Origin of the sequence: Campylobacter sp. JMF_15 NE4 (assembly GCF_027737645.1) — a bacterium.
GTDB lineage: Bacteria > Campylobacterota > Campylobacteria > Campylobacterales > Campylobacteraceae > Campylobacter_B.
Genome location: NZ_JAOVTY010000002.1, coordinates 228,124 through 283,388, shown reverse-complemented (window position 1 = coordinate 283,388; position 55,265 = coordinate 228,124). Strand labels below are relative to the sequence as shown.

The 55,265-nt window shown below is 40.9% G+C and carries 69 protein-coding genes (2 of these 69 only partly in view); 49 read left to right on the top strand and 20 right to left on the bottom strand.

The genetic code is table 11. From position 1 onward, the window contains the following. From rpsC to OFN98_RS05720, 17 genes are all read left to right on the top strand, one after another. Positions 1-55, top strand: the final stretch of a protein-coding gene (gene rpsC, locus OFN98_RS05800) for a 30S ribosomal protein S3 (RefSeq protein WP_270858572.1). The gene continues 641 nt to the left of window position 1, outside the view; 55 of the gene's 696 nt are visible here — the last part of the coding sequence; its start codon lies off the left edge, out of view; it ends in the stop codon at positions 53-55. A 2-nt stretch (positions 56-57) separates the two neighbouring features. Continuing rightward, on the top strand, positions 58-483 hold the full coding sequence (gene rplP, locus OFN98_RS05795) for a 50S ribosomal protein L16 (protein ID WP_270858571.1): 426 nt from the start codon (positions 58-60) through the stop codon (positions 481-483). Beyond that, on the top strand, positions 470-652 hold the full coding sequence (rpmC, locus tag OFN98_RS05790) for a 50S ribosomal protein L29 (RefSeq protein WP_270858570.1): 183 nt from the start codon (positions 470-472) through the stop codon (positions 650-652). The genes rplP and rpmC overlap by 14 nt, the downstream gene beginning before the upstream one ends. 10 nt (positions 653-662) lie before the next feature. Next, positions 663-914, top strand: a complete 252-nt coding sequence (rpsQ, locus tag OFN98_RS05785) for a 30S ribosomal protein S17 (RefSeq protein WP_270858569.1) — start codon at positions 663-665, stop codon at positions 912-914. Next, positions 914-1,282: a 50S ribosomal protein L14 gene (gene rplN, locus OFN98_RS05780; RefSeq protein WP_270858568.1), complete on the top strand. Its 369-nt coding sequence runs from the start codon at positions 914-916 to the stop codon at positions 1,280-1,282. The genes rpsQ and rplN overlap by 1 nt, the downstream gene beginning before the upstream one ends. Further along, entirely contained in the window at positions 1,282-1,515 is a 234-nt protein-coding gene (gene rplX, locus OFN98_RS05775) for a 50S ribosomal protein L24 (RefSeq protein WP_270874360.1), read from the top strand. Before rplN ends, rplX begins: the two co-directional genes overlap by 1 nt. A gap of 2 nt (positions 1,516-1,517) precedes the next feature. Beyond that, positions 1,518-2,063 carry a 50S ribosomal protein L5 gene (rplE, locus tag OFN98_RS05770; RefSeq protein WP_270858566.1) on the top strand — a complete coding sequence of 182 codons (546 nt, stop codon included), beginning with the start codon at positions 1,518-1,520 and terminating at the stop codon, positions 2,061-2,063. A 1-nt stretch (position 2,064) separates the two neighbouring features. After that, positions 2,065-2,250 (top strand): type Z 30S ribosomal protein S14, encoded by a 186-nt coding sequence (locus OFN98_RS05765; protein WP_270858565.1) that lies wholly within the window; start codon positions 2,065-2,067, stop codon positions 2,248-2,250. 12 nt (positions 2,251-2,262) lie between these two features. Beyond that, a complete protein-coding gene (gene rpsH / locus OFN98_RS05760) occupies positions 2,263-2,658 on the top strand; it encodes a 30S ribosomal protein S8 (protein WP_270858564.1) in 396 nt (131 codons plus the stop codon). A 76-nt stretch (positions 2,659-2,734) separates the two neighbouring features. Beyond that, complete coding sequence (rplF, locus tag OFN98_RS05755; protein WP_270858563.1) at positions 2,735-3,271, top strand: 50S ribosomal protein L6; 537 nt, start codon at positions 2,735-2,737, stop codon at positions 3,269-3,271. A gap of 10 nt (positions 3,272-3,281) precedes the next feature. Beyond that, a complete protein-coding gene (gene rplR / locus OFN98_RS05750; protein WP_270858562.1) occupies positions 3,282-3,638 on the top strand; it encodes a 50S ribosomal protein L18 in 357 nt (118 codons plus the stop codon). Positions 3,639-3,653: 15 nt separating this feature from the next. After that, positions 3,654-4,097, top strand: coding sequence for a 30S ribosomal protein S5 (gene rpsE, locus OFN98_RS05745; protein ID WP_270858561.1), 444 nt, complete (start codon positions 3,654-3,656; stop codon positions 4,095-4,097). Positions 4,098-4,109: 12 nt separating this feature from the next. Further along, positions 4,110-4,511, top strand: a complete 402-nt coding sequence (gene rplO, locus OFN98_RS05740; protein WP_270858560.1) for a 50S ribosomal protein L15 — start codon at positions 4,110-4,112, stop codon at positions 4,509-4,511. Further along, positions 4,511-5,776 carry a preprotein translocase subunit SecY gene (gene secY, locus OFN98_RS05735; RefSeq protein ID WP_270858559.1) on the top strand — a complete coding sequence of 422 codons (1,266 nt, stop codon included), beginning with the start codon at positions 4,511-4,513 and terminating at the stop codon, positions 5,774-5,776. The genes rplO and secY overlap by 1 nt, the downstream gene beginning before the upstream one ends. 1 nt (position 5,777) lies before the next feature. Then, positions 5,778-6,545, top strand: a complete 768-nt coding sequence (map, locus tag OFN98_RS05730) for a type I methionyl aminopeptidase (protein ID WP_270858558.1) — start codon at positions 5,778-5,780, stop codon at positions 6,543-6,545. Between the two features lie 15 nt (positions 6,546-6,560). Further along, positions 6,561-6,779: a translation initiation factor IF-1 gene (gene infA, locus OFN98_RS05725; RefSeq protein WP_005869854.1), complete on the top strand. Its 219-nt coding sequence runs from the start codon at positions 6,561-6,563 to the stop codon at positions 6,777-6,779. 130 nt (positions 6,780-6,909) lie between these two features. Continuing rightward, a complete protein-coding gene (locus OFN98_RS05720) occupies positions 6,910-7,791 on the top strand; it encodes an ABC transporter six-transmembrane domain-containing protein (RefSeq protein ID WP_270874359.1) in 882 nt (293 codons plus the stop codon). 41 nt (positions 7,792-7,832) lie between these two features. Here OFN98_RS05720 and OFN98_RS05715 read toward each other — a convergent pair whose 3' ends face one another. Continuing rightward, positions 7,833-8,510 (bottom strand): DNA alkylation repair protein, encoded by a 678-nt coding sequence (locus OFN98_RS05715; RefSeq protein WP_270874358.1) that lies wholly within the window; start codon positions 8,508-8,510, stop codon positions 7,833-7,835. 145 nt (positions 8,511-8,655) lie between these two features. On the opposite strand from OFN98_RS05715, the gene OFN98_RS05710 reads away from it, so the two are divergent. Beyond that, positions 8,656-9,432 carry a 3'(2'),5'-bisphosphate nucleotidase CysQ family protein gene (locus OFN98_RS05710; protein WP_270874357.1) on the top strand — a complete coding sequence of 259 codons (777 nt, stop codon included), beginning with the start codon at positions 8,656-8,658 and terminating at the stop codon, positions 9,430-9,432. A gap of 45 nt (positions 9,433-9,477) precedes the next feature. After that, the gene (locus tag OFN98_RS05705; RefSeq protein ID WP_270874356.1) at positions 9,478-9,864 is read left to right on the top strand and encodes a type II secretion system protein; all 387 of its coding nucleotides are present in this window, start codon (positions 9,478-9,480) and stop codon (positions 9,862-9,864) included. 12 nt (positions 9,865-9,876) lie between these two features. Here the strand turns inward: OFN98_RS05705 and OFN98_RS05700 are convergent, their stop codons facing one another. Continuing rightward, positions 9,877-10,479, bottom strand: coding sequence for a hypothetical protein (locus OFN98_RS05700; RefSeq protein ID WP_270874355.1), 603 nt, complete (start codon positions 10,477-10,479; stop codon positions 9,877-9,879). Between the two features lie 96 nt (positions 10,480-10,575). Between OFN98_RS05700 and OFN98_RS05695 the strand changes: the two genes are divergently transcribed. The 15 genes from OFN98_RS05695 (at position 10,576) to OFN98_RS05625 (ending at position 28,964) form a co-directional block, all read left to right on the top strand. Beyond that, entirely contained in the window at positions 10,576-11,133 is a 558-nt protein-coding gene (locus tag OFN98_RS05695) for a TRAP transporter small permease subunit (protein ID WP_270867888.1), read from the top strand. Beyond that, positions 11,133-12,494 carry a TRAP transporter large permease gene (locus OFN98_RS05690; RefSeq protein WP_270874354.1) on the top strand — a complete coding sequence of 454 codons (1,362 nt, stop codon included), beginning with the start codon at positions 11,133-11,135 and terminating at the stop codon, positions 12,492-12,494. The genes OFN98_RS05695 and OFN98_RS05690 overlap by 1 nt, the downstream gene beginning before the upstream one ends. A 37-nt stretch (positions 12,495-12,531) precedes the next feature. Continuing rightward, positions 12,532-14,337 carry a biotin/lipoyl-containing protein gene (locus OFN98_RS05685; protein ID WP_270874353.1) on the top strand — a complete coding sequence of 602 codons (1,806 nt, stop codon included), beginning with the start codon at positions 12,532-12,534 and terminating at the stop codon, positions 14,335-14,337. Between the two features lie 159 nt (positions 14,338-14,496). Next, entirely contained in the window at positions 14,497-16,080 is a 1,584-nt protein-coding gene (pckA, locus tag OFN98_RS05680; RefSeq protein ID WP_270865768.1) for a phosphoenolpyruvate carboxykinase (ATP), read from the top strand. Then, on the top strand, positions 16,055-17,356 hold the full coding sequence (locus tag OFN98_RS05675) for a CAP domain-containing protein (protein ID WP_270874352.1): 1,302 nt from the start codon (positions 16,055-16,057) through the stop codon (positions 17,354-17,356). The genes pckA and OFN98_RS05675 overlap by 26 nt, the downstream gene beginning before the upstream one ends. A gap of 9 nt (positions 17,357-17,365) precedes the next feature. Beyond that, a complete protein-coding gene (gene argH, locus OFN98_RS05670; protein ID WP_270874351.1) occupies positions 17,366-18,763 on the top strand; it encodes an argininosuccinate lyase in 1,398 nt (465 codons plus the stop codon). After that, complete coding sequence (locus OFN98_RS05665) at positions 18,733-19,404, top strand: uroporphyrinogen-III synthase (protein WP_270874350.1); 672 nt, start codon at positions 18,733-18,735, stop codon at positions 19,402-19,404. Before argH ends, OFN98_RS05665 begins: the two co-directional genes overlap by 31 nt. 218 nt (positions 19,405-19,622) lie before the next feature. Further along, complete coding sequence (purD, locus tag OFN98_RS05660; RefSeq protein ID WP_270874349.1) at positions 19,623-20,870, top strand: phosphoribosylamine--glycine ligase; 1,248 nt, start codon at positions 19,623-19,625, stop codon at positions 20,868-20,870. Between the two features lie 4 nt (positions 20,871-20,874). Further along, positions 20,875-21,321: an RDD family protein gene (locus OFN98_RS05655; protein ID WP_270873347.1), complete on the top strand. Its 447-nt coding sequence runs from the start codon at positions 20,875-20,877 to the stop codon at positions 21,319-21,321. A 28-nt stretch (positions 21,322-21,349) separates the two neighbouring features. Continuing rightward, positions 21,350-23,557: an LPS-assembly protein LptD gene (locus OFN98_RS05650; protein WP_270874348.1), complete on the top strand. Its 2,208-nt coding sequence runs from the start codon at positions 21,350-21,352 to the stop codon at positions 23,555-23,557. After that, positions 23,554-24,288, top strand: a complete 735-nt coding sequence (locus OFN98_RS05645; protein WP_270858543.1) for a phosphoribosyltransferase family protein — start codon at positions 23,554-23,556, stop codon at positions 24,286-24,288. Before OFN98_RS05650 ends, OFN98_RS05645 begins: the two co-directional genes overlap by 4 nt. Further along, a complete protein-coding gene (locus OFN98_RS05640) occupies positions 24,272-26,404 on the top strand; it encodes a polyribonucleotide nucleotidyltransferase (protein WP_270876635.1) in 2,133 nt (710 codons plus the stop codon). The genes OFN98_RS05645 and OFN98_RS05640 overlap by 17 nt, the downstream gene beginning before the upstream one ends. A gap of 12 nt (positions 26,405-26,416) precedes the next feature. After that, on the top strand, positions 26,417-27,271 hold the full coding sequence (locus OFN98_RS05635) for a universal stress protein (protein WP_270864717.1): 855 nt from the start codon (positions 26,417-26,419) through the stop codon (positions 27,269-27,271). 41 nt (positions 27,272-27,312) lie between these two features. After that, the gene (locus tag OFN98_RS05630) at positions 27,313-28,476 is read left to right on the top strand and encodes an MFS transporter (RefSeq protein WP_270876634.1); all 1,164 of its coding nucleotides are present in this window, start codon (positions 27,313-27,315) and stop codon (positions 28,474-28,476) included. After that, positions 28,473-28,964, top strand: a complete 492-nt coding sequence (locus tag OFN98_RS05625; RefSeq protein WP_270874345.1) for a methylated-DNA--[protein]-cysteine S-methyltransferase — start codon at positions 28,473-28,475, stop codon at positions 28,962-28,964. Before OFN98_RS05630 ends, OFN98_RS05625 begins: the two co-directional genes overlap by 4 nt. Before the next feature lies 1 nt (position 28,965). Here OFN98_RS05625 and OFN98_RS05620 read toward each other — a convergent pair whose 3' ends face one another. The 7 genes from OFN98_RS05620 to OFN98_RS05590 all read right to left on the bottom strand — a co-directional run bounded on the left by OFN98_RS05620 (position 28,966) and on the right by OFN98_RS05590 (position 34,422). Further along, positions 28,966-29,361, bottom strand: coding sequence for a cyclophilin-like fold protein (locus tag OFN98_RS05620; protein WP_270874344.1), 396 nt, complete (start codon positions 29,359-29,361; stop codon positions 28,966-28,968). Positions 29,362-29,397: 36 nt separating this feature from the next. Next, positions 29,398-30,927 carry a flavodoxin gene (locus OFN98_RS05615; RefSeq protein WP_270874343.1) on the bottom strand — a complete coding sequence of 510 codons (1,530 nt, stop codon included), beginning with the start codon at positions 30,925-30,927 and terminating at the stop codon, positions 29,398-29,400. Next, a complete protein-coding gene (locus OFN98_RS05610; RefSeq protein ID WP_270874342.1) occupies positions 30,924-31,379 on the bottom strand; it encodes a DUF4405 domain-containing protein in 456 nt (151 codons plus the stop codon). Before OFN98_RS05610 ends, OFN98_RS05615 begins: the two co-directional genes overlap by 4 nt. 36 nt (positions 31,380-31,415) lie before the next feature. Further along, a complete protein-coding gene (locus OFN98_RS05605; RefSeq protein ID WP_270874341.1) occupies positions 31,416-31,571 on the bottom strand; it encodes a hypothetical protein in 156 nt (51 codons plus the stop codon). Positions 31,572-31,673: 102 nt separating this feature from the next. Beyond that, positions 31,674-32,204, bottom strand: a complete 531-nt coding sequence (locus tag OFN98_RS05600; RefSeq protein WP_270874340.1) for a flavodoxin — start codon at positions 32,202-32,204, stop codon at positions 31,674-31,676. A gap of 127 nt (positions 32,205-32,331) precedes the next feature. Beyond that, entirely contained in the window at positions 32,332-33,339 is a 1,008-nt protein-coding gene (locus tag OFN98_RS05595) for an aldo/keto reductase (protein WP_270874339.1), read from the bottom strand. Positions 33,340-33,450: 111 nt separating this feature from the next. Next, positions 33,451-34,422: an aldo/keto reductase gene (locus OFN98_RS05590; RefSeq protein ID WP_333720404.1), complete on the bottom strand. Its 972-nt coding sequence runs from the start codon at positions 34,420-34,422 to the stop codon at positions 33,451-33,453. 365 nt (positions 34,423-34,787) lie between these two features. Between OFN98_RS05590 and OFN98_RS05585 the strand changes: the two genes are divergently transcribed. Then, positions 34,788-35,141 (top strand): hypothetical protein, encoded by a 354-nt coding sequence (locus OFN98_RS05585; protein WP_270874338.1) that lies wholly within the window; start codon positions 34,788-34,790, stop codon positions 35,139-35,141. Positions 35,142-35,193: 52 nt separating this feature from the next. On the opposite strand, the gene OFN98_RS05580 is transcribed toward OFN98_RS05585, so the two are convergent. The 8 genes from OFN98_RS05580 to OFN98_RS05545 form a co-directional block, all read right to left on the bottom strand. Beyond that, positions 35,194-36,195, bottom strand: a complete 1,002-nt coding sequence (locus OFN98_RS05580; RefSeq protein ID WP_270874337.1) for an aldo/keto reductase — start codon at positions 36,193-36,195, stop codon at positions 35,194-35,196. A 33-nt stretch (positions 36,196-36,228) separates the two neighbouring features. Continuing rightward, complete coding sequence (locus tag OFN98_RS05575) at positions 36,229-37,527, bottom strand: NTP/NDP exchange transporter (protein WP_270874336.1); 1,299 nt, start codon at positions 37,525-37,527, stop codon at positions 36,229-36,231. 33 nt (positions 37,528-37,560) lie between these two features. Beyond that, positions 37,561-38,184: a flavodoxin family protein gene (locus OFN98_RS05570; RefSeq protein WP_270874335.1), complete on the bottom strand. Its 624-nt coding sequence runs from the start codon at positions 38,182-38,184 to the stop codon at positions 37,561-37,563. Between the two features lie 24 nt (positions 38,185-38,208). Next, the gene (locus tag OFN98_RS05565) at positions 38,209-38,760 is read right to left on the bottom strand and encodes a flavin reductase family protein (protein ID WP_270874334.1); all 552 of its coding nucleotides are present in this window, start codon (positions 38,758-38,760) and stop codon (positions 38,209-38,211) included. Between the two features lie 10 nt (positions 38,761-38,770). After that, positions 38,771-39,880: a carboxymuconolactone decarboxylase family protein gene (locus OFN98_RS05560; RefSeq protein ID WP_270874333.1), complete on the bottom strand. Its 1,110-nt coding sequence runs from the start codon at positions 39,878-39,880 to the stop codon at positions 38,771-38,773. Positions 39,881-39,890: 10 nt separating this feature from the next. Further along, on the bottom strand, positions 39,891-40,778 hold the full coding sequence (locus tag OFN98_RS05555) for an aldo/keto reductase (RefSeq protein ID WP_270874332.1): 888 nt from the start codon (positions 40,776-40,778) through the stop codon (positions 39,891-39,893). Between the two features lie 86 nt (positions 40,779-40,864). Then, complete coding sequence (locus OFN98_RS05550; protein WP_270874331.1) at positions 40,865-41,323, bottom strand: hydrogenase maturation protease; 459 nt, start codon at positions 41,321-41,323, stop codon at positions 40,865-40,867. After that, positions 41,320-41,661 (bottom strand): formate hydrogenlyase maturation HycH family protein, encoded by a 342-nt coding sequence (locus OFN98_RS05545; RefSeq protein ID WP_270874330.1) that lies wholly within the window; start codon positions 41,659-41,661, stop codon positions 41,320-41,322. The genes OFN98_RS05550 and OFN98_RS05545 overlap by 4 nt, the downstream gene beginning before the upstream one ends. A 161-nt stretch (positions 41,662-41,822) precedes the next feature. Between OFN98_RS05545 and OFN98_RS05540 the strand changes: the two genes are divergently transcribed. From OFN98_RS05540 to OFN98_RS05510, 7 genes are all read left to right on the top strand, one after another. Further along, entirely contained in the window at positions 41,823-42,599 is a 777-nt protein-coding gene (locus OFN98_RS05540) for a hypothetical protein (RefSeq protein WP_270874329.1), read from the top strand. Positions 42,600-42,601: 2 nt separating this feature from the next. Next, positions 42,602-43,153 (top strand): molybdenum cofactor guanylyltransferase, encoded by a 552-nt coding sequence (mobA, locus tag OFN98_RS05535; RefSeq protein WP_270874328.1) that lies wholly within the window; start codon positions 42,602-42,604, stop codon positions 43,151-43,153. Further along, positions 43,143-44,129 carry a phospholipase A gene (locus OFN98_RS05530; RefSeq protein ID WP_270874327.1) on the top strand — a complete coding sequence of 329 codons (987 nt, stop codon included), beginning with the start codon at positions 43,143-43,145 and terminating at the stop codon, positions 44,127-44,129. The genes mobA and OFN98_RS05530 overlap by 11 nt, the downstream gene beginning before the upstream one ends. A gap of 468 nt (positions 44,130-44,597) precedes the next feature. Then, positions 44,598-45,524 (top strand): branched-chain amino acid transaminase, encoded by a 927-nt coding sequence (locus OFN98_RS05525; RefSeq protein WP_270874326.1) that lies wholly within the window; start codon positions 44,598-44,600, stop codon positions 45,522-45,524. Positions 45,525-45,532: 8 nt separating this feature from the next. Then, a complete protein-coding gene (locus OFN98_RS05520) occupies positions 45,533-46,615 on the top strand; it encodes an SPFH domain-containing protein (protein WP_270874325.1) in 1,083 nt (360 codons plus the stop codon). A gap of 63 nt (positions 46,616-46,678) precedes the next feature. Continuing rightward, positions 46,679-47,479 carry a bifunctional phosphoribosyl-AMP cyclohydrolase/phosphoribosyl-ATP diphosphatase HisIE gene (gene hisIE / locus OFN98_RS05515; RefSeq protein ID WP_270874324.1) on the top strand — a complete coding sequence of 267 codons (801 nt, stop codon included), beginning with the start codon at positions 46,679-46,681 and terminating at the stop codon, positions 47,477-47,479. Positions 47,480-47,630: 151 nt separating this feature from the next. Next, positions 47,631-48,215, top strand: a complete 585-nt coding sequence (locus OFN98_RS05510) for a hypothetical protein (protein ID WP_270874323.1) — start codon at positions 47,631-47,633, stop codon at positions 48,213-48,215. Positions 48,216-48,472: 257 nt separating this feature from the next. On the opposite strand, the gene OFN98_RS05505 is transcribed toward OFN98_RS05510, so the two are convergent. After that, positions 48,473-49,078: a lactate utilization protein gene (locus tag OFN98_RS05505; protein WP_270862949.1), complete on the bottom strand. Its 606-nt coding sequence runs from the start codon at positions 49,076-49,078 to the stop codon at positions 48,473-48,475. A gap of 248 nt (positions 49,079-49,326) precedes the next feature. Here OFN98_RS05505 and rpmJ point away from each other — a divergent pair, with 248 nt between their 5' ends. The 7 genes from rpmJ (at position 49,327) to OFN98_RS05470 (ending at position 54,216) form a co-directional block, all read left to right on the top strand. Beyond that, positions 49,327-49,440, top strand: a complete 114-nt coding sequence (gene rpmJ / locus OFN98_RS05500; RefSeq protein ID WP_270858514.1) for a 50S ribosomal protein L36 — start codon at positions 49,327-49,329, stop codon at positions 49,438-49,440. A 3-nt stretch (positions 49,441-49,443) separates the two neighbouring features. Then, positions 49,444-49,812 carry a 30S ribosomal protein S13 gene (rpsM, locus tag OFN98_RS05495; protein WP_270858513.1) on the top strand — a complete coding sequence of 123 codons (369 nt, stop codon included), beginning with the start codon at positions 49,444-49,446 and terminating at the stop codon, positions 49,810-49,812. A gap of 10 nt (positions 49,813-49,822) precedes the next feature. Beyond that, positions 49,823-50,215, top strand: coding sequence for a 30S ribosomal protein S11 (gene rpsK / locus OFN98_RS05490; protein ID WP_270864765.1), 393 nt, complete (start codon positions 49,823-49,825; stop codon positions 50,213-50,215). Between the two features lie 18 nt (positions 50,216-50,233). Further along, entirely contained in the window at positions 50,234-50,860 is a 627-nt protein-coding gene (gene rpsD / locus OFN98_RS05485) for a 30S ribosomal protein S4 (RefSeq protein ID WP_270858511.1), read from the top strand. A 10-nt stretch (positions 50,861-50,870) separates the two neighbouring features. After that, the gene (locus OFN98_RS05480) at positions 50,871-51,890 is read left to right on the top strand and encodes a DNA-directed RNA polymerase subunit alpha (RefSeq protein ID WP_270874322.1); all 1,020 of its coding nucleotides are present in this window, start codon (positions 50,871-50,873) and stop codon (positions 51,888-51,890) included. A gap of 9 nt (positions 51,891-51,899) precedes the next feature. Beyond that, positions 51,900-52,256: a 50S ribosomal protein L17 gene (gene rplQ / locus OFN98_RS05475; RefSeq protein WP_270874321.1), complete on the top strand. Its 357-nt coding sequence runs from the start codon at positions 51,900-51,902 to the stop codon at positions 52,254-52,256. Positions 52,257-52,410: 154 nt separating this feature from the next. Further along, positions 52,411-54,216 (top strand): Na/Pi cotransporter family protein, encoded by a 1,806-nt coding sequence (locus tag OFN98_RS05470; RefSeq protein ID WP_270874320.1) that lies wholly within the window; start codon positions 52,411-52,413, stop codon positions 54,214-54,216. A 75-nt stretch (positions 54,217-54,291) separates the two neighbouring features. Here the strand turns inward: OFN98_RS05470 and OFN98_RS05465 are convergent, their stop codons facing one another. Both OFN98_RS05465 and OFN98_RS05460 read right to left on the bottom strand, forming a co-directional pair. Continuing rightward, positions 54,292-54,909 carry a hypothetical protein gene (locus tag OFN98_RS05465; RefSeq protein WP_270874319.1) on the bottom strand — a complete coding sequence of 206 codons (618 nt, stop codon included), beginning with the start codon at positions 54,907-54,909 and terminating at the stop codon, positions 54,292-54,294. Between the two features lie 10 nt (positions 54,910-54,919). Further along, positions 54,920-55,265 carry the 3' portion of an NAD(P)H-dependent oxidoreductase gene (locus OFN98_RS05460; RefSeq protein WP_270874318.1) on the bottom strand. Its footprint extends 287 nt past the window's final position, so only the last 346 of its 633 coding nucleotides appear in the window; its start codon lies beyond the right edge, outside the window — the gene reads right to left on this strand; it ends in the stop codon at positions 54,920-54,922.

Sequence of the window (55,265 nt, the reverse complement as noted above, 5' to 3'; positions counted from 1 at the left end):
TGAAAAAACAGAAGAAGCTTCTAAAAAACCACGCAGAACAAGAAGAGGTAAATAGCCATGTTGATGCCTAAAAGAACAAAATATCGTAAGATGATGAAAGGTCGCAATCGCGGCTACGCAACTCGCGGTAATGCTTTGACATTTGGTGATTTTGGTATCAAAGCTGTTGAAGCAGGTAGAATTAATTCACGCCAAATCGAAGCAGCTCGTATCGCGATGACTCGCTATGTAAATCGCCAAGCTAAAATTTGGATTAAGGTATTTCCTGATAAACCACTTACTAAAAAACCTCTACAAACTCGTATGGGTAAAGGTAAAGCTGGTGTAGAAGAGTGGGTAATGAATATCAAACCAGGCAGAATGATTTTCGAGATGACTGGTGTAAGTGAGGAGCAAGCAAGAGCAGCTCTTACGCTATCAATCCACAAATTACCTTTCAAAACAAAAATTGTAACTAGGGATAGCGAAAATGAAATATACTGATTTGAAAGATAAAGATTTAGCTGAGCTAAATAAGATGTTAAAAGATAATAAGTTGCTTTTATTTACGGCTAAGCAAAAGCTTAAAACAATGCAGTTAAGCAATCCTAATGAAATTCGTGCGATCAAAAAAGATATCGCTAGAATCAATACTGCTATAAAAGCAAAATAAGGATAGAGTTATGGCATTTAAAAGAGAAATTCAAGGCGTAGTCGTAAAAAAAGCTGGCAATAAAACTGCTACTATTTTGGTAGAGAGAAGAGTTATCCACCCAAGATATAGAAAAATCGTCAAAAGATTTAAAAAATATCTTATCCATGACGAGAACAATATCGTCAAAATCGGCGATACTATATCAGCAGTTGAGTGCAGACCACTTAGTGCGAAAAAAACATTTCGCTTAAAAGCGGTTTTGAAAACAGGAGTTGAATAATGATACAAAGTTTTACAAGACTTGCAGTAGCTGATAACAGCGGTGCAAAAGAACTTATGTGTATTAAAGTTTTGGGTGGTAGCAAACGCCGCTATGCAACAGTAGGCGATATTATAGTTTGTTCTGTAAAAAAAGCTCTACCAAATGGCAAGATTAAACGCGGTCAAGTTGTAAAAGCCGTCGTCGTTAGAACAAAAAAAGAGCTTCACAGAGGAAATGGCTCTTTGATTAGATTTGATGAAAATGCAGCTGTAATTTTGGATGCAAAAAAAGAGCCGATTGGCACTCGTATTTTTGGCCCAATCGGTAGAGAAGTCAGATACGGCGGTTTTATGAAAATCGTTTCATTGGCTCCGGAGGTTCTATAATGGCAGTGAAATTTAAGATTAAAAAAGGCGATCAAGTAAAAATTATCGCAGGTGATGATAAAGGCAAAACTGGCGTTGTAAAAGTTGTTTTCCCTAAAAAATCACAAGTTATAGTTGAGGGTTGTAAAATAGCTAAAAAAGCTGTTAAACCAACTGAGCAAAATCCAAGTGGCGGTTTCACAAACAAAGAAATGCCTATGGATATTTCAAATGTCGCATTGGTTGAGGGTTGATTATGAACAGATTACAAACTAAATATGTTGAGTCAATTAGACCAGCTTTACAAAAAGAATTTGATATAAAAAATCCTATGCTAATTCCGGCACTTGAAAAAATCGTAATTAGCGTTGGTGTAGGCGAATCTGGCAAAGATCAAAAAGTGCTTCAAAACATGGCTGATACAATCTCTTTGATTGCAGGTCAAAAAGCGCTTATTGTAAATGCAAAAAAATCAGTTGCTGGTTTTAAAGTCAGAGAGGGATTTCCTGTCGGTATTATGGTTACATTGCGCAAAGAGCAAATGTATGCGTTTTTTGATAAACTTATCTCAATCGCATTACCAAGAGTAAAAGACTTCCGTGGTGTTGCACGCAATGGCTTTGATGGTCGCGGTAACTATAACTTCGGTTTGCAAGAGCAATTAATGTTCCCTGAGGTAGAGTATGATAATATCCTAAGAACTCACGGTATGAACATTACAATCGTAACTACAACAAATAGCGATAAAGAGGCGTTTAAATTGCTAGAATTATTTGGCATGCCTTTCGCAAAAGGAAAGTAATATGGCAAAAAAATCAATGATAGCTAAGGCAAAACGCCCTGCTAAATTCAGCTCTCGTGCATATACAAGATGCCAAATTTGCGGTCGTCCGCACTCTGTTTATAGAGATTTTGGAATTTGCCGTGTATGTTTAAGAAAAATGGCTAATGAGGGTCTAATCCCTGGCCTTAAAAAAGCTAGCTGGTAAGAAGGAGTAGATATGGTAAATGATCTTATTTCAGACGGATTAACCCGCATTAGAAATGCAGCTATGAGACGCTTAGACACTGCTAAATTGTTTCACTCAAATGTTGTAGAGGCTACTCTTAAAATTTTAGCTCAAAAGGGCTATATCGAGAGCTACAATGTAGTAGAAGAGGGAAACAAAAAATTCATCAATGTTGTTTTAAAATATGATGAAAAAGGTAGAAGTGTAATCAACGAAGTAAAAAGAGTTTCAAAACCAGGACGCCGTGTTTATCAAGGTAAAGACGAGATTAAAAGATTTAAAAATGGTTATGGAACAGTAGTTGTTAGCACTAGCAAAGGCGTTATGAGCGGTATCGAAGCTAGTAAAGCTGGCGTTGGCGGCGAAGTGCTTTGCACTATTTGGTAAAAAGTTCTACTTTTTATGGCATTGTGGTATCCATTCGTAAAAGTAGTCATACCCTAGACAAATAAAAAGGAAAATTATGTCAAGAATTGGTAAAAAACCTATCTCTATTCCAAACGGAGTAGAGGTAAAAATCGATGGTTCATCTTTAAAATTTAAAAAAGCAAACAACGAAAGAGTCCTTGATTTAAAGGGCAATGTCGATGTTAAAATCGAAGATGGCCAAATTTCATTTTCACCAAAAGGTGAAGATAGACAAAGCAGAGCGTATTGGGGAACATACCGTGCGCTAGCTAACAACATCGTTATTGGCCTAACTGACGGCTTCACAAAACAGCTTGAAATCAACGGCGTTGGTTACAGAGCTGCGATGAAAGGCAAAGTTTTAGAGCTAAACCTAGGTTTTTCTCATCCGATAAATTTCGATTCACCAGCAGGTATTGAAATTTCAGTAGATAAAAACATCATCACAATCAAAGGCGACGATAAACAAAAAGTTGGTCAAGTCGCTGCTGAGATTAGAGGATTTAGACCACCTGAGCCATACAAAGGCAAAGGTGTAAAATATGTCGAAGAGCATATTATCCGCAAAGCCGGTAAAACATCTAAAAAATAAGGGTTGAGAAATGACAGCAAATGTATTAAAAAGAAAAATATCTCTAAGAATTAAGAGAAAAAGAAGAATTCGTGCAAAAATTTCCGGCACTAGCTCTTGCCCTAGAATTTCTATTTTCAAATCAAATAGAACAGTTTATGCGCAAGTAATCGATGATGTTGAGGGAAAAACAATATGCGCTGCCAGCGGTAAAACTTTGGGTGTGAAAGCAAACAAAGAAGGCGCTGCTAGCCTTGGCAAAGATTTGGCTGCTAAGCTAAAAGATAAAGGCATTTCTGAGGCGCTTTTTGATAGAAACGGTTATTTATATCACGGAGTGATTGTAAGTTTTGCTGATGCGTTACGCGAAAACGGCATCAAACTATAAACCAAAGGAATTATCGTGGAAAAATATAATAGAGAAGAATTTGAAGAAGTAATCGTTAATATCGGTAGGGTTACAAAGGTCGTAAAAGGTGGTAGAAGATTTAGATTTACTGCCCTAATCGTTGTTGGTAACAGAAATGGTTTAGTTGGCTTTGGTTTTGGAAAATCAAAAGAGGTTCCAGACGCGATTAAAAAAGCCGTAGATGATGCGTTTAAAAACATCATCGAGGTTAAACTAAACGGTTCGACAATCACTCACGATGTAGAGGTTAAATACAACGCTAGTAGAATTTTACTTAAACCAGCTAGCGAAGGTACCGGCGTAATCGCAGGCGGATCTGTTCGCCCTGTTTTAGAACTTGCAGGCGTTAAAGATATTTTGACTAAGTCTCTTGGTTCAAACAACTCATCAAATGTCGTAAGAGCTACAATGAAAGCTCTTAGCATGCTAAAACACTAACAAGGATTTAAGATGGGATTAGAAAATCTTCAAAAAGCACCAGGCTCTACTCATAGCACCAAAAGACTAGGTCGTGGTCAAGGTAGCGGTCTTGGCAAAACAGCAGGTCGCGGTGGCAAAGGTCAAACTGCGCGCACTGGCTCACATGAAAAAAGAGGTTTTGAGGGTGGCCAACAACCACTTCAAAGAAGATTACCAAAAGTTGGTTTTTATTCAAGATTTGAAAAACCTTATGTAATCAATGTAGAAAAAATTTCAGCTGTAAAAGAGCTAAGCGAGATTACAGTTGATACTATCAGAACTGTTCATAAAATGTCTAGCTCTGTAAAAGTAGTAAAACTTATCGGTGCAAGTGCAAAAGATCTTGCTAGCAAGATAAAAGACGAAAATGTAAAATTTAGCGGACAAAACTAATGAACAAAACACTTCGCAACAAGATACTCATTACATTGGGTTTTCTATTTGCTTTCAGGCTACTGGCTTATGTGCCAGTGCCGGGCGTTGATGTTGAGGTGATAAAAGAATTTTTCAATACAAACAAAGACAATGCCTTTGGTATGTTTAATATGTTTAGCGGTGGCGCGGTCGAAAGATTTAGCGTCATTTCGCTGGGCATTATGCCATACATTACAGCTTCGATTATTATGGAGCTATTATCTGCTACATTTCCAAATTTAGGCAAACTAAAAAAAGAGCGCGACGGTATGCAAAAATATATGCAAATTATTCGTTACGCTACAATCGCTATTGCGCTTGTGCAAGCAATCGGTGTTAGTATCGGTTTGCAGGGCATTACGGGCGTAAATGGCGCGAAGGCTATCATGGCAGAAAATACAAACGAATTTATATTTATTTCGTGTATTTCTATGCTTGTAGGCACTATGCTTTTGATGTGGATTGGCGAGCAGATTACTCAAAGAGGTGTTGGAAACGGCACGAGCTTAATCATCTTTGCCGGTATTGTTAGCGCGATACCGACAGCGATCGGCGGCACAGTTCAGCTCGTAAATAACGGCGAACTTAATATCCTAAAATTAATCGCAATCGCCTTAATTATTTTTGCTACAATCGCGGCGATTTTGTATGTCGAGCTAGGCGAGCGCAGGATTCCAATCTCGTTTCCTCGCAAAATTTTAATGGCGAACCAAAACAAACGCATTATGAATTATGTGCCAATCAAGCTAAATTTAAGCGGTGTTATTCCGCCGATTTTCGCTAGTGCGGTATTGATGTTTCCTAGCACGATTTTGACTGCTAGCACAAATTCTTTTGTCCAAAAAGTAGCTGACTTTATCAATCCAAGTAGCTATTTCTTTAATCTTTTGACATTTATTTTAGTTGTATTTTTTGCGTATTTTTACGCTTCAATCGCGTTTAATTCCAAAGATATCAGCGAAAATCTTAAAAAACAAGGTGGATTTATCCCCGGAATTCGTCCAGGTGAGGGCACAGCGACATTTTTAAATGATGTTGCATCTCGCCTTACATTTTGGGGTTCGATTTATCTAGGCTTGGTGACTGTTATTCCATGGTTGCTAGTCAAATTTATGGGTGTTCCATTTTATTTCGGTGGCACGAGCGTGCTAATCGTAGTGTCGGTCGCACTTGATACTATGAGAAGAATCGAAGCGCAAGTGTATATGAACAAATATCAAACCCTAAGTGCTGTTGGACTATAAAATGGCAATTTTACTCAAAAATCAAAAAGATTTAGAGGGTTTGCGGGCGGCGAATAAAATCGTCGCCGCTGCCCTTGATTATGCGGAAGAATTCATAAAACCCGGTATGACGCTTTTAGAAGTGGATAAAAAAATCGATGATTTTATCACGAGCAAGGGGGCATATCCAGCATTTAAAGGGCTTTATGGTTTCCCAAACGCAGCTTGTCTTTCACTAAACGAAGTTATAATCCATGGCATACCTGATAACACTATCCTAAAAGAGGGCGACATACTAGGTATCGATCTAGGCTCTCGCTTAAATGGATATTACGGCGATAGTGCGCGCACTTTGCCGATTGGCAAAATTTCAAAATCAGACGAAGAGCTCATCGCATGTAGCAAAGACGCGTTGTATCATGCTATCGATACGATAAAGGTCGGCATGCACTTCAAAGAGCTATGCCTAGCTATCGAGCAATTTATCAGAGCGCGTGGATATGTGCCACTATATGGATTTTGCGGGCATGGAATCGGCAAAAAACCGCATGAAGAGCCTGAGATCCCAAATTATTTAGAGGGCAACAATCCAAAATCAGGGCCAAAAATCAAAAACGGCATGGTCTTTTGTATCGAGCCGATGATTTGCCAAAAAGACGGCACCCCAGTCGTGGGCGCAGACAAATGGACGACGACGAGCAAAGACGGCCTTAGGACGGCTCATTATGAGCATTGTTTGGCTGTGGTAAATAACAAAGTCGAAATTCTAAGCAAAAGCTTGAAAGATTAAAAGGAGAAAAATTTAATGGCAAAAGATGATGTCATTGAGATTGATGGCAATGTAATCGAGGCGTTGCCAAATGCGACATTTAAGGTCGAGCTTGATAACAAGCATGTGATTTTGTGCCATATCGCAGGCAAAATGCGTATGCACTATATCAAAATCATGCCAGGCGATCGCGTCAAAGTCGAGCTTACGCCATACAGCCTTGATAAGGGCAGAATCACTTATCGCTACAAATAAATTTTGCATTGTCTAAAATTTAACTGCATAGTTAAATTTTAGATACTTTTTTATAATTAAAATCGAATTTAAATCTTATTAAATTTCCCCCTTTATACTTGCGCGATTTAATTCAAATTTAGGAATTTTTATGCAAAAAAGCGCGTTTAAAACGCTTATTTTCATCGCGTTGAAACATTACAAAAAGCTGATTTTTACATTTTCTTTGGTGATTTTGGAAAATTTGGCCTTTATGCTCTATCCGATTTTTGGCGGATTTGCGATAAATAAAATTCTAGCAGGCGAGGCAAAAATCGCGATAATTTATATTTTTGTGATATTTGGAATTTGGTTTTTGGGCGCTATTAGGCGCAAAATCGACACCTACGCATTTAGCAAAATTTATGCAAATTTAGTCGTCAATATCATCTCAAACGAACGAAGCACGAACGCAAGCGTGAGCCAAACAAGCGCACGCGTCGCGCTTTCGCGTGAATTTATAAATTTTTTCGAACACTCCTTTCCTATGCTTTTTACCTCTGTGGTTTCGATTTTGGGAAGTGTTTTTATGCTATATTTTTACGAGCCGATTGTAGCGAGCTTTTGTCTAATCATAATCGCTGTTTTAGCACCCTTTTTGCCACGATATATTCGCAAAAACGATAGATTTTATTTGAAGCTAAACAACCGCAACGAAAACGAGGTAAATCTCATAGAAAAAGGCAGCCCTATCGCCGTTTTGCGCCACTACGATTTGCTTTCGCGTATTCGCATAGCTATCTCGAACCGCGAGGCGATTGGCTATCTCATCGTAGGCTCGATTTGTGCGCTAGCGTTTAGTTTGGCAGCTTATCTTTTGGCGGTCAAACAAACAGACGCTGGGTATATTTTTACGGTGATGAATTATATTTGGACTTTTGCGATTAGCCTAGATGACGCACCGCGCCTAATCGAAGAGTTTTCGCAGCTCAAAGACATCGGCAAAAGGGTAAATGCGCTAGAAAACGACAACGAAACAAATAAGCAAGATTGAAAAGAAATTTGAAATTTTGATAAATTAAATTTCCGCGAAATTTAGGATTTCGCGGATTTTAATGCCTTAAATTTTGTCTTACTTTGCTCGGTGAAACGCAGGCTTTCGCAGATTTTTTTAATCGCAAGATTTTTGATTTTTTCGTTTTCATACCCCTGCAAAAACTCGTAAATTTCACGCTCAAATTTCACGGCGAATTCGCACAGCGCCCACGCTGCCCCCATTTGGACATAGTATTTCTCGCTTCGCTCAGCGCGCGCAGTATCTAGCAAAAGCGCCAAATTCCGCGAATTTACGAAATTTACCAGCAAATTTACATAAAAAAACCGCTTCTCAAACTCGCCCCTAGCCTCCCTAAACCCAAGCGTAAATCCCCGCCAAAGCTCTAAATCGTTTTTGCGTTTGGTGCAAAATGTATCGCAAACGCCCCAGTTTGTGATACGAGGAATAAAATCTCGCGCCAAATTCATGCGATTTTTTTCGCTGATTTTTAGCGAATTTATCAAAATAGCCTTTAATGTCATTTCTTCGCTAAATTCGCCCTTGGCACGGATAAATTCTAAAATTTCACCCTCGCTTTGCTCGCGCAAAACCTGCTTTGCAAGCGCGCGTAAATGTGGCATTTTCACGCCCAAAATTCGCGCCCCAGGCAGAATTTTCGCGCTAAATTTGGCGTATTTTTCATCGCTTAAATTTCGCAAATTCTCTAAAATTTCCATTTTTGCCCCTTGAATTTGCAAAAATTTTATAAATTTTGCCCTTAAAATTTAATCTAGCTTTTTTAAAGCTTCGTTGTGCTAAAATACCAAATCTTTCAATTCTACGATTACAACAATTCTTACCGCTTATTTTTTGGAGGCGAAAATGAATAAAGATGAACTTTTGAATTTAGCCGTGGTTGCGGCAAAGCGCGCAAACAAGGCGATTATGGAGCATTATGAGAAATTTGATGTCTATGTCAAAGAGGACAAATCTCCGCTAACAACCGCGGATTTGGCTGCAAATGATGCGATTGTAAGCACGCTAGCACCCAGTGGGATTGCGATTTGCTCCGAAGAGAGCGTGATGAGCGCAGATGAGCGCATGAGCGCAAAGAGGTTTTGGCTAGTCGATCCGCTTGATGGGACGAAGGAATTCATCGCGCGAAATGGCGAATTTTGCGTTTGTATCGCGCTGATAGAGGACGGAAGGCCGATTTTGTCGGTGATTTCATCGCCTGTAAGCGGCGATGTGTATAGCTCTAATGGCGGCGGCATCGTTTATAAAAACGGCGAAAAAATTGAGCGAAAACCAAATTCGCCAAAGACCTTTATGATAGGCCGAAATGGCAGAGGCTCAAAATATATGCCGTTTTGCGAGGAATTTGGGCTTGAATTTACTAGGCTTGGCTCTGCGCTGAAATTTTGCGTAATGGCGGAAAATGGGGCGAGCGCGTATGGTAGGTTTAGCGATTGTTCGCTGTGGGATATCGCGGCTGGGGATTTTATAATCCACCAAAGCGGTGGCGCGATAATCGACCTTAAAACAGGTGTCGCTCCGATGTATAACGGCAAAAGTCTGATAAATAACCACTACATCGTCGTCGATGCAAATACAATAAATTTATTATCAAAAATGGTAGAATTTGCGAAAAATTTATAGATTGTGGTAGAATACGGTTACAGAATTTTTATCAAAGGATAAAAAATGAAACAGGCTTTTACAATGATCGAATTAATTTTCGTGATTGTTATTTTGGGTATCTTGGCGGCGGTAGCTATCCCTAGACTAGCTGCTACCAGAGACGACGCAGAGATGGTAAAAACGATGAATAATATCACGACATCTCTTAGCGATTTGATGGCGTATTACACATCGCAAGCGCGTTATTCTTCTTCTATCGCAACGATGACAAATGTTACAAACCCGATTAAGATTAGAAACGATGTTTGTGCTACTTATGAAATCGTTGATGAGAAGCAAATTATCCTTACAAAAGGCTATGACGGATTATGCAAAAAGGTCTGGGCGATGAGCGGATTGTCTTCGTTAGAAGATGTGTATAGCTCCGATGCGCTAATTATCGTTCAATAACTCACGCAGGGGCTATCCCCTGCGCCTGATAAATCCCAAAATCACTCCCAAAACACAGACAAAAGCAAAAAATCCAAATACAATAAACCAAAGCGTAGGCAAACTTAGGCTTTTTGAGCTTACAAAAAGATACCAGCCATCATTATAGGCGCTAATTAAATTCGCGCGCATACCGCTGATTTCGAAATTTGCAGGCGGCGTGGGGATATCAAAAGTGCAAGAATTATATGATTTAAAAAGCGAAATTTTATTTAAATCAAAACTCAAAAATTTATTCGCCCCAGCGCAGTTCATCACGCCGTCCATATCGCTACTAGCGCGCACTGCTTTGTGCAGATACGATAGGCTCTTTGCACAAATTAGCCCGCCAAGCGCGCCATAAAACCACAAAAAATACCCACAAATCGTGCTTAGGCTATCCTTGCTAAATGCCACAAAAATCACGCCCAGAGCTAAAACGCACAAATCAAACCTAAGCCTAGCACTGAAAATTTCAGGATACATAAACAAGAAATTTTGCAAAAAGCAGTATGAAAAGCAAACCCACAAACCCGCCCAAATCGCACAAAATAGCAGAAATTTGCGAGAATATTTATTGTTAAATTTTAAATCCATTTTTATCCTTTTTTGCTCGTTATTTTATTATTTTTTGCGCTAAATTTCGATAAAATCGCAAGCTTATTTTGAAATTTAATACAAAAAGGTTCAAATTTGAGGAAAAATCTCCAAATTTTAGAAAAAATTTTCGATAGTTTTGCGAAAATTTTAGGTTTTTTTAGCATTGTTTTTTTAGCCCTTTTAGTCCTTTGCGTTTTTTACAATGTCGTTGCGCGCTATCTTTTTCCAAGCGCGAATTCTGTGGCTATGCAAGAGATTAGCTGGTGGCTGTTTTCGGCGATGTTTTTGTTCTCTTCGACCTATACCTTACAGCAAAATTCCCATGTCAGGGTCGATGTGCTATATGAAAAATTTCGCCCCAAAACAAAGGCGATTATCAATATTTTAGGCACAATCTTTTTTATCTTGCCATTTGTGGCGCTCGTGGCGTATTTTTCGCTAGATTTCGCGCTCGAAGCCTACGAGAGCAAAGAATCCAGCCCAAATCCAGGCGGATTAACGAATTTATGGATAATCAAATCATTTATTAGCCTATCTTATGTCTTTTTGTTTATTTATTCGTTTGGGTTTTTGATAAAAAATATAAATTTGCTAATCCACAACCACCACGGCGAATTTTTAGACGAAAATTCTAGTGCAAAGGCTGTGTGATGATAGGGATAATAATGTTTGGCGCAGCGCTTTTTATGCTGCTTTTGGGATTTCCGGTAGCCTTTACATTTGGGGCTGTGGCGGTGATTTTTGGATTTATTTATGGCGTGAGTGAGGCGTGGGAATACGCCGAGGGAAGCGAGGTTTTTACAGAGGCTATAAGCGAAATGAGCAATCAGTTTTTCTCTCTTATGCCAAACCGAATTTACTCGATTATGGAAAATCAGCTTCTAATCGCGGTTCCGCTTTTTATTTTAATGGGTATGATTTTGCAAAAAACGCGCTTAGCTGAGAGGCTTTTGGAGTCAATGGCGTTTTTATTTGGCGGGGTTCGCGGTGGCGTGGCGATTAGCACTGTTTTGGTGGGCGCACTTTTGGCGGCTACGACTGGGATTGTGGGCGCTAGCGTGATCGCTATGGGTATTATTAGCCTGCCTGTGATGATGAAATACGGCTACGACAAAGCCCTATCCACCGGCACTATCGCAGCTTCTGGCACGCTTGGACAGATTATTCCGCCCTCAATCGTGCTAATCATTTTAGGCGATGTTTTTTCGGTATCAGTAGGCGAGCTATTTTCCGCAGCTATCGTGCCGGGGCTCGTTTTGGTGGGGCTCTATATAGTTTTTATCCTCATAATCTCGTATGCCAAAAAAGACTGCGCCCCCGGGCTTCCTAAAATCGATGATGAAACCAAAGCTCGCCAAATTTTTAATGCTCTAAAAAATGTCGTGCCTGTTTTTGTGCTGATTTTGCTAGTGCTAGGCTCTATCTTTGGCGGTATCGCAACCCCTACGGAAAGCTCATCAGTGGGCTGTGTGGGCGCGATAATTTTGTCATTTTTATACCGCACATTTTCATTTTCTTTGCTTTACGACGCACTTCGCCAAAGCGTGAAAATTTCGGGCATGGTTTTTATGATTTTAATGGGCGCCACAGCCTTTTCTATGATTTTTTCATATACAGGCGGGGACTATGTCGTGGAGGATTTCATGTACGCGCTTCCTGGCAAAGAGTGGGGATTTATCGCACTAACTATGATTGTCATCATAATCTTAGGCTTTTTCCTTGATTATGTTGAAATTTCATATATCATTTTGCCGATTTTATTCCCGATAGTCGAAGCAATGAATATAAATCCAGTTTGGTTTGCGATACTAATCGCTGTAAATTTACAAACATCATTTATGACGCCACCTTTTGGATTTTCGATATTTTTCCTAAAAGGCGTCGCGCCAAAATCAGTGCGCACGACAGACATTTATCGTGGAGTATTGCCGTTTATCGGACTTCAAATTTTAGTTCTTTTCGCCCTTGCGATTTATCCAGAAATTTTTGGATTAAAAGCTTTTTTAGGCTAGAAATTGTAGAATTTAGAATTATTTTAAAGGAGTTAGCATGAGCAAAAAATTTATTGATGTTATGGACACTACATTTCGCGATGGTTTCCAATCTGTCTTTGGTGCGCGTGTAGCGATGAAGGACTTTTTGCCAGCAGTGAGCGCGGCAAAAGAGGCTGGGATTAGACACTTTGAATTTGGCGGTGGAGCTAGATTTCAGAGTTTGTATTTTTATCTAAACGAAGACGCGTTTGCGATGATGGATAAATTCCGCGAAACCGTGGGAGACGAGGCAAACCTGCAAACCCTAGCCAGAGGCGTAAATACCGTTACGCTTGATACTGGTTCGCGCGAAATGATAGATATGCATGCCAAACTCTTTGCCAAACACGGAACTACGACTATTCGAAATTTTGACGCCTTAAACGATGTCGAAAATTTAAAATATAGTGGCGAGCGTATTAGAGCGCATGGCTTAAAACACGAAATTACCGTTACTATGATGGATTTGCCACCTCGTTGCTCTGGCGCGCATGATCCTGAATTTTATGCTGGAATTTTACGCAAAATTTTAGAGGCTGGAATTCCTTTTGATAGCGTTTGTTTCAAAGACGCTAGCGGAACTTCAAGCCCACAAAAGGTTTTTGAGACCGTAAGAAGAGCGCGCAAACTCCTAGGAAACGATATTCATATCAGACTTCACACTCACGAAACAGCCGGCGTTAGCGTGGCTTGCTATCAAGCAGCCCTAGCAGCAGGCGTCGATGGAATCGATCTAGCTGCTTATCCAGTCAGCGGAGGAACTAGCCAACCAGATATTTTGACGATTTTACACGCGACAAAGGGGCAAAATTTTGATTTTGGCTTCGACGCTGAGAAAATTTTAAAATACGAAGAGGTTTTGGAGGATTGTTTGAAGGATTATTTCTTGCCACCAGAAGCGACAATGGTAAGCCCGATAATCCCATTTTCGCCTATGCCAGGCGGTGCCCTAACTGCAAATACGCAAATGATGCGCGATAACAAAATCATGGATAAATTCCCCTCTGTCATCAAAGCTATGCGCGAAGTCGTCGAAAAGGGCGGTTATGGCACGAGTGTAACGCCCGTAAGTCAATTTTATTTCCAACAAGCATTTAATAATGTAATGTTTGGAGATTGGAAAAAAATCGCTGAGGGATACGGCAAAATGGTGCTTGGATACTTTGGCAAAACCCCAGTTGCCCCTGATAGCGAGGTCGTAAGATTAGCTAGCGAGCAGCTTGGCTTAGAGCCTACTACTAAAAATGCCGTTGATTTGGCTGATTTAGACGAGACAAAGAGCATTGCTTATGCCAAAAAACAGCTAGAAGATGAAAATATCGAGCCAAGCGAGGAAAATATTTTTATCGCTCTTGCGTGCCGTGAAAAGGGCATTGCCTTCTTAAAAGGCGAGGGCAAGGTAATGATTCGCAAAAACGAAGCAAAAGAATCTAGCGAGGGCAGTGAGAAAAAGGCAAAATCTGATAAATTTGACATTAATGTCAATGGCAAAGCCTATGCAGTGGAATTTAGCGGAAATAAGGTCTTGGTAAATGGTGATAGCTACAATGTCAGCATTGGCGCGCCAGAGCCTAGCGAGGCCAAAACTGAGGCGAAATCAACTGCAAATAGCGATGATATCGTGGCTAGCCTGCCAAGTAATGTGTTTAAAATTTTAGTCAAACCTGGCGAAAAAGTCGTAGCTGGTCAAACCGTAGTCGTGCTAGAAGCTATGAAAATGGAGATAAACATCGAAAGCCCAAGAGACGGCGAAGTCGCTGAAATTTTGGTATTCCAAGGTCAAAGCGTCGATGCGGGCGAGCCACTAATCCACTTAAAATAACTTTTAAATTTAACTACCACAGGGGCGGATTTTAGCGGGTTTCGCCCCTTTTTAAATTTACAAAAACGATAAATTTACTTCAAATTCCACAATCCTAATAAAGGTTAATCAAATTTCGATATAATTACTTATTTATAATTTTTTAAAAAAGGATTTAAGATGAGAATTCCAAATGATTTTGAAAAACTAGGAATTAGCGGCGAAAAAGAAATTTTTTATAACCTTAGCTATGATGAGCTTTTCGAGCACGAAAAACGCGCAAACGAGGGCAAGGTAAGCGATAATGGCACCTTTATGGTCGATACTGGCATTTTTACAGGTAGAAGCCCAAAAGACAAGTATTTTGTAAAGCAAGATCCAAGCGCGAAATATATCAGCTGGGGCAAAATCAATCAACCGATTAACAAAGAGCTTTTTGATAAACTTCTAGCAAAGGCCAAAAATCAGCTTTCAAACAAATCAATCTATGTCCAAGACGCGTATTGTGGCGCTAGCCTAAAAAGCCGTAAAAGCGTGCGCTTCGTAACCGAAGTAGCGTGGCAAGCGCATTTTGTAAAAAATATGTTTATCCGCCCAAGCGATGATGAGTTAGCAAATTTTCACCCAGATTTCGTGGTTTATAACGCTTGCAAATGCGTAAATGAGGATTACGCCAAAGACGGGTTAAACTCAGATGTTTTTGTAATCTTTAATGTCGAGGAAAATGTCGCAGTCATCGGTGGCACATGGTATGGTGGCGAGATGAAAAAAGGAATTTTTTCTATGATGAATTACTGGCTACCATTAGAGGGCAAAATGTCAATGCACTGCTCAGCAAATGTCGGAGCTGGCGGCGACACTGCGCTATTTTTCGGACTTTCAGGCACCGGCAAGACTACGCTCTCTACCGATCCAAACCGCGCGCTAATCGGCGATGACGAGCATGGCTGGGACGATGAGGGCGTGTTTAACTTCGAGGGTGGTTGCTACGCAAAATGTATAAATCTCGATCCAAGCTCAGAGCCTGAAATTTATGGTGCGATTAAACGCAACGCGCTTTTAGAAAATGTCGTAGCTGACGCAAACGGCAAGGTCGATTACGCTGATGGTAGCAAGACAGAAAATACCCGTGTAAGCTACCCAATCGAGCATATCGCAAACCACGAACCAAGCCTGAGCGCAGGACACCCAAAAAATATCATTTTCCTAAGCGCTGATGCTTTTGGCGTTTTACCACCTGTTGCGAAGCTTACAAAAGAACAAGCGATGTATTATTTCCTAAGCGGTTACACTGCCAAAGTCGCAGGAACTGAGCGCGGTATTACCGAGCCTGTGGCGACTTTTAGTGCTTGTTTTGGTGAGCCGTTTATGCCACTTCACCCGACAGTTTATGCAAAACTTTTAGGCGAGAAAATCGACAAACACGGCGTAAATGTATATCTGGTAAATACAGGTTGGAGCGGTGGAGCTTATGGCGTTGGCAAACGCATGAGTATAAAAGCAACTCGTGCTTGTATAAATGCAATCCTTGATGGAAGTATCACAAAATGCGAATTTGAAAATTTTGAAAAATTTAATCTAGCCGTTCCAAAAGAGTTAGCTGGTGTTGAGACAAAACTTCTAAATCCGGCCAACACTTGGGAAAATGCTGATGAATACGCAAAAACTCGCGAGAAATTAGCGAAAATGTTTGTAGAAAATTTCAAACGCTACGAAGATGTCAAAGAGGGCGTAGAGTATGCAAAAGCCGGCCCAAAAGCTTAAAATTTGGCTTTTGTTAGGCACTGCGGGCTTGTTTTTGGGTTGCAAAGGCGAGCCTGCGAATTTAAAAGAACCGCTTCCTAGTAAAAGCGGTTTTTCTTTTTATGATACGCCGATAAACTACATAAACTATATCCGCCAAAGCTCGAATTTAAACCCATTTGCGCCAAATTCGCTTTTAGATAAGGCTGCGCTAAATCACGCCAAATATGTCGTTACAAACGATGAAATCACGCACGATGAGAGCGAGGGAAGGGCTGAATTTAGCGGCAAAACCCCAAGCGATCGCGCATTTGCGGTAGGGTTTAACTCTGGGATTGTAGAAAATCTCTCTTACAACGCCCACGATATCAAAGCCTCAATTGATGGGCTATTAAGCGCGATTTATCATCGTTTTGGATTTTTGACATTTGACGCAAATCTTCTTGGCGTGGGATACTACGAGCAGGGCGAAAAATCTGCCTATGTCTATGAAATGGGAAATGAGTATTTAGAGGAAATTTGTGGTGGCGGAAAGAGCCAGAGTGGGGACGGCAAATTTATCATAGGGCTTTGCAAAAACAAAAGCCTTGCCATACGAAACGAAAACTACGAGCGCACCAGATCGCTAAATACTACGCCTTACGCGCATTATCCAAACAAAGAGCCAGCACTTGCCTTTTTTAGCCACGAGCTCCCTGATCCTGTGCCAGAGTGCGCGATTACAGCAAATCCTATTAGCATAGAATTTCACCCCCAAGCCAAATCTGTGGAAATGCTCGAATTTAGGCTATTTGATAGCGAGGGAGCAGAGATTAAAGATACTAAAATTTTGGATAAAAAAAGCGATCCAAATAGGCGTTTTAACGACAAACAATTCGCGCTTTTTAGCAAGGAAGTGTTTAAATTCGACGCTACTTACACGGCGGAATTTAGCTATAAACAGGGCGAAAGGCAAGATAAAATTCGCTGGGATTTTACTACCCAAACCCCAAAATATGACTATTTTATAGTCGGTGGTGGAGAGAATTTAGCCATAAAAAACGGTAAATTTTATGATATATTTTTTGCGCCAAAAGATTGCAACGATGAGGTCAAAAACTACAAAACCAGCTACAATGGCGCAATCGACAAGCCCGAAATCCAAAATATCGCCACAAATATGCTAAGGGTGCGCGTAAATGGCGAACGGGGCGCCAAGCTCGAAATCAGCACGGATAATGGCAGGGTGGTGAGATTGTATCTAACAGACGAGCCAAAAAATTCTAGTTTGAAACGCAAAATTATAAATTTATTCTAAGGATTATTGATGAAAAAAATGTGGGAAGGCAGGTTTAGTGAGGCTAGTAGCGAGCTTTTGGAGAGATTTAACGCTTCGATTATGTTCGATAGGGAGCTTTACGAGGACGATATCGCAGGCTCAATCGCTCATGCGAGCATGCTAGGCGATGCAGGAATCATCACCAAAGACGAAGCTAGCGCGATAAAATCTGGTTTGGAGCAAATTTTAGCCGAGATTAATGAGGGGAGGTTTGAGTGGAAAATCGCCGATGAGGATATCCACATGGCGGTAGAAAAACGCCTAAGCGAAATTGTAGGCAAAGAAATCGGCGGTAAGCTCCATACCGCGCGCTCTCGCAACGATCAAGTAGCCCTTGATTTCAGGCGTTTTGTAATGCGAAAAAACCGCGAAATTTCGGTTCAAATTTTAAATTTAATCAAAACCTTGCTTGAAATTTCAAACTCCCACACAGATGCTTTAATGCCAGGCTACACTCACCTCCAACACGCCCAGCCTGTAAGCCTTGCCTTTCATTTGCTAGCTTATATTTATATGTTTAAGCGAGATTATGAAAGGTTTGTTTCAAGCTTCGAGCGCGGAAATTTCAGCCCACTTGGCTCGGCTGCGCTTGCAGGCACCCCGCACCGCATAAATCGCCACGCTACGGCTAGTGCGCTTGGATTTTATGCCCCTATGGAAAATGCTATGGACGGTGTGAGTGATAGAGATTTCGCCCTTGAAATTTTATTTAACATTAGCCTATTTTTCATGCACGCTTCAAGGCTGTGCGAAGAGCTGATTTTGTGGAGTTCGAGCGAATTTGGCTTCATCACTATAAGCGATGCGTATTCGACTGGAAGCTCGATAATGCCACAAAAGAAAAACCCCGATGTAGCCGAGCTAATCAGGGGCAAAACTGGCAGAGCTTATGGAAATTTAATGGGGCTTTTAACCGTTATGAAGGGTCTTGCACTCGCGTATAATAAAGACATGCAAGAGGATAAAGAGGGCGTGTTTGATAGCGTAAAAGCTATTTTGGAGAGCGTTGCAATCCTAAATGAAATGCTAAAAACAGCCAAATTTAACAAAAAAAATATGCTAAGTGCGACTGAGCGTGGCCATTTAAGCGCGACTGATTTGGCGGATTTTTTGGTGCGAGAAAAGGGCGTGGCATTTCGCGAGGCGCATTTCATCACCGGAAAATGCGTAGCCACAGCAGAAAGAGCGGGCAAGGATCTAAGCCAAATGAGCGCGGAAGAGCTTCGCTTGGTCGATGAGCGAATCACGCCTGATGCGCTTGCATTTTTGGGGTTAAAAGCTTCGATGGACGCTAGGAAATCTTTCGGCGGGGCTAGCAGTTCTAGCGTGCTAGCGCAGATCGCGAGTGTGCAAAAGTGGCTGGGCGAGAAGAGCAGCTCTATTTAGTTTCAAACACTAAATTTGACGATGAGAGGGTGATTTGGCTAAATTTATGCGAGATAAAATTTCATAAATTTAGCATAAATTCCAAATTTGACGCACTTATTTTTACCTCGAAAAACGGGGTAAAAGCGCTTAAATTTAATGGTATCAAATTTAGCGAAGATATCCAAATTTACGCCATTGGCAAGGCGTGCGCTGACGAGATAAGAGCCCAGGGATACAAAAATATTTTCGTAGCGCAAAACTCTCATGGCGACGAGTTTGCGCGCGAGATTGCCGCGCATTTAAAGGGCAAAAGCGCGCTTTATATCAGTGCCAAAGACAGAGTGTCGAATTTGCCCCAAATTTTGCACGAAAATGGCGTAAATTTAACCCATATAATCGGCTATGAAAACACGCCCAAAAAAGCCCAAATTTCGCAAAAACCAGCCACAAATTCCGTGATAATTTTTACTTCGCCACTAAATGCGAAAAGTTTTATCTCAAATTTTGGCTGGGATAGCTCATATCAGGCGATTTGCATAGGAAATAGCACGGCTAAAATTTTATCCAATTTTACTACACCCATAATCAGCGAAAATCAAAGCATAAAAGCGTGTGTGGATTTGGCGTTTGCTTGTATTTTAAGGCAAAAAAACATATAATTTCGCTTGCCTGGGTGATGCGCCAGCGTTATTTATGAGGGTCTAACATATTTTAGTAGGCGACGATGTGATTTGCCGGTGTGACGCGGCTCGGTTTGAGGCTCTGAGCTTACGGGTTGCGACCTAAGGGCTTGTCCTAGTTGCAAGATTGGCTTTGTTTTAGGCCGAATCTTTTTCACGCAACGCTCACTTGGGCTATTTTTACACGGAGTTTTACCTTGAAAATTTTAATCATCGGCAGTGGTGGCAGAGAATACGCTATCGCACTTAGACTAAAAGAGGATAAAAATGTTTCAAATCTATATTTTGCCCCAGGAAATGGCGCGACTAGCGCACTTGGCGAAAATTTGGATTTGAAAACTTTTGAGGAACTTGCAAATTTTGCGAAAGACAACAAGATTGATTTGACGATTGTAGGCCCAGAAGATCCGCTTACAAAGGGCATTGTCGATGTATTCAAATCAAAAGGTCTAGTGATTTTTGGACCGAGTAAAGCGGCAGCTCGTTTAGAGGGCTCAAAAGCCTATATGAAGGAGTTTTTGGCTCGCAATGCTATCCGCACCGCTAGATTTTTAAACAGCGATAATTTCGAGGAAATTTCTAAATTTATCCACACCCTAGATGAAAAAGTCGTTGTCAAAGCCGACGGGCTTTGCGCAGGCAAGGGTGTAATAATCGCTCAAAACCACGATGAGGCCAGAGATGCGGCATGGGAAATGCTAAAAGGCAGTTTCGGAGACGCTGGCAAAACCGTGGTTGTCGAGGAGTATTTAGACGGATTTGAGCTTAGCTTTTTTGCGATTTGCGACGGGGATAATTTCGTCTCTTTGCCAGTAGCCCAAGATCACAAACGATTGCTAAACCGCGATCAGGGTCCAAACACAGGCGGTATGGGCGCATATGCCCCAAGCCCGCTAGCAGATGAGGCGCTGATAAAAAGGGTCGAAAATGAAATCGTAGCTCCGACTCTAAGAGGTATGAAAAAAGACGGCAATCCGTTTTGCGGAGTGCTTTTTGTGGGGCTTATGATTGTAAAAGGAGTGCCGTATGTGCTCGAATACAATGTCAGATTCGGCGACCCTGAGTGCGAGGTTTTGATGCCTTTAATCGACGAAAATTTAAGCCAAATTTTATACGATGCAGCCACTGGCAAGCTAACAGACATCAAACTCCGCGATAAATTCGCCGTTGGTGTCGTAAGTGCTAGCGAAAACTACCCTTACAAATCTACGCCAAAAACAAAGATTAATTTAGGCAAAATTCCAGCTAACACTCACATTTGTTACGCTGGCGTTAGCGAAGAAAACGGCGAAATTTACGCAGACGGCGGAAGAGTTTTGGTAAGTGTGGGTGTAGCTAATAATATCAGAGAAGCGCGAAATTTAGCCTATGAATTAGTTAAAAATATAGAATTCGAAGGCTCTCAACACCGAAGCGATATCGCATATCAGGCACTTAGGGACTAAGTAGGTGTTAGCTAGTCTTCCTAAGAGAATTTTTGCCTTTATTTTAGATGAGGTGATTATGGGCGTGCTTTTTACCTTTATGCTCATTAGCGTGGCTTCCGAGCCAATGCTAGCGGCCTTGCAGATGAGCGGAAGCGACCCAATGGCGCTAAATAACGCAATTGCGCCGTATTTGCCCTATCTAGTAATGGTGAAATTTTTATATCACGCGATTTTTGTATATTTTTATGGCGCGACTTTGGGAAAATTAGCCCTAAAAATAAAAGTCATCAGCGCTAGGGACGAAAACGAGAGGCTTAGCTTTGGCGTTTGCGCGTTTAGATCGGGCGTTAGGCTTGTTAGTGAAACAGCATTTTATATCGGATTTTTGTTTGCATTTTGGACGAAATTTCGTCAGAGTTTGCAGGATTTGGCAGCAAAAACCTTGGTGGTAGAAATTGAAAAAAAGTAAAATTTTAATATTAACATTTGGTGCGTTAGTGGCAAATTTGCTTAACGCAAAGGTGCAAAATGTCGAGTTAATCGCCGATAATGTCGAGCGAAACGGCTTTTTAACCATAGCCAGAGGCAATGTAACCGTGTATTCACAGGACTATTTTCTCACAGCCGATCGCGCCACTTATGATGAAAAAAACGAAATAATCGAGCTTTTTGGCAATGTAAATGCTATGCGTGGGGATAACGAAACCACCAGAGCCGAATACATTAAAATTGATTTGAAAAACAATACCCAAGAGGGCAAAGCGACCTTTATGATGGATAAAGACGCTGAGCTTTGGATGCAAAATGATGAGAGTTGCAGCGATAGCGAGTATTACCGTGTCAAGGGCTCTGTGGTATCTAGCTGTAATGTCAATGATCCAGACTGGAAAATCAAATTTAGCAGTGGCAAGCTAAATAAAGAGAGCAAATTTTTACACCTTTTCAATCCTAGATTTTATATCGGCGATGTGCCTGTGTTTTATCTGCCGTATTTTGGCGTGCCTACTGATACTACCCGCAGAACCGGTCTCTTGCCACCAGAGGGCGGATATATCGGCGATGAGGGCGTGTATTACAAACAGCCGATTTATTTCGCGCCGTATGATAGCTGGGATTTGCAGTTAGACCCGCAGGTTCGTTCGCGCCGTGGTTTTGGTGTGTATGGGACATTTAGGTTTGCGGATTCGCCGTATTCAAGGGGCGAAATTCGTGGCGGTGTGTTTGATAATTTCACCCACGCCCAAGAACGCTTAGAGTATAAAAACGAAAAACACCATGGATACGAGATTGAATACGATAGAAGCAAACTTGTAGGATATCTAATCGACGGAAATTTCAAAGAAAATTTATGGATTGATTTTACGAAATTAAACGACCTTGAATACTATGATTTAAAGAGCAAAGGCGGTGTCGATGAGGACGATAACGCGCTAGTAACCTCTAAGCTAAATTATTATTTGACGACAGATGACCATTATTTCGGGCTTTATGGCAGGTATTATATCGACACTAGCAAGCTCAACCAAGATAGCGTCTTCCAAAACCGCGATACGGTTCAAGAGCTACCGACTGCGCAATATCATAAATTTATCGATGATATCTTTGTGTCAAATTTGCTCTACTCTGTGGATTTAAAGGCGCGAAATTTCACCCGCCAAGAAGGCGTAACCGCACGCCAATACGAGCTTGATATTCCGCTTAGTTATAGCGATAAATTTTTGGGCGATTATTTGGGGTTTAGCGTGAGCGAGCGTGTGTATATGACGCATATAGATTGGAGCGATAAATACTACTACGCAAACGGCGAGCTAGAAGCTGATAAAAGCACATTTTATGCCAATCAATATACCGAATTTTCAGCATTTACGGATTTGGCCAAGGCGTATGAGAGCTTTTATCATACTATGAATTGGAGGGCTGATTTAAGGATTCCTGGCTGGCAAAAGGGCGAGATTGATAAGAGAATTTTGAAATCTCACCAATACGAATACGATGAAAAAAATGGAAATTTACGCAAATCTCGCTTGGCAAGGTTACAAGATTCGCTGTATTGGGAGGATAATTTCCTTGGTGAGCTTGGCGAAGAATACACGCACGAAAATATCGCCCTTGGTATGACGCAGTATTTTTACGATGAAAATGGGCGCAAATTTATCCGCCACTCGGCTAAACAAAGCTATGATTTTGACGATGAAGAGCTGGGAAATTTCGACCATAGATTTGATATTTATTTCGCAAATGGGCTAAATTTAGGCAATCGTTTCAGATACTCGCACAAATACGATAGTTTTAGCAAGGTTCAGACCTACGCAAACTACTCGAATTCTGATTTTAGCGCGAGCATAAGTCATGCTTATACCTACGATCAATTCGGCGACGAAAACGAAAAACGCTACAAAAAAGATAACTACACAATCGCAAATTTAAGTGCGAATTTGCCGGGAAATAACAAAATTTTCGGGCGCTGGGAGTATGATTTGGCTAGGTCGTATTCAAAAATGTGGAGGCTAGGTATCACGCATACGAGAAAGTGCTGGAACTACTCTTTCGTCTATCAAGAAGACATCGAGCCAAAAAACACGAGCAATGCTGATTACACCAGGGCTAAAAAAGAGCATGGATTTTACTTTTTCGTAAATTTCTACCCATTTGGCGGGGTTGGATATGATTTTTCGGTTGATACCGAGTATGGTGAAGCGCAATGATACCAAGAGCGGAATTGATGTTTGAAAACGAAGTAGAAGCAGCCGAAAAGCTAGCTGAAATTCTGCCCTCAAATGCGGTAAAAAACGAAAATTTCCTAATCATAGCCCAGTCGTTATCATCGATTTATTTGGTAAAAAGACTATCTGAAAAGCTAAATTTAAGCTATGAATTTTTATTTAGCGAGATGATTTATGCGCCAAATAATCCAGAGTGCGTGATAGCCTGTGTGAGCGAAACGCAAGAGATAGTTTTTATAGATGAACTTGTCAAAAGCTTTGGGATAAGTTTGGATTATATTTATGGGCAGGCTAACCGCAAATATGAGGAAAAAATTTTAAAAAATGTCTATAAATTTCGCAAGGGCGCGCTTTTGCCTGATTTAGCTAGAAAAAATGTAATCTTAGTCGATGAGGGTTGCGAGAGTGGGCTTACGACGATGACATGTATAAAAACCCTAATCAAACTAAATGCAAAGACGATTTTTTATGCTACGCCGGTTATTAGCACTGATAATGCCGAAGAGATAGAAGCCGCGGTAGATGGGCTATACGCCGTGCATAAAATAAAAGATTTTGTAAATGTGGATTTTTATTACAAAGAGAAAAAAGAGGAAAAAGCCGAGGATATTATGCAAATTTTAAATAATTGCGAATTTTACCTACCATTTCACAAAGAAAAAAACATTGATAAAAACGAAAACAAGGAGAGTAACAATGCAGTGCAAGATTGATGTAAATAATCAATTAGAAATTTTTGACATAGACAAGGTCGCAAAACAAGCAGCGGGTGCTGCGCTTATGCGTGTGGGTGATACCGTGGTGCTAGCTACGGTCGCTAGGGAAGATAGACAGGTAGAGGAAGATTTCTTGCCATTAACCGTGCAATATATCGAAAAAATGTATGCCGTGGGAAAAATCCCTGGCGGATATATCAAAAGAGAGACCAAGCCGGGCGATTTTGAGACGCTAACTAGCCGTATTATAGATCGCTCACTTCGCCCCCTTTTTCCAAAAGGATATGCCTATCCTACCCAAATCGTAGTTTATGTCCTTTCAGCAGATCCTGAGGTGGATTTACAGGTCGTGAGCCTAAATGCGGCAAGTGTGGCGCTATATCTAAGCGATATTCCTATGAAAGCCCCTGTTTGCGGTGTCAGAGTAGGCCAAATAGACGGAGAGTTTGTGCTAAATCCGTCAAATTCAGCCCTTAAAAAATCAGCCCTTGATCTGTATGTAGCTGGCGTGGGCGATGAGCTTTTGATGATTGAGATGCGCTCGCTCCCTCAAATCGTAGATGGCGTCCAAAGCATGAACGAACTACCAGAGGATTTGACAGCCCAGGCGATAAATTTCGCTGCTAAGGCTATCGAAGAGGGCTCACGCAAATACGAGGAAGCGTTTTTAGCGCTTAAAAAACCAGATGCAAATTTAGAGTATAAACCAGAAATCGAAGATGAAAATATCGCCAAATATATCGACGAAAACTACAAAGACGCCGTAAAAGAGGCGATCAATCAAATGGCAAAAAGCGAGCGCGCAACCGAGCTAAATAAAATCGTAGATAAAATTTTAACTGATGAAATCGCGGTGCAAAACGAGTGGCAAAAAGATGTCATCACAAATGTCATTGGCAAATACAAACGCCAAATCATACGCACTCAAATCATCGAAGAGCGTCGTAGAGCCGACGGACGCGCGCTAAATGAGGTGCGCCCAATTTCAATCGAAACAAACATTTTGCCGCGCGCACACGGCTCATGCCTCTTTACCCGTGGTCAAACACAGGCTTTGGTGGTGGCAACTCTGGGTGGGGATAGCGACGCTCAGCTTAGCGATAGCCTAACTAGCCCAGAGCCGATAGCTGAGAAATTTATGTTTAATTACAACTTCCCTGGATTTTGCGTAGGCGAAGCAAGCCCGCTAAAAAGCCCAGGTCGCAGGGAGCTAGGGCACGGAAATTTAGCCAAAAGAGCGATTTTCCCAAGCATTGATATAAATTCGCCTCAATCAATGCGCGTAGTAAGCGAAATTTTAGAGAGTAACGGATCTAGCTCAATGGCCTCAGTGTGCGGTGGCGCACTATCGCTTCGCGCAGCTGGTGTAAAAACCATAAAACTAGTCGCAGGTGTCGCAATGGGGCTAATCTTTGAGGGCGAAAAACACGCGATTTTGACTGATATTATGGGCTTAGAAGATCACGACGGGGATATGGATTTCAAAGTCGCTGGTAGCAACGACGGAATCACCGCGCTTCAAATGGATATCAAGCTTGGCGGAATTAGCCTAGAAGTGCTAAAAGAGGCGCTAGCGCAGGCCAAAGAGGGCAGGGCGCATATATTAAATTTAATGGAGGAAGCAAACGCAAATATCGTAATCAACGAAGCCGTGCTTCCAAAACTCGAAATTTTCAGCGTCGATCCTAGCAAAATCGTCGATATCATCGGTCAAGGCGGAAAAACGATTAAGGAAATCACCGAAAAATTCGGCGTTAGCATTGATTTGGATCGCGAAAAAGGCGAGGTTAAGATCCAAGGCGCGAACAAAGACGGCGTCGATGGCGCAAAAGAGAGAATTCTCTCTATCGTTTCAAATTCGAAAGATTTCCGCAAACCGCGCGCTGATAGAGGCGATAGGCACGAGCGCAAAGAGGTAAAATTTGAAATCGGCGAGGAATTTGACGGCGTAGTGCAAAGCTCGCTAGATTTTGGCACATTTATTTCACTTCGTGACGGCGTAGATGGGCTTTTAAGAGCGAAATTTATCACAACTCCATTTAAACCGGGCGATGTGGTTAGAGTGCGCGTAACAGAGCAAAAAGGTAGTAAAATTTCACTAGAATTAGTGTAAAAAGGAGGCAAAATGGAGCTTAAAAAACTTTTTTTCCCAATCGGTGGCGGCGAAGAGTTAGAGGGCAGAATTCGTGGTGCGTTGCTTGTGAATAAATTTTTTGGCACACACATGAATATCATGGCATGCCAGCTAGATCCTAAGATGATTTATAATGTCCGCATGACGCTAAAAGGCGGGGTTTTAATGGACGAGTTTTTGGAGTCGGCAAACGAGGAGATGAAGGCTGAGCGCGATGAAATCGGCGCAGTTTTCGAGGCAGAGTGCAAAAAAATCGGCCTTGATATGCACGAAGATGAGAGAGTGGGAAAAAGTGCTTGCTTGCGCCATTTGGTAGGAATTCGCTCTGAGCTAGTTGAAAAGCACTCTAAATACTGCGATCTTGTCGTGGTCTCAGTGCCACCAACTGGCACGATTACGGGCACTTTCGAGGCAGCTGTTTCAAAAAGTGGCAAGCCTTGTATCGTAATCCCAAGAGAGCTAAAAAGTTTTAAGGCTGATAAAATTTTGGTCTCTCTCACTGGCACGGCTGCAAGTGCCAGAGCGCTCGATCACTCGCTAGATTTGCTCAAAAAAGCGCAAAATGTCACAATCATCACAGCCAATCACTATCTCCAAGATAGCGCAGAAGAGACTAAGCGCAGAATCACTGAGTATCTAGCACTGCACGATGTGAAAGTCGATAAATTCGAGCTTTTAAACATTGATGGCAAAATTCCAGGGCAGGTTTTGATAGACTATGCAAACAACGGCGGATACGATTTAATCGTCGCTGGACTTCACTCAAACACTGGAATTAAGGAAATTCTGCTTTCAGGAACGAGCAAATTTTTCTTGCAAAATACGCAAATTCCTGTTTTAATGTAAATTTTATATGGGATTTTCCCATATAAAATCCTAAATTTAAAATGAAAAACAAATTTGTCTATATTTTGGCATTTTCGCATTTGTGCTGCGATATAAATCAAGGCGCACTCGTGGCGATTTTGCCGTTTTTAATCGCCAGCTATCACTACGATTACGCAACTGCTGCAAGCCTAGTCATGGTCTCAAATATCGTGGGCTCGCTAATCCAGCCTATTTTTGGCTCACTCGCTGATAAGAAAAACACACCTTACATTATCCCGCTAGGTCTTATTTTAGCAGGTGGCGGTATCGCGCTAAGTGGCGTTGCGCTCTCGTTTGCCGTGCTTTGCGCGGTCGTGATGATTACAGGAATTGGCGTGGCGATGTTTCACCCACAAGCCGCCAGAGCCATAAACAAATGCTCTAATCCGCACAACAAAGCCCAAAATATCGGCATTTTCTCATTTGGCGGGATTTTGGGATTTTCTTTGGGGCCGCTTTTTATGACAGCGATTATTAACGCGTTTGGGCTAAAAGGGACACTAATTTTCATAATTCCGCAAATTTGCGTTAGTACCCTGTATAAATTTTTTTACGCCGAATTTAAAAAACTTGGCGAAATTACCCCCAAAACAGCCACAAACACCCAAACTAACGGCGTCGATGACCGGGGCGGATTTTATAAACTCATGGCGTTAATCTGTGGGCGTTCTATCATTTTTCACGGATTTAATACATTTTTGGCACTTTATTTTATCTACGAATTTGACCAAAGCAAAGTTTACGCAAATACGGTTTTGAGTGCGTATATCGGCGTGAGCGCGATTTTTACGCTTCTTGGCGGCAGGTTTGCCGATAAATTTGGCTTTACAAAGATGATAAAAATCTCATTTCTCTGCCTTTTGCCGATTATGATAATGCTGGCAACTACGCAAAATTTGGGCTTTGCTGTGGTTTTATTAGCACCACTTGGCATTTTTCTAGCTCTTTCTTATAGCCCGATTATCGCGCTTGGGCAGGGCTATTTGCCTAACCGCGTTGGGCTTGCTTCTGGCGTTACATTTGGGCTGACTGTTAGTATCGGCGGTATTTTTGCGCCGATTTTGGGGCTGATTGCTGATAAATTTGGGCTAGGATATGTTTTATACACGCTTTGCGTGGTTTGCGTTTTGCCACTAATCATGGCGTTTTTCTTGCCAAATTTAGAAAAAAAGCAAAGCTTATGAAATATTTTTGGCGTTATAACTCCCCGCTTGGCGAAATTTTTATGCAAAGCGACGGAGCAAATTTAACAGCGCTTAAATTTGGCAAATTTAGCGATTTTGGCGCAGAATTTAGGGAGCAAAATTTGCAAATTTTTGGGGATACCTGCGCGTGGTTGGACATTTATTTTAGCGGAAATTTACCAAATTTCACACCTAAAATTTCACTAATTGGCAGCGATTTTCAGCTTGAAATTTGGCAAATTTTAATGCAAATTCCTTACGGAACTACCACGACTTACGGCGAAATTGCGCATAAAATCGCACTAAAAAGACAAATTCCAAAAATGTCCGCCAGAGCCGTAGGCAGGGCGCTGGGAGCAAATCCTATCGCGATAATTATCCCATGCCACCGAGTTATCGGCAGTGGCGACAAACTCACAGGCTACGCATACGGAGTGGATAAAAAAGAGTTTTTGCTAAATTTAGAAAATGCGAAATTTAGGGCTTAATTTAATCTGCTTTTTGGATTAAAACTCTCTCGCATTTTATGATTTCATCAAATCCGCTTTCGAATTTACCGAGATTTATGACGCCTTCGTAGTATGGCTGAGGTTTGTAGTAAAGCACCAAATTTCCCCACGGCGAGAAATAACCTAAATCTCCAACTTTGCCGTCCGAACTAGGATCGCCGGCAAAATTTAGTCGCACAGGCAAATCCGCGATTTTTTCTCGCCCTGCGTAATCTTTCAAATTTAACTCTAATGGCAAATTTTCATAAAAACTCTTTGCCGCGCCAGTATCGCCCAAAACAGCCACCGCACGGACATTTTCACAACTAAATTCTACTCTCATCTCGCCTCCAAATGCAAAAATTATACTCAAACACAAAAAAAGTAGTTTTTTCATATTTCTCCTTAAATTTATTGCCTAATCCTGCAAATTTTATTTTACCAAAATTCCATTAACATTTAGCCATGCTCTTATATCATCGCCGAGAGTCGCACCACCTGAATAATGCACCGATAACGCATTGCCGATAGGCGAATTTGGCGCAAGCTTGGCGATCGCCGTGACACTAGCCCCCATTCTGCCCCCACCATGCGAAGCAAACGGAATTATCATTTTGCCGTCAAAATCATAACTTTGTAGTAGCGTTGCAATGGGCATTGGGATACTCGCCCACCAATTTGGATAGCCTAGTAGTATTGTATCATACTGCTCGAAATTTTTGATTTGGGAGTCTATTTTTGGGCGTTTTTGCTTGTGCTGATCGTCTTGGGCCTGCATTAAACAAGTATTGTAATCATCAGAATACGGCGTTTCTAGGCGAATTTCAAAAATATCTGCGCCCGTGATTTTGCGAATTTCTCTGGCTATGCCACGCGTATTTCCGCCCCACGAATAAAACACAATTAGGATTTTTTCGTGTTTGCTTGGGGTAAATTTTTCGTTTTTAGCTTCGATTTTGCCAGAAATGGCTGAATTTTCGGCATTTCTTGCAAGGCGAATTCCAAGATTGTGATTTTTATAATTTGATTGAGCCGCCGCTCTGTAAGCACTGCGTAAATTTTTGCCAAAGTCGTTCCAGCCGCCACCCCTATAAACATGCCTTGTGCCACTTTTTACGCCTGTTGGATTTAGTGAATTTTGCGTATCATACGAGCCGTAAAAATCCCAGCACCACTCATTTACATTTCCGTGTATGTCAAAAAGACCAAAGCCATTTGGCGCGAAGCTACCTACTTCTATCGTGCGATAGCGTGGGCTTGTGGGTTTTGCTTTTAGTTTGCTGTTGTCAAAATAATTTTCTTCGATTTCATAAGGGTAGTTTGAGTAAAAATTCGCCTCATTTCCGCTTGGCGGGATCTCTGAGCTAAATGGCGTCGAAGTCCCCGCACGCGCGGCAAATTCCCACTCGGCTTCGCTTGGTAATCTGTATCCGTTCGCGCCCCTATCCCAAATGACCGAATCTGGCGTGATTTCATAGGCTGGGTTTAGCCCTTCGCTAAGGCTTTTAAGATTGGCAAATATTAGCGCATCTAGCCACGAAACATTTTCCACAGGCAAATTAACACCTTTGTTTTCGCTTGGATTAACGCCTGTGATGCGCTCGTATTCGCCCTGCGTGATTTCGTGAATGCCGATATAAAAATCACTCACGCCCACTTCATGCGCCATCTCGTCATCGCTTCGCCAGTTTTCGCTTTTCTCGCTTCCCATGATGAAATTTCCGCCTTTAATCAAAACGAAATTTTTATCTAAATTTGTGGAATTTTTCTGCGTATCGCTTAAAATTTGCTTTGATTTTTCATCTAAGGCTTTTAGTTTTTCTAAATTTTCATTTTCGTTTGAAACACTCGCTGTGGCGGTGTTTTCGATGATATTGCCCTTTTTTGAGCCAGTAATATTATAAATCACCCCGCCAAAAATAAAAATCGCCAAAAGCGCGAAAATAGGCATAAATTTTTTCATTTTGCTTCCTTTAAATTTTTGATAAATTTTGCTAGTAAAAATCCGATAAACGCCCACGAAAAGAGCATTGTAGCGCCATTTAGCATACTTTGGTAAAGCGGAATTTTAAAATCCAAAAACGCAAATTGCACTTTGGCTAGCATGTAATCAATCATGCCTGTATCCAAAAACAGCCAAAATCCATAAAGCGAAATTAGCCACGAGCCGATGATTAGGGCATTTGCGAAAGTGCTTGGTTTTAGTTTTTTGGCTAAATTTAGCGCGTGAAAACCGATATGAAGTCCTGCAAATACAAAAAACCAGTGCGTAGCGCATAGATGAAGCACTCTGGCAAATGAAATTTTCATAAATCCGCTAAAAATAGCCGCGGCGTATTTACTCATCGCCAAACCCGATATTATGGAGATTACAAAAGAAATTATAAGGGCTAAATTTATGAAATTTTGAGCCAAATTTGATGAATTTTTTAAAATTTTGAGCCTATACCATCACGAGTTTAAAATTTGATGAACCAAAACCACAAAAAGAGCAAAAACGCCGATATATTCGTGCGCTCTTTGCTCTGTGGATTGCGAACTCATAAGTAAAATCAGTAAAAGCAACAAAAAAATATCAACTAACTGCCTTTTACTTTTTTTATTCATTTTTTGCCTTTTAATAAACTATAAATTTATTGAATTTATGGCAAATTTTATCAAACTAGCTTAAATTTACCTAGAACAATTCTCCAAATTCCTTGCCTAATCCTACAAATTTTCTTTTAGTGACAAATAAATTTTTTCCATTTCGGCGGTGTCTATCAGCGAGTGTTCTAAGTTTTGCGAAATCAACGATAAATTTTTTGTCTTTAAATTTGGCTCATCTTTTTCGCAAATAGTTTTTTGCGAAAAAATATCTTTTAAAAGTGCGTTTTTGGCTAGTTTTGCGATTTTTTTAGGTGAGTTACCTATGCCATAACCGCAATGCGTAAGGAAAGCAAATAGTGTTTTGCCTTTAAAATCGCTATTTGCAAGAAATGTCGCCATAGGTGGAGTAAGCGTCATATTCCAAATCGGACTTGCTATAAAAATCGTGTCGTAAGGCTCTAAATTTGGCATTTCTTTTAAGGGCGGAAATTTATCTTCGTTTGTTTCTTTCACGGCGATTTCTACCATTTTAGCTAAATCGCTTGGATAACTTTGCAAAGTTTGCAGGGCAAATAAATCACCGCCAAATAGCCAAGCAAGGTATTCGGCGATGATTTTTGTATTTAATGTGCGAGTATAATAAACAATCAAAATTTTATGATTTTTAGCAAATTTGCTTAAATTTTCTTTTAAATTTGGCTTAAATTTGCCACGCCAAATACCGTCATAGTGCCAAAAATAGCGGAATTTTTAATAAATTCTCGTCTTTTCATCAAAATTATTTTTTACCCCAGTCTTTCATACCGCCACCTTGAAACTCTTCTATTCCCCTGTGTCCGTGGATTTCGATTTTATCAAGTGTGCTTTGAAGTTCGCTAAATTCGCTCTCGCTTAATTCCACGCTCCAAGCACCTAAATTTTCTAAAATTCTCTCTTTGTTTTTTGAGCCTGGAATTGGCACGACATTTGGATATTTGTGCAACATCCACGCTAAGGCGATTTGTGCAGAGGTTGCGTTTTTTCGTTTGGCAAATTCACTCACAAGCTCCACTAACGGAGCGTTTTTTTGCATATTTTCCTTTGACAACTGCGGGATAAATTTCCTAACATCATCGCTATGCGAAAAATCGCTTTTAGCGTTTAATTTGCCCGAAAGCAGACCGCTAGCTGTTGGCGAAAACGGCACCAAGCCGATATTGTTAGCTAAGCAGTATGGCAAAACTTCGCTTTCGCAATCTCGCTCGACCATGTTATAAAGATTTTGCACGGCTGAAACAGGCGTGATTTCGTGTGCTTTTTGGATAGTGTTTTTAGCAACTTGTGAAAGTCCCCAGCCACGAATTAATTTCTCATCGATCAATTTTCCCATAGCCTCAGCTACGATTTCTACGGGGATTTCAGGATTTATGCGGTGTAAATAATACAAATCAACATAATCAGTTTGCAGATTTTCAAGCGATTTTTCTAAATGCTTTTTGATAACCGCATACGCCGAGCCTTCGGCTGAAATTTCAGATTTCTCAAACATTAGTTTTGTAGCCAAAACCACGCTATTTCTAAATTCTTTTACGGCTTTTCCTAAAATTTGCTCGTTGTGTCCGTAGTGGTAGAGTTGTGCACCATAAACTTCGGAAGTATCGAAAAACGAACAACCAAATTCAAAAGCGGTTCTAATGGCTTCTATACTATAATCAATGCTAGGAATTTGTCCGTATCCGTGCGAAAAGCCCATGCAACCAATGCCGATTGGCGAAACTTCTATGTTGCCTAATTTTCTTGTTTTCATCATTTTGCCTTTTTTTGATTTCATCTGCGTTTAGTAAATTTAAGCCAAATTTGCAACTACGCCTAAAATCAGCGAATTTTTCAAAAAATTTCTTCGTTGCATAAAAACCCCTTAATCAGGTAGTTTCCAGCCGTTTAGCATTTCTACTGTTTTTGGGTCTAAGTGGTTGAAATCATTAAATAGCGATGTTTGCTCGTCCATTGCAGCGATTGTTTGCATATCGTTTGTGCTAAGCTCGAAGTCAAAAACGCTGAAATTCTCTATCATACGCTCTTTGTGAGTGGTTTTTGGTATGACGATAACATCAAGCTGGATAAGATAGCGCAAAATCGTTTGCGCCACGCTCTTGCCGTATTTTTCGCCGATTTTTTTGAGAATTGGGTTGTTAAACATATCGTTTCTACCCTCGCCAAAACTAGCCCAGCTTTGCACCGCAACGCCATACTTTTTGGCGATTTCGCGGTCAAATTTACGCTGATGAAATGGATTTAGCTCGATTTGATTAAGAGCCGGTTTGATTTCGTTATTTAGAGCAAAATCCACTAAGCGATCAGGATAAAAATTGCTAACGCCGATTGATTTTATGCGTCCTTCGTTTTTTAGCCTACTCATCGCGCGCCACGCTCCGTAAATGTCGTTATATGGCTGGTGGAGCAAAAGCAAATCAAGATAATCTAAGCCCAGCTTTTTCATACTAGCTTCAAAACTGCGTAAAACGCCACTTTCTGTCGCGTTGCTAACCCAAATTTTGGTTGTGATAAAAAACTCTTCTCGCTTAATTCCGCCCTTTATCGCCGAATTTACCGCCGCACCCACGCCAAGCTCATTTTGATATGCCTGAGCCGTGTCGATAGAGCGGTATCCCACGCTAATGGCGTCTTCAACGCACCTTTGGGTGTCGTTTTGTGGGATTTGATACACGCCGTATCCTAAAATAGGCATTTTGTTGCCATCATTTAAAGTGATAAATTTCATAGCTTCTCCTTTTAAATTTTGCGAATTCGCGTTTAAATTTAGCGCACCGCCAAGCAGTGCCACGCTGCCTAAGATTGCAGAATTTTTTAAAAATTCTCGCCTTTGCATGAAAATCCTTTCGGCAAATTTGATGAAATTTTAGCAAATTTGAGAGCAAAATTCATAGAACAATTCTCCAAATTCCTTGCCTAATCCTGCAAATTTTAATTGTTTTAAAAATTTATCTTAAATTTTATATAATTTTGAAATTAAATTCATAAAAATGGATATAAAAAAGGTTTATAATGTGGTTAAATTTGCGTAAATTTTTTGGATTTTTGGCGCTTTTGCTATGTTTGATATCATTTTTTTATGCCGTTTTTATGCAACTGAGTGGTAATTTTTTTGCAATCTTATACTATCCCATAAGTGCTATTTTTTTTCTCTTTTCTTTGTATTTTTATTTCAAACAAGATAAAAAAACCAAAAGGCAAATGGTTGGTTTTGCTTTGATTTTTGTTTTCATTGTGTTACCTTTTGCTGGTGTGAAATTTTATAATTATGCTTTTAAAGAGCCAAGCTATTTGGTGGGTGAAATAATTTTGGCTAAAAAAATCTCGAATTCAGACGGAAATATCACAAAATATCTAAAACCACAAGTTATACAAACCATAAAATCACAAAATTTAGATTATCTAAAATCACAAGGTTTTAGCGTAAATTCGCAAAGCGAACGCACAAGTGCATTTTTTAAAGGCGTCGTTAAAAAGCAAAATTTCGCAATATCAATAATAATCGAAAATGATAAAATGGAAGTCTTGGCGTTTAGCGGATACAATGCGTTATGAATTTGCTTAGGCAAAATCGCCCAAACAAATTCCTTGCCTAATCCTGCAAATTTTATTTTCGCTCGATTCTCTCTGGGCCGCCTTTGTTGATAGCGCCTACCACTTTGTGCGGGACATACAGCTCTTCAAGGTATTTGATCTCGCTCTCATCAAGGCTGATTTCAAGGGCTTTTACCCAGTCGTCTAAATGCTCAGGCTTAATTGCGCCAAGAACTGGGCTATCCACGCCCTTAGCAAAGTGCCAAGCTAATGCGATTTGCGCCATACTCACACCACGATTTTTCGCTACTTCATCAATCCTAGCGATGATTTTAAGGTCGCTTTCTTTAAATTCATCGTATTTTACGCGTAAGACTTTATCTTCATTTACTCGTTTTGAATACCCGTCCCACGAAGTGTGAGCCAGGTGTCCCCCAGCTAGCGGGCTATACGGCGCGATACTTGTGCCAAACTGCCTACACACGGGGATCAAATCCCGCTCATCTTCCCTATAAATCAGGCTATAATGGTTTTGCATAACGCTAAATTTGGTTAAATTTTCACGCTCGGCGCATAGTTGCATGTTAAAAAACTGATAGCCATACATCGCACTAGCCCCTAGCGCACGGACTTTTCCGGCTTTTACTAACTCATGCAAAGCGCTCATAGTCTCAAAAATTTCGTGGTCGTAGTCGAAGCGATGTATCATATACACATCGACATAGTCCGTGTTTAGGCGTTTTAGTGAGCCTTCGATTTCACGCATAATGGCGTTTTTGCTTAGTTTGCCTTCGTTGAAAAATACCTTAGTTTCGATGATGACATCTTCTCTTTTGACGCCTAAATTTCGAAGCGCCTTACCTAGATAAATCTCAGAATCGCCGTTGGTATAGACATTTGCAGTATCAAAATAATTTATACCAAGCTCCAATGCCCTTGCGATGACCTTTTCGCAGGTTCTCTCATCTGCCTCAGTCCAAGTAAGAAAGTTTGGATTTGGTCTGCCAAAACCCATACAACCAAGGCAAATTTGCGAAATTTTAATATCAGTTTGCCCTAAATTTGTGTATTTCATAATTTCTCCTTTTATTGCCTAATTCTGCAAATTTTATTTTAATTTCTCATATTTTTTACTTAAATTTAGACCCAAAATTCCCCATACAAATGAAATTATTGCGCCTAAAATCAAAACTCCACTCACGCCAAATTTAGCTAGTGCTACGCCCTCTACTTGCGATGAGAGCGCGTCTCCACCGCGATAAACGACCGTGTCAAGGAAGTTTTTGACCTTGTATTTGCTTTCGCTATCAAGCGGGACAAAAAGCATTTCGCGAGCCGGTTTCACAAGGGCGTATTCGCCGACCCTACGCAGGCTCATCACAAGCGCGATACCCCAGAATGCCGGGTGCGCGAAGCTTAGCATAATAAATCCGAGCGCAATCACAAATCCAAGCAGAGCCAAAAGCCACTTTATGCCAAAAAATTTAGCGATTTTTGCCGTTAGGAAAATTTGTATAAAAAAACTAGCGCTTTGCACGATGAGATCGATATTTGCAAAAGCTGCGGCTCTGGCTTCGCGTGTCTCAAAGACGGCTCGGACGATTCTAGCTTGTTCCATGTATAAAAATGTGCTAACACTTGTAAGCAACAAGACAAAGCCTACAAAAGATAGCAAATAGGGCGATTTAGCGATGATTTTAAAGCCATCAAGCGGGTTTTTGCTAGGTAGAGGCAAGGCGAATTTTTGTGTGAAATTTGCCTTTTCATCAGCATTAGGGAGTAAATTTAGACTCTCTTTTATGATTAAATTTTTCAAAATCAAGGCAAAAAATAGCAAAAACGCCGATAAAAATATGAAATTTTGCGTGGCAACTCCACGCAAAAAGCTAACCAAACCTGCGCCTGCAATCCCCCCTAAACTAGCTCCCGCGCTGATTATGCCAAACATTGATTTGCTAGTTTCTTTGCTAAAAACATCTGCTAGGACGCTCCAAGCCGAGCTTATGACAAAGAGATTAAAAACGCTAACCCAAATGTAAAAAACCCTGCAAAGTGTGGCAAATGTGGGGCTTTGGGCGTCAATAAATCTCATAGCCACGAAAAATCCTAGCAAATTTAGAGCAAAAAATATAAAAATAGCGTCGGTGTAGAGTTTGCGCCTAATAGCCCCGCTTAGCCACATAGCCACAAACGAACAAACAAGCGTAGCGACAAAAGTGCCTAAAAATAGCCATTTTAGTTCGTCGCTTCCACCATGAATCCCAAGCGCATCGCGAATCGGGCGCAAAAGCGCATACGAGCAAAAAAGCGAAAAAATAAAAAACGCACTATAAAGTAAAAGTTTGAATTCTTCGTGCTTTATCTCAAAAATTGAGTGAATTTTATCTGTAAATTTCGCCTTATTCATTTTAAAATTTGCCTACGATAAATTTTTGCGCATTTACCTAATGAAATTTGTCAAAATTTGCTCTTCATATTCCGGCATAGCAACAGCATTTTTGGCAAATTCTTTGTTTTTGACAAACCAAGCGATATTTTTGGCTAGTGTTCGCATGGTCTGCAAGCCCTCTTCGTCCTTTGGAAGGTCATCGGGCGTCATGGCGTGGGCTTCGTTCCAATACTGCGAACCAGCCAAAAACATATTTGCAATCGTAAAAAATTTATTTAGCCTATCAAAACTCGCACTAGCCCCGCCACGCCTAGCTATAAGGACGCTTGCGCCGATTTTACCGCTAAATTTATTTCCGCCTACGAAAAACAGCCTTGTCAAAAACGCTTGAATTCTAGCTGTGGGTCCGGCATAATACACAGGGCTTCCAGCTACAATGCCGTCAAATTCATCAAGCCTTTGGATTATGTCATTTACTGGATCGTCTTTTATGGCGCAATGCCCAGTTTTAGCGCAAGAAAAACAGGCAATGCAATCATTTATCGCTTTTTTGCCAAGATATAAAATTTCGCTTTGAACGCCGTTATTTTCGAGCTCTTTTGCGATTTCGCTAAGAGCTAAATTTGTACTTCCGTTTTTGTTCGGACTGCCGTTTATGAGTAGGATTTTTGACATATTTGCTCCTTAAATTTGCTAAATTTACACGCCCTTGCCGTCAAGATAAAATTTTTTCCCTGCGACATAATGGAGCGTTTTTAGCTCATCGCCAACTTCATCAAAACGCCAATGTGAGCCGTCAAAAACTCTATTATCGCCATAAGCTGCCACAACCTGCCCGATAAAAAGGTCGTAAGTTTGCTCGTTGTGAGGCTCTGGGATAACCTTGCAAATAATCCACGCAGCGCAACCTGCGACTAGCGGGACTTTAAAATCGCCCCTATAAAACAGCTCCACGCCGTCCATTTTATGCGGGTTGTCGAAGCGAGAATTGTTTTCATCGCCCAAATTTAAAAGCAAATCTTTTTGCGTGGCGACGGGGATTTGCACCGCAAAATATCCGCTTTTTTCGATAAGAGTGCGTGTAAATGAGCCGTTGTGCGGCACTATCGTAACTTTGTCGTAATCAAGCGGACACGCCCAAGTAACCGCCATAGCGTTTTTTACGCCCTCAAATTCAGCCGAGACTATCGTCGTGGCACCGTGGTTTAAAATGTGGTAGGATTTTTGAATATCGACATTAATTATTGCCATTTTTTGCTCCTTATTTTAGCTTTCCATACTGCTCGTCGCTTACTGGTTCTAGCCACTCGTTGCTGGTCTCTGTGCCCTCGACTTCGACGGCGATATGCGCAAACCAGCTATCCTTTGCCGCGCCGTGCCAGTGTTTGACGCCAGCTGGTATATTTATGACATCTCCTGCTTTCATTTCCACGGCTTCCTTGCCCCATTCTTGGTAGTATCCGCGACCTGCTGTGGCGATTAGGATTTGACCGCCACCGCTTTTGGCGTGGTGGATATGCCAGTTGTTGCGGCAGCTCGGCTCAAAGACCACATTATACATTTTGACCTGTTGGGTCGAAATAGCGTTTAGGTAGCTGTTTCCGCTGAAATACTTCGCATACGCGCTGTTTAGTTCGCCCACGCCAAATGGGCTAATTTTAGCAAATTCGTCCTTGCTCATGGCGCTAGGATTGCCAAATTTAGCCGAATTTGAAATTTTTAAAATCTCATTTATTTGCGCGTCGCTAACGCCGTTTAGTTTAGCGATTTTTATGTGAGCGTCCCTTTGTGGCTCGGTGCCACTCATCGCCGCTAATGCTGCGACCGTGATGATCTCGCGCTCCTTCCACGAAAAAATTTCGCTCGCAAAAATATCGCCAAATAAATGCGCCTTCAAATAATAATCCACATCTGCGCTAAGTGCGCTTAAATCGACTTTACCGCCCACTAAATCGGTTTGTGTTTTAGAGCCGATTTCAAGGCTATTTAAATTTTTATCTATGATTTTATTTTCCGTGCCTTGCGTGGTTTTCAAGCCCATTTTTTCGCGCTCTTTAAGCGTTTCGCTCAAAACGCCAAGCCCATTTAGGGCTTTTGGGAAACCACAATACGCATAAAGTTGCGCCATTAAATCTTTAATCTCAGCCACGCTTATACCGCTATCAAGCGCAGAATTTACGGCGTTTTTTAACTCGCTTAAATTTGAACTAGCCAAAAACGCTGAAATTTTGGTTAAATTTAGCTCTTTTTGGTTTAAATTTTTGATTTCGTTTTGTGAAATTTGCATATTCTCCCCCGTTTCATTTGCCATGCAAACCCCGCAAAATAGCGAAGTTAGGGCTAGTGTTAAGATTGATTTTTTAAAAAACATACTCTCTCCTTTAAAATTTTTCAAGATTTGCGATTTTTTTCATATCATCATCGCTTAAATTAAAATCAAAAATGCTTATATTTTCGATCATACGGGACTTTGTCGCGGTTTTTGGGATAGTGATGATATTTCTTTGGATTTGCCAACGCAAAATGACCTGCGCCGCGGTTTTGCCGTATTTCTCGCCGATTTTTTGAAGCGTTTCGTTGTTTAAAATTTTCGCACTACCTGAGCCAAAAGGCGAATAGGCTTGTGTGGCGACACCAAGCTTATCAAGCTCGGTTTGCGCACGAATTTGCTGTTTGAAAGGGTGAAGCTCGATTTGATTAAGCACGGGTTTTATAGCAAATTCATCGCAAAGCTCTCTCACTAAATCCACGCTAAAATTGCTAACGCCGATTGATTTTATTAGCCCCTTTTCGACTAGCTCGCAAAATCCAGCCCAAATGCCCTTAATATCGCCATAAGGAGCGTGGATTAGATACAAATCGATATAATCAAATTTAAGCGCGTCTAGGCTTTCATAAACTGCCCTTTTTGCACCCTCAAAGCCCACATTTGCGCCCCATTGAAGCTTTGAAGTTACGAAAATCTCATCTCGTTTTATGCCACTATTTCGCACAGCTTCGCCTACGATCTCTTCGTTGCGATAATACTGCGCCGAGTCAATGTGGCGGTATCCGACTTCTAGCGCATTTTCGATAGCTTTTAGCCCGTCCTTGCCACGAATATCCCAAGTGCCATAGCCCAAAATTGGGATTTTCACGCCATTGTTTAACTCATAATTTGGAACTAAATTTTGCATTTTTGCCCCCTTACTTGCAAAAAGCGAATTTGCGCCCACAATCACGCCTGCGCCAAAAATTACAGAATTTTTCAAAAAACTTCGTCTTTGCATAAAATTTCCTTGCGAGAGGTTAAATTCGTAGAAATTTTACCAAATTTGGGGTGGAATTTGGTAGAACAATCCTCCAAATCCCTTGCCTAATCCTGCAAATTTTTGTCTAATTCTTTGATTTTTTCGATTGCAAGAAGTGCGCCAGTTTTGGCTGTTTGCGAGAGCGTGGAGGAAAATTCGCCCAAATTTAGCAAATCAACCTTTATGCCTAAAAATAGTATTTTTGGGATAAATTCGCGTAGGTATTTGATCCACACGCACGCTGGGATATTGTGCGCGCTGTAAAAATAGCTCACATCATCGCTTAAATCCACGAATTCGCACTCAAATTTGGCGTTTTCGTCCATTATCACGCCGATTGCATCGACAGCGACTAAAATTTCTGGCGCGTAAGCTCTGATTTTGGAAAATTCATTTTCTGGCATGTCCCCGCCAAAAAATATCTCCCAGCCAGGAAGCTCGCACATAGCGATTTTACCGACTTCTATGCCAACGCCGTCATCGCCACGGAGCTCGTTTCCTACGCACAAAATCGCTTTTTTCATCTAAAAACTTTCCTAAGCGTTAAATAACCCTCATCTAAATCCTTTAAAAACTCACCCAAAGCCGAATTTTCAAGGCTTTGCAAAAGTTTTATGGCGTGTTCTGGGAAAATTTCGATTTCGTTTATCGTAGCGATATTTCCTAGCTTAAATTTCGCGTATTCATCGCCCGCGCTTAGTATCTCTTCCCACTCGTTTTCGCTAAATTCGCAAATCTTCTCGCTAAAATCAATCGTGCCAACCCCATGCCCAAGGCTCGTAAAAATGGTGATATCCCTAAATTTCGGCGCAGTATCTGGCTCATCTACATGGCGTTTTGTCAGCTTCCAAACCTCTATCATAATCCTGCCTTAAATTTGAAATTTTGCGAAATTATACAGATAAATTCTTAATTATTAAAATTTAAAAAAATCCAAAATTTTGCCCTTTATTTGCTATAAAAGTAGTATAATCTTTCACTTAAAAGCAAAAGGCTTTTAGGACAAATTTTAAGGAGGGCGGTATGAAGGTTGTAAGTATTGTTGTAGTAGATGGCAGTGTCGTAAATGAATCTGATTTGATTACAAGTATTGCGTCGTATGATGATTTTAGCGCGATTAGCGCAGAGCTTCGAAAAGCCCTGAAAAAAAATTATATTAACAAGTCGCAATATACGAAAATTTACAAAAAAATCACCGCGCAAACCGGATTTTCGCGTGCGAAATTCGACTATGCTCCATACGCGAAAGATATCGAGGAGCTGGTTTCAAGGGGATACACGGTCAAAGCGATTTTAGCCCATATCGGCGAGAAGGACGAGGAGTTTAAAAAATCTGTGAGCGCTTCGGGGCTAACGCACTTCATCGCTACGAATTGTAAGGACGAAAAAAACAAAATTCGCGCAATCGCAAAGAGCAAAAACGAACTTTTGCAAGCGTATAAATTTGAGCTTAAAAAGCTCCATTTCAAGGGCATTTCAGATAAAGATATTTTGCGAGTAATGAGGGAAAAATACCCTGAGGATTTTACCAAAATCACAGAGGCGCAAATCCATGAGTTTATCGAAGCCAACGCCAAACTCGATATGGGGCGCAAAATTTCGCTTCTTAAAAAACCAAGCCTGTATGATGAGCATTTCGACGAGATTATGAGCTTGTATAAAAGTGGCATGAGGGTCTATGATATCTGGAAAACACTAAGGCAAAAATACCCAAAACTAGCCAAACTTCAAGCCCCAAGCCTGTATCATTTCATCGGAAATAACGCGCTTGGCAAGGCAAAATATATGCAAGAAGGATAGGCTTGGGCGAGCCTAGAATTTGCGTGATTTTGTGCGGCGGCAAAAGCTCTCGCTTTGGCAGAGATAAGGCGGTAGAGCCATTTTTGGGCGAGCCTAGTATGACGCATTTTTGTTTCAAAAGGTATTCGCGCATTTTTTCGCAGGTTTTCGTCTGCGCAAAATCGCAAAAATTTAGCCCCGCACTTCCTTTGATAAAAGATGATTTTGAGGATTTTTCGCCTATGGGCGCGCTGTATTCGGCGTTAAAGGGGTTTGCTGGGGAAAGGGTTTTCATCGTGCCTGCTGATACGCCATTTGTGAGCGAAGAGGCAATCCGCGCGCTTTGGGAGAGCAGGGCTGAGATTTCGCTTGCAAGTGATGGCGAAAAAACGCATAATTTATGCGGATTTTTTAGCGGGGATTTGGCGGAGCGTGCGCTGAAATTTTACCGCGAAAACAACCATAAAATCGGCGAATTTATTACTTATTGCGATAGTGAAATTTTAAAATTTGAAGATAAAGCGCAGTTTTTAAATATCAATTACGAAAGCGATTTAGAAAAAGTTGAAAACTAAAATTTTATTTTTGGCGCTATTTAGCGTTTTGTGCGCAGATGATAGCGAAATTTTGGCGAAAGCTAGGGATTTTGAGGCAAAGGGCGATTATAAAAACGCTATGATTTATTACAAAAAACTAGCTCTTGCAAACACTAGCGCGCAAAATTCAAGCGGAATTTCAAAGCCAAATTTAGCGTCAAATTCAAATGAAATTTCGGCGCGGTATCCAAAAAAGCAAAATTTAAAGCAAAATTTAGCGAATTTAGACTTGAATTTCACGCCAAAACCAAGCAAAAAACAGAATTTTAGCGAATTTTTGGGCATTAAATATTACGAGCCAATTTACGCAGTTTTTACTCACGATCACCATAAAAAAGAGGGTCGTAGCCCCAATGAAGCGCACTTTGCGTTTAGTTTTGAACGACCTATAAGCTATGATTATTTTGGCTTTGGCGAGAAAATTTCCTTTGCTTACACACAAAATTCGTGGTGGCAAATCACCGCTGATAGCGCGCCATTTAGGGAAAATAACTACAAGCCAGAGCTTTTTATGAGTCTGACGCCAGACTTTGCCGACGAGCTAAAACTTGGCGTTTTGCACGAATCAAACGGCAAGGACGGGGCGGATTCGCGCTCGATAAATCATCTTTATGCGCAAAGTTCGTGGAGATTTGGGAGCTTTGAAATCACGCCAAGACTTTGGTATGCTTTCGGGCTAGATCAGCGCAACAAGGACATTAGCGAGTATATGGGCTATGGGGATTTGCGCGCTTCGTATAGCTTCGGGCGACACAAAGTCATGGCCAAATGGCGCAATAATCTGCGCTTAAACTCGCAAAATCGCGGTGCAATCGAGCTTGATTTTATATTTCCACTCTTTAACAGCGGGCTTTATGGGTATTTTAGGTATTTTAGCGGATACGCTGAAAGTCTAGCGGATTATAAAAAAAGTGTCGATAAAATCGGCCTTGGCGTCTCGTTTGTGGAATTTTAAATTTTGCTAAATACTGACCTTGAATTTTGTATAATCTGTCATTGCGAGAATTTTTCGTTAGCAAAATTCGTGGTAATCTACGAGTTTAAAATTCCTTGCGCCAAATTCGCTGTCATTGCGAGAAAACGAAGTTTTCGAAGCAATCCAGTAAAATTTAAATTCAAAATTCAACCCAAATTTAGCATTGAACGATTTTGTAAATTTAACCTGCGCCGTGGAATTCTCTGTAAGGGGGAAGGGGGCTTGAATTGCGAGGTCGCGCCCCTTCCCCCTTACAAACCCCCAACCCCCGACGACGCTTTTAAGGTGGCTAAATTTAGAAAAACTTCGTTTTTCTAAATTTAGCTGATTTAATTTTACTGAAATGCTTCGCATTTCTTTGGGTAGTAGATTAAACGAATTTGAAAAGTCAAAATTTATAAAATTTTAGATAAAATCACAGGTTTAAATTTCAAAAAAGGATGTAAAATGGCAAAGGTTCAACCGGCAAATTTAATTTGGAAAAACGGCTCGCTAATCCCATGGGCTGAGGCTACAACGCATGTTTTAAGCCACTCGCTTCATTATGGCAACGCAGTATTTGAGGGCGTAAGGGCCTACAAGACAGACAAGGGTTATGCGATTTTTCGCCTTGATGAGCACACAAAAAGACTTTTAGTTTCAGCCAAACTCTGCCTAATCAAAACCCCTTATAGCTTCGATGAGCTGCGTCAGGCGCAAATCGATGTCGTAGCCAAAAACGACTTCGACCAAACCGTCTATATCCGCCCACTAATCTACCTAGGATACGGCTCTATGGGCGTTTCACTAAAAGATGTCCCAGTCGATACAATCGTAGCTGCGTGGCAATGGGGCGCGTATATGGGCGAGGAAGCCCTAAGAGCGGGCATTAAGGTGAAAATTTCATCTTGGGCGAAACCTGCTCAACACTCAATGATGGCTAAGGCAAAAGCGAGTGCGAATTATTTCAACTCACAAATGGCAAATTTCGAAGCAGTCGATGCTGGATACGATGAGGCGCTACTACTTGATCCACAAGGATTCGTCGCAGAAGGTCCAGGGGAATGCTTGTTTATCGTAAAAGACGGCGCGCTAATCACTCCGCCAAACGATACTAGCTTGGAGTCAATCACTCAAAACTCAGTTATCCAAATCGCCGAGAGTTTGGGCATAAAAGTCCTTCGCCAACGCATTTCGCGCGATCAAGTCTATGCAGCCGATGAGGCGTTTTTCACAGGCACAGCCGCTGAGGTTACGCCGATTAGCAATATCGACGGACGCATTATCGGCAAGGGCGAAATGGGCGAGATCACAAGCAAATTGCAAAAAGCGTATTTCGCGGTCGTTACTGGCAAAGACCCTAAATTTGAGCACTGGCTCGCATACATCAAATAAGGATAATTATGCCGGCAGATTTAAATGATTATTTCAACAAAAATAAAAAAAATGGTGGCAACGAAAATGGTGGATTTAGCTTTAAGGGGCCAAATTTGCAGAATTTAGGCGGCTTTAAATTCGGCGGATTTTTCTACTTTTTAATCGCTATTGTCGCGCTTTTTATCATTGCAAAACCATTTGCCACTATCCAATCAGGCGAGGTTGGCATTAAGTCAAATTTGGGTAAATACGATCCCACACCGCTAGGCGCTGGAATCCACTTTTTCGTGCCGTTTATCCAAGATATTTTTGTGATTGATACGCGCGTGAGAATCATCAACTACACTAGCAACGAGGATATGGCTACAAGCAGGGCAAGTGGCGGAAGTATCGGTGGAATCATCCGCAAAAATTCGCTTTCAGTGCTAGACTCTCGTAACCTGCCAGTAAGCGTGGATATCACCGTGCAGTATAAACTAAACGAGAGCACCGCGCCTGCGACGATTGCGGAGTGGGGGCTTTTATGGGAGGATAAAATCATCGATCCTCGCGTCAAAGATGTCGTGCGTAGCGTCATCGGCAACTACCCAGCTGAGGAGCTTCCGACTAAGCGTGAAGAGATTGCTAAGGCGATTGATCAAGGAATTCGCTCGAATATCGACGCACTTAAAAATTCGCCTGTGGAGCTTCGTGCTGTGCAACTTCGTGAGATTATCCTACCGCCAAAAATCAAAGAGCAAATCGAGCGTGTGCAAATCGCAAAACAAGAGGCTGAGCGCACAAAATACGAAGTCGAAAGGGCTAATCAAGAGGCGCTTAAAAAAGCAGCCCTTGCAAAAGGTAACGCTGATGCTGTAAAAATCGAAGCGCAAGGTAAGGCAGACGCTGTAAAAATCGAAGCTGAGGCACAAGCGTATGCAAATACTGAAATCGCAAAAAGCCTAAATCAAAATTTGTTAAATTTAAAGCAAATCGAAACTCAGGCGAAATTCAACGAGGCTTTGCGTGAGAACAAAGACACGCAGATTTTCCTAACCCCAGGCGGTGCGGTGCCAAATATCTGGGTCGATACCAAAAATAAACCGCAACAATCGGCGATTAGCGAATAATAAATTTTGCAATCCCCATGCGGGATTGCAAAATCGCGTAAATTTATCAAAAACGGAGATTTTATGATTAAGGTTGATTGGCAAAAGGTCGCTGGCCTGCTCCCAGTGGTGGTGCAAGATTACAGCGACGGGGCTGTTTTGATGTTTGGTTATATGAACGAAGAGGCGCTTGCGCTTTCGCTAGAAACGGGGCTGGCGCACTATTTTTCGCGCACAAAAAATCGCATTTGGAAAAAGGGCGAAACAAGCGGAAATGAGCAAATCATAAAATCTGCGTTTTTAGACTGCGACAACGATACTCTGCTACTCAAAGTAGAGCAAAAAGGCGGCGTGGCGTGTCATACGGGAGCGAAAAGCTGTTTTTTTAACGAAGTAAAATTTGGCGAGAATTTAGCGAAAAATTTGCAAAATTTGGCGCAAAATTCGCAAAATTTGGGCGATGAAAACACTGCGCCCAAAACTGCGCGCAAAATTTCGCCTTATGATATTTTAGATGAAATTTACCATGTTTGCTTGGATAGGAAATTTAACGCAGACCCTGCGAAATCGTATGTCGCAAGCCTCTATAAAAAAGGCGAAAATAGCTATCTTAAAAAAATCTCCGAAGAGGCATGCGAGTTCGCGCTTGCATGCAAGGATTTAACCCGTGCAAAATCTGCGTCAGAGGCCGAACGGGCGCAATTTGGCGAGCATAGAGCAGGCGAGCCAGAATACGACGCGATTTACGAGGGCGCGGATATTATTTTTCACATGCTTGTAGCTTTGGGGGATCATGGAATCCACCCTGAGACGATTTTGCGCGAGCTTGCACGCCGTGAGGGTATCAGTGGGATAGAGGAGAAAAATTCAAGGCAGGAAAAATAAAATCCTGCGAATTCGTCGCCATTGCGAGCGAAGTGAAGCAATCCGGGGAAATTCACATAAATTTTTAATTTAAAAATTCAAATTCTCTCTAAATTTTACTGGATTACTTCGAATTTCGGAGTTAAAAAATATGAAAGTTCAAAGGATAAAATTGAATTTGAAAAATCGTTGGCTAAATAGCTATATTTACTTGATTTTTTATTACAGAGTTTTTAAAAAACCAAAATCCGTTTTTAGCTCCGTAATTTCGATAATGTCATTAGGTTTAATCGGTTGTTTTCTTTATCTTGTAGTGTTGGGATATTTAAAGGCACTGTCTTACAATCCAAGAACGCTCGAAAATCTCGATATAAACGAAGGAATTTTACAATCAGCGTGGTATAAAGCAAAGGGCACTGGCGGGACTTTGCGACTGGACTTAAACGAAAAAGAGCATAAATTTTATCAAATTCGAAAAAGTGAGCGAGAAATTTACTCAAAACTTATTGGTGAGAGAGTTAAAATTTACAGCGAACCAGATATTTTGTTTTACTACGACCACATATTGCAACTCGAAGATAAAAATGGAATAATTTACATAAAATACGATTATGAAAACAAGCTCAAAGAACCAGAAAGAAATGAAAAAACGACATTTTTTTGTTTAAAGGCAAGTTTGTTTTTCTTAATTTTAATTTTTGTTTTAAATTTTAAAGGAAATAAACCTGAAAATTTCAGAAAGGAAGTTTATGAATAAAAAACAGATTTTAACTTGGATATTTGTAATTTTTTGTCTAATTGTTAGTTTTACAACTACAATCAAAAGAGATGAGATTAAATGTTTTTTTAATTCTTCGCAAAATTGCCTAAATTTAGGATTAGAATAAAATTTATTATGGCGCGAAATTTGCGAATTTAGCGTTTAAATTCATTACAAATTGAAATTTAAACGCTTTGAATTTATTATTGTAGGGATTTGGTTTAGGTGATTTCAGGCAAAACAGCGAAATTTGCTTAAAATCCTAAATTTTCGTTGATCAAAATCACTTCGTATTCACAGCCATACGGCGGATAGTAAAATATGCTAAACCCCCTACACATACGCTCTTTGCTCTTGCAGTCGTAGCATTTATCCCCGTTTGCGACACATGGGGTTTTTGATTTAAAGCGATTTGTATTTTTCACGGCGGCTATGTTTCTAGCCCTGCTCATCGCACTATCAAAATCTGGCGCGATTTTGTTTTTGCCCACGATGAAATAGACCTTTTTGTGCCCGTAGCAAATCGCTGCTATGCGGTTGCCGGTGCCGTCAATGTTGATGATTTCGCCGTCTTCTGAAATGCCATTGACAGACGAGATATAAACATCGGTCGTAAGGGCTTTTTTGCGCGTTTCATCGACGCTGAGATTTTTGTCAAGTAGCCAGTGCCAGTAGGTTTCGTTGTGCTCTCTGAGGCTCTCATACAACCCCATTTCCTTGACGCTCATCGAACCGCCAAAGCCCACGCTGACATCGTGGATATAGATATTTAGATACTCCACAGCCTTTTCTTTGCTCTCAAAAGCGCTGACCTTGTAACCTAATTTTTCCAAATTTTTGGTTATTTTGTCGAAATTCATACCTGCCCCCTGAAATAAAATTTGGTTATTTTATCAAAATTTGCAAAAATTTAATTTAAATTTTGCGCGTTAAATAAGTAAATTTAAAGCTAAATTTGGATAAATTCTGCCCTTTGCAACTAACTGCGTGAAGAAGTGTTTTCAAAATCACCGCTATTTTGAAAACAGTTGGTTTGATACTTTCGCCTGAAATTCGTTAAACCTAAGTGCAAGTTGCATTAAGCGGAATAAAATTTTAGGAGTGTAGGATGAAAGTTCGTCCTTCTGTTAAGAAGATGTGCGACAAATGTAAAGTCGTCAAACGCAAAGGTGTTGTCCATGTAATTTGTGACAATCCAAAACATAAACAAAGACAAGGATAAGTTATGGCTCGTATCGCAGGTGTTGATTTACCAAAGAAAAAAAGAATTGAGTATGGCCTAACTTATATCTATGGTATAGGTCTTTTCACTTCAAGAAAAATTCTTGATGCCACTGGCATTTCTTACGACAAAAGAGTTGCTGATCTAAGCGAAGATGAGGCTGCTACAATCCGCAAAGAGATCCAAGAAAACTATATGGTTGAGGGTGATCTTAGAAAAGAAGTTGCGATGAATATCAAAGCTTTGATGGATTTGGGTGGTTATAGAGGTTTAAGACACAGAAAAGGTCTTCCTGTTCGCGGTCAAAAAACAAAGACAAATGCTAGAACCCGCAAGGGCAAACGCAAAACTGTCGGCGCGGCAACTAAATAAGGATTGAGAAATGGCAAAAAGAAAAGTTGTTAAGAAAAAAACCGTTAGAAAAAATATAGCAAAAGGTATCGTTTATATCTCTGCTACATTTAATAACACAATGATTACAGTTACAGACGAAATGGGAAATGCTATCGCATGGAGCAGTGCTGGCGGACTAGGATTTAAAGGCAGCAAAAAATCAACTCCATACGCAGCTCAACAAGCAGTAGAAGATGCGCTTGGCAAAGCAAAAGAGCATGGCATTAAAGAAGTTGGTATCAAAGTTCAAGGTCCAGGTAGCGGTAGAGAAACTGCTGTAAAGAGCGTGGGTGCTATTGAGGGTATTAAAGTTACATTTTTAAAAGACATTACTCCTTTGGCTCACAATGGTTGCAGACCACCAAAACGCCGCCGCGTATAATAAATTTAGGAGAATATAATGGCTAGATATACAGGACCAGTTGAAAAATTAGAAAGAAGACTAGGCGTTGATTTATTTATGAAAGGCGAAAGAAGACTAGCTGGAAAAAGCGCTCTTCTAAAAAGACCTTATGCGCCAGGCCAACACGGACAAAGACGCGCTAAACTTAGCGAATACGGCTCACAATTAAGAGAAAAACAAAAAGCTAAATTTATGTATGGCGTTAGCGAGAAACAATTCCGCAAACTATTCGCAGAAGCTGCTCGTCGCGATGGAAACACAGGTGCGATTTTAATCCAACTATTAGAGCAAAGACTTGATAATGTAGTTTATAGAATGGGCTTTGCTACAACTCGCCGTTTTGCAAGACAACTTGTAACTCACGGACATATTTTAGTCGATGGAAAAAGACTAGATATCCCATCATACAATGTAAAAGCTGGACAAAAAATCGAAGTTATCGAAAAAAGCAAAAACAATCCTCAAATTTCAAGAGCGGTTGATTTGACAGCTCAAACAGGTATCGTTGCTTGGGTCGATGTAGAGAAAGAGAAAAGATATGGAATTTTCTCACGCGTTCCAGAAAGAGATGAAATAGTTATTCCTGTCGAGGAAAGATTTATCGTAGAGCTTTACTCTAAATAGTAGGTGAAACATGAGAAAAATTACAACATCAGCTCATATGCCAACTGAATTAAAGGTTGAAAATGTCAGCGAAAATGTTGCTAAAATCGTAGCATATCCTTTTGAGACAGGATACGGCGTCACTCTGGCTCACCCTTTAAGAAGATTGCTATATACTAGCACCGTCGGATTCGCTCCGACTGCTGTCAAAATCGAGGGTGTAACCCACGAATTTGATAGTATGAGAGGTATGCTCGAAGATGTTGCTGCATTTATCATAAATTTGAAAAGCCTAAGATTTAAAATCAAAGGCGATTCAAAAAGAGAGGTTGTAGAATACAGCTTCAAAGGACCAAAAGAGATTTGCGGAAGCGATCTTGCCAACGATTTGGTCGATGTAGTAAATCCTAGCGCATATTTGGCTACTATTAACGAAGATGCCGATTTGAAATTTACTCTAATCGTAGAAAAGGGCATTGGTTATGTTCCAAGCGAAGAGATAAGAGGCACTCTTGATAGCGATTATATCGCGCTTGACGCTTTCTTTACGCCTGTTACAAAAGCAGTGTATGATATCGAAAATGTCCTAGTCGAGGATAACCCAGACTTCGAAAGAGTAGTATTTACGATCACAACTGACGGACAAGTAAGCGCAATCGACGCATTTAAAAATGCGTTAGAGGCTATGTATCAACAACTAAGCGTTTTCAAAGGCATAGTAAATATCAATATTTCTGATACTTTGGGAAAACAAATCCCTACAAATTCAGAATTTGCTAAATTATTTGAAAGCATTAATAGTTTGAATTTAAGTGCAAGAAGCTTTAACTGCTTAGAAAAAGCCGATATTAAATTTGTCGGTGAAATCGCTATTATGAGCGAATCAGAGCTAAAAGACCTTAAAAATTTAGGTAAAAAATCTCTTGAAGAGATTAAAGGCATTATGGAAGAAATCGGTTATCCATTGAGTAATGATAAACCAGAATTTTTAAGCAAAAAAGATAGCCTTAAACAAAAGCTTGAAGAGCTTAAAGCACAATCAAAAAATTAAGGATAATAAATGAGACACAATCACGGATATAGAAAGCTAGGTCGCACTTCGTCTCATCGTGCTGCACTGCTAAAAAATTTAACTATCGCACTAGTAAATAGCGGCAAAATCGAGACAACGCTTCCTAAGGCAAAAGAGCTTAGAAGTTATGCTGAAAAACTAATCACAAGAGCTAGAAAAGGCGATAGCGAAGCTCATAAATTTGTTTTCGCTGCATTACAAGACAAAGGCGCAACAAACAAACTAGTTACCGAAATCGCTCCAAAATACGAGGGCGTAAATGGTGGCTATACTCGTATCATCAAAACTCGCGTTCGCCGTGGCGACGCAGCTGAGATGGCATACATCGAGCTAATTAGCAAATAATCAAAATTCGGGAGAAATCCCGAATTTTAAATTTTAAAATTCATCAAATTTGCCTTTAAATTTCAACCTTTAAATTTAGATTTTAATCCCAAATTTACGCAAAATATTGTAATATTTCGACTTTTAAAAGCCTTAAAATAAAAAAAGGAAAAAGTTGCAAATCCAAAATGATTTTTTAAAAAAACTAATTGATTTAAGGCGCAAAATCGCCTTTGGCCTTATCCTTATCATCGCCTGTGCGCTAATGGCGTATTCAAAAAGCTTTATGACAATCGCCTTTGGAATTTGCATTTTTATCTTTGCGATAAATTTGCTAAATCAAGCCCTAAGCGGTCTAAGTATAATCGAAAATTTCTTACACAGCGTAACTTCTAGCAAATTTAAAAGCTTTCTTTTTGGGTTTATCACGACCTTTATCATGCAATCAAGTGGCCTAGTTAGCGTGCTTGCGATATCGTTTTTAAGCGCGGGGCTAATCGGGCTTAGCGCTGGACTAGCTATCATTTGCGGGGCAAATTTAGGCACGGTTTCTGGCGGTTGGCTCTTTGCACTGGGGCTAAAAACGCAAATCGCATACTACGCAATGCCTCTGATAATCCTAGGCTCGCTGTTTTTATTCACCAAAAACCAAAATTCCAAAAGTTTTGGCTATTTTTTATTTAGCTTAGGGCTTTTGTTTTTAGGGATCCACTATATGAAGGGCGGATTTGAGGAGATCAAAGAGACGGTCGATCTAGCAAAATACGCTATGAGCGGGTTTGGCGGGCTTTTGATTTACACATTTGTGGGTATTGTCATTACGATACTGACCCAGAGCTCGCACGCTACGCTCGCCCTTGTCATCGCAGCTCTTGGCGCATCGCAGATAAGCTACGAAAACGCAATCGCAATCGCCATTGGCTCAAATATCGGAAGCACAATCGTGGCAGTCATCGGCTCACTTTCGGCGAATTTCGACGGAAAAAAGCTAATGCTTGGCCATGTGATTTTCAATGTCGCCACGGCTGTTTTGGTGATCGCACTGATAAAATACTTTGTGCTTGCCACAGACTGGGTGAGTGCGTATGTGGGGATAAAAAGCGATGATTACGCGCTCAAACTCGCTGTTTTTCACACGATTTTTAATACTTTTGGGTGCATGATTTTTTATCCACTGATCTCAAAACTCGAAATTTTACTAAACAAAATCATCACCGGCAAGGTCAAACGCGCCAAAATCATCAAGGCAAAATTTCTCGACGAAAACGCGCAAAAGGTGCCAAATACGGCATTTATCCTGCTTATCAAAGAAATGGGCAGGTTGTATTCTAACACCGTCTCAATCGTGGCAAAATCCATCAGCATTAGCAAAAATGACCTTAGCTCAGAGCTTGGCTCAGCCGAGATTATCGCCAAACGCTCGAAGCCAAAGGAGATAAATTTCGACGAGCTTTACGAAAACCGCTTCAAAGAGCTTTACTCGCAAATCACAGACTACCTCATCGGCGCTAGCGCAAACGCCAAAGACAGCGATTTGACGCGCTTTATGAATATCCGCAGGGCAAGCCTGCTTTTAGCCGAAACGCTAAAAGATGTCAAACTAATCCAGCCAAATATCTTTAAATTTATGAGCTCATCGAACGAACATATCCGCGCCGAATACGACAAATTGCGCGCAAAAATCGTAAAAATGCTCCGCATTATGGAGAGTTTGCGCGATTTCGAAATCGATAGCAAAGAGGGTATGAAGGAGCTTAGGGCGCTTTTTGAAGAATACCGCAAAAGCGCGCTCGCACCCGATAAACTTCTAGCCGAAAAGCTCATTTCAAACAAAATGGCGACCTCGCTGATGAACGATATGGAAATCGTCAATGAAATCACTTCTAGGCTTTTAAAAATCGTGGAAATTACATTTAATTACGGCAAAGAAAACGATGATTTTGAAATCATACGCGATAATCTGCGCCCAAAAGAGGCGTGAAATTTCGCTTTTATGTCAAATTTAAGTAGTAAATTCGCGCCAAATTTAGCCCCTTTTGGTAAAGGGGCATTTGGATTAATCCGCTAAATTTATCGTATCGATAATCTCTCTGGCATGGATTGCGTAGTCGTTGGCAAGGGCTTTTTGGAAAATTTCGGCTAGTTGCTCATACGAGCCATCTCCACCGCCGAAAAACTCGCTGTCGCCGAAATTTCTCTCGTTTGTAGAGATTGTTTTATTATAAATCGGCTTGCCGTTTTTTAGAATTTTAAGCTTCAAATCGTAGCTAATAAATGGTTTTGCCGTCACATCGAAGCCGTCTGCGCTATAAAAGCCAAATTTAAAATCGCTGATTTGCGGAACGATTAAAAGCGCGCTAGGGCTTATGAGTTTTTCATCGCTTATCGTATTTGCTCGCAACAAATACGAGCCGATAAATCGCTTTGTCTCGCCTCTGACAAACTCGCCAAGGCTAAGGGTTAGATCCTTTTTTTTGCCAAGGCTAGTTGAAGAGATGAAAGTTTGCTCGCTCATAATCTCAGCCGGGGTATAAATTTGGGCTTCCTGCATGGCGTTTGCGACTAGGATATTTTCATCATACGGGGCGACATCTGCGCCGTTTTTGAACTCGGCCTTGTGCGCGCAACCAGCAAAAAGCGCGCAAACAAGGGCAAAAGAAAAAAGCTTTTTCACGAAATTTCCTTTATTTTATCACTTTTACGACATCGTCAAATGCACGGCGTAGTTTTTTAGGCTGTGGATTTACGCGGTATCCAAACGGAAGCACGAGTGCCACGCGACGGTCGTTTGGCTCGTATCCTAGCACTCTTGTGAGTTCAAGCCTATCATCAATCCCCTCGATTGCGCAGCTATCGATCCCACGACTTCCAGCCTCGTTCATCATAGTCATCGCTGCGAACATACACTGAGCGTGCGACCAGCCAAATAGCAATTCATCGTCATTTTTGAAATTTGCATTTAAAAATTCATCGTAGAATTTCACCCTTGCTTCGCGCTCTTCTGTGCTTTTGTCCTCACGGCGAGAAATC

Bases quoted from the DNA above. Each gene is read 5' to 3' on its own strand.
- OFN98_RS05585 (WP_270874338.1), top strand. From the start codon at position 34,788: ATGGTTGGTTTTGCTTTGATTTTTGTTTTCATTGTGTTACCTTTTGCT.
- rplX (WP_270874360.1), top strand. From the start codon at position 1,282: ATGGCAGTGAAATTTAAGATTAAAAAAGGCGATCAAGTAAAAATTATC.
- OFN98_RS05615 (WP_270874343.1), bottom strand. From the start codon at position 30,927: ATGAAAAAATTTATGCCTATTTTCGCGCTTTTGGCGATTTTTATTTTT.
- secY (WP_270858559.1), top strand. From the start codon at position 4,511: ATGAACAAAACACTTCGCAACAAGATACTCATTACATTGGGTTTTCTA.
- argH (WP_270874351.1), top strand. From the start codon at position 17,366: ATGAAAAAAATGTGGGAAGGCAGGTTTAGTGAGGCTAGTAGCGAGCTT.
- OFN98_RS05505 (WP_270862949.1), bottom strand. From the start codon at position 49,078: ATGAATTTCGACAAAATAACCAAAAATTTGGAAAAATTAGGTTACAAG.
- hisIE (WP_270874324.1), top strand. From the start codon at position 46,679: ATGATTAAGGTTGATTGGCAAAAGGTCGCTGGCCTGCTCCCAGTGGTG.
- OFN98_RS05705 (WP_270874356.1), top strand. From the start codon at position 9,478: ATGAAACAGGCTTTTACAATGATCGAATTAATTTTCGTGATTGTTATT.
- OFN98_RS05605 (WP_270874341.1), bottom strand. From the start codon at position 31,571: ATGAATAAAAAAAGTAAAAGGCAGTTAGTTGATATTTTTTTGTTGCTT.
- OFN98_RS05640 (WP_270876635.1), top strand. From the start codon at position 24,272: ATGCAGTGCAAGATTGATGTAAATAATCAATTAGAAATTTTTGACATA.
- OFN98_RS05720 (WP_270874359.1), top strand. From the start codon at position 6,910: ATGCAAAAAAGCGCGTTTAAAACGCTTATTTTCATCGCGTTGAAACAT.
- rplQ (WP_270874321.1), top strand. From the start codon at position 51,900: ATGAGACACAATCACGGATATAGAAAGCTAGGTCGCACTTCGTCTCAT.
- OFN98_RS05580 (WP_270874337.1), bottom strand. From the start codon at position 36,195: ATGAAATACACAAATTTAGGGCAAACTGATATTAAAATTTCGCAAATT.
- OFN98_RS05675 (WP_270874352.1), top strand. From the start codon at position 16,055: ATGCAAAAGCCGGCCCAAAAGCTTAAAATTTGGCTTTTGTTAGGCACT.
- rpsD (WP_270858511.1), top strand. From the start codon at position 50,234: ATGGCTAGATATACAGGACCAGTTGAAAAATTAGAAAGAAGACTAGGC.
- rplN (WP_270858568.1), top strand. From the start codon at position 914: ATGATACAAAGTTTTACAAGACTTGCAGTAGCTGATAACAGCGGTGCA.
- OFN98_RS05690 (WP_270874354.1), top strand. From the start codon at position 11,133: ATGATAGGGATAATAATGTTTGGCGCAGCGCTTTTTATGCTGCTTTTG.
- OFN98_RS05560 (WP_270874333.1), bottom strand. From the start codon at position 39,880: ATGTTTTTTAAAAAATCAATCTTAACACTAGCCCTAACTTCGCTATTT.
- pckA (WP_270865768.1), top strand. From the start codon at position 14,497: ATGAGAATTCCAAATGATTTTGAAAAACTAGGAATTAGCGGCGAAAAA.
- OFN98_RS05545 (WP_270874330.1), bottom strand. From the start codon at position 41,661: ATGATAGAGGTTTGGAAGCTGACAAAACGCCATGTAGATGAGCCAGAT.
- rplF (WP_270858563.1), top strand. From the start codon at position 2,735: ATGTCAAGAATTGGTAAAAAACCTATCTCTATTCCAAACGGAGTAGAG.
- rplO (WP_270858560.1), top strand. From the start codon at position 4,110: ATGGGATTAGAAAATCTTCAAAAAGCACCAGGCTCTACTCATAGCACC.
- OFN98_RS05540 (WP_270874329.1), top strand. From the start codon at position 41,823: ATGAAGGTTGTAAGTATTGTTGTAGTAGATGGCAGTGTCGTAAATGAA.
- rpsK (WP_270864765.1), top strand. From the start codon at position 49,823: ATGGCAAAAAGAAAAGTTGTTAAGAAAAAAACCGTTAGAAAAAATATA.
- OFN98_RS05685 (WP_270874353.1), top strand. From the start codon at position 12,532: ATGAGCAAAAAATTTATTGATGTTATGGACACTACATTTCGCGATGGT.
- rplR (WP_270858562.1), top strand. From the start codon at position 3,282: ATGACAGCAAATGTATTAAAAAGAAAAATATCTCTAAGAATTAAGAGA.
- infA (WP_005869854.1), top strand. From the start codon at position 6,561: ATGGCAAAAGATGATGTCATTGAGATTGATGGCAATGTAATCGAGGCG.
- OFN98_RS05635 (WP_270864717.1), top strand. From the start codon at position 26,417: ATGGAGCTTAAAAAACTTTTTTTCCCAATCGGTGGCGGCGAAGAGTTA.
- OFN98_RS05630 (WP_270876634.1), top strand. From the start codon at position 27,313: ATGAAAAACAAATTTGTCTATATTTTGGCATTTTCGCATTTGTGCTGC.
- OFN98_RS05550 (WP_270874331.1), bottom strand. From the start codon at position 41,323: ATGAAAAAAGCGATTTTGTGCGTAGGAAACGAGCTCCGTGGCGATGAC.
- OFN98_RS05710 (WP_270874357.1), top strand. From the start codon at position 8,656: ATGAATAAAGATGAACTTTTGAATTTAGCCGTGGTTGCGGCAAAGCGC.
- OFN98_RS05620 (WP_270874344.1), bottom strand. From the start codon at position 29,361: ATGAAAAAACTACTTTTTTTGTGTTTGAGTATAATTTTTGCATTTGGA.
- OFN98_RS05765 (WP_270858565.1), top strand. From the start codon at position 2,065: ATGGCAAAAAAATCAATGATAGCTAAGGCAAAACGCCCTGCTAAATTC.
- rplP (WP_270858571.1), top strand. From the start codon at position 58: ATGTTGATGCCTAAAAGAACAAAATATCGTAAGATGATGAAAGGTCGC.
- OFN98_RS05625 (WP_270874345.1), top strand. From the start codon at position 28,473: ATGAAATATTTTTGGCGTTATAACTCCCCGCTTGGCGAAATTTTTATG.
- OFN98_RS05700 (WP_270874355.1), bottom strand. From the start codon at position 10,479: ATGGATTTAAAATTTAACAATAAATATTCTCGCAAATTTCTGCTATTT.
- map (WP_270858558.1), top strand. From the start codon at position 5,778: ATGGCAATTTTACTCAAAAATCAAAAAGATTTAGAGGGTTTGCGGGCG.
- rplE (WP_270858566.1), top strand. From the start codon at position 1,518: ATGAACAGATTACAAACTAAATATGTTGAGTCAATTAGACCAGCTTTA.
- rpsM (WP_270858513.1), top strand. From the start codon at position 49,444: ATGGCTCGTATCGCAGGTGTTGATTTACCAAAGAAAAAAAGAATTGAG.
- OFN98_RS05520 (WP_270874325.1), top strand. From the start codon at position 45,533: ATGCCGGCAGATTTAAATGATTATTTCAACAAAAATAAAAAAAATGGT.
- rpmJ (WP_270858514.1), top strand. From the start codon at position 49,327: ATGAAAGTTCGTCCTTCTGTTAAGAAGATGTGCGACAAATGTAAAGTC.
- OFN98_RS05715 (WP_270874358.1), bottom strand. From the start codon at position 8,510: ATGGAAATTTTAGAGAATTTGCGAAATTTAAGCGATGAAAAATACGCC.
- rpmC (WP_270858570.1), top strand. From the start codon at position 470: ATGAAATATACTGATTTGAAAGATAAAGATTTAGCTGAGCTAAATAAG.
- OFN98_RS05555 (WP_270874332.1), bottom strand. From the start codon at position 40,778: ATGCAAAGACGAAGTTTTTTGAAAAATTCTGTAATTTTTGGCGCAGGC.
- OFN98_RS05480 (WP_270874322.1), top strand. From the start codon at position 50,871: ATGAGAAAAATTACAACATCAGCTCATATGCCAACTGAATTAAAGGTT.
- OFN98_RS05565 (WP_270874334.1), bottom strand. From the start codon at position 38,760: ATGGCAATAATTAATGTCGATATTCAAAAATCCTACCACATTTTAAAC.
- rpsH (WP_270858564.1), top strand. From the start codon at position 2,263: ATGGTAAATGATCTTATTTCAGACGGATTAACCCGCATTAGAAATGCA.
- rpsQ (WP_270858569.1), top strand. From the start codon at position 663: ATGGCATTTAAAAGAGAAATTCAAGGCGTAGTCGTAAAAAAAGCTGGC.
- OFN98_RS05575 (WP_270874336.1), bottom strand. From the start codon at position 37,527: ATGAATAAGGCGAAATTTACAGATAAAATTCACTCAATTTTTGAGATA.
- OFN98_RS05645 (WP_270858543.1), top strand. From the start codon at position 23,554: ATGATACCAAGAGCGGAATTGATGTTTGAAAACGAAGTAGAAGCAGCC.
- OFN98_RS05570 (WP_270874335.1), bottom strand. From the start codon at position 38,184: ATGTCAAAAATCCTACTCATAAACGGCAGTCCGAACAAAAACGGAAGT.
- OFN98_RS05525 (WP_270874326.1), top strand. From the start codon at position 44,598: ATGGCAAAGGTTCAACCGGCAAATTTAATTTGGAAAAACGGCTCGCTA.
- OFN98_RS05595 (WP_270874339.1), bottom strand. From the start codon at position 33,339: ATGAAAACAAGAAAATTAGGCAACATAGAAGTTTCGCCAATCGGCATT.
- OFN98_RS05590 (WP_333720404.1), bottom strand. From the start codon at position 34,422: ATGCAAAGGCGAGAATTTTTAAAAAATTCTGCAATCTTAGGCAGCGTG.